The sequence below is a fragment of the Bradyrhizobium sp. 159 genome (genome assembly GCF_023073795.1).
GTDB lineage: Bacteria > Pseudomonadota > Alphaproteobacteria > Rhizobiales > Xanthobacteraceae > Bradyrhizobium.
Genome location: NZ_JADPKE010000059.1, coordinates 1 through 57,671 on the forward strand (window position 1 = coordinate 1; position 57,671 = coordinate 57,671).

The window sequence follows — 57,671 nt, forward strand, 5'->3', positions numbered from 1 at the left end:
TGCAGATAGTTGCGCTCAATCGTCCGGTCATAGCTGTTGTCGCGCATCGGATCGTCCTCCGCTGGAGCGATCCAATCAGCGAATTAGTGAACATGCACAATTGCGAGCCTACGGGTCCGCGCGCAGCGCGGCCCGATGACAGGCTCCGCGAAGCAATCCAGGCTGTCTCTGCGGAAACAGTCTGGATTGCTTCGTCGCAAGTGCTCCTCGCAATGACGGAATTTTTTGGAAACGCCGTCGCGTCTCTATGACTTGTTCGCGCGCCTTCCGCGCACCATGATCAGCGCGGCGGCGATCACTTCCAGCGCGATGCAGAGATAGAACGGCAGCGAGTAGCCGCCGGAGAGATCGCGGAGGAAGCCGACGACGCCGGGGCCGAACGCGTAGGTGACCTGGTTGATCGCAGTGTTGAGGCTGATCAGCACGCCGAACGAGGCGGACTCGAACTCCTGCTGCACGATCAGCGACGGCAGCGTGATGAGGTTGCCGACCGAGAAGCCGAACACCGCGCAGGCCGCGATCAGCACGTAATCATTGTGAAAATTGATGATGACGAGGAGCGCCGCCGCCTGGCTCAGGAACGAGAGCGCCGATGCCGGTCGCTGGTCGAGGCGGTCGATCACCAGAGAGAACAGCACACGGCCGATCACCGCCATCGCCGTCAGCACCGCGACCGCGACGGCGGCGCGCTCGCGGCCGATCACGGGATCGAGGAACGAGATCAGATGCACGATGAAGCCGACCTGGGCGAACAGCACCAATGCAAACGCAATCGTCAGGGTGAGGAAGCCGACGTCACGCAAGGCCTGCGCGCGGATCTGCGCCGACGATTGCGGCTTCGGCTTCGCAGTCGCATGCCAGCCGTGATCGGGCGGCCGGCCGACGAGAATGAGGATCACCGGCAGGAGCAGCACCAGCATGGCGCCGGCCGCGGCGTACATCGCGCTGGCAAAGCCGACATGACCGATCAGCGCCACCAGTAGCGGCACGCCGACGATGCCGCCGAAACTGGCGCCGTTCAGCGCGAGACTGATCGCCATACCGCGCTTGTGGTCGAACCACAGGCTGATCGTGTTGGTGATCATGGCGAGACTGGTTCCGGCCCAGCCGAAGGCGAGCACGGCGTTGGCGAGATAGAGCTGCCACGGCTCGCGCACCGCGCCGATCGCCACTGCCGCCGCCGCCATCGCCAGCGTGCCGGCGATCAGGCAGAGGCGCGCGCCATGCTTTTGGATGGCCTCGCCAACGAAGACGACCAGCAGCGCACCGAACAGATAGAAGAAGGTCGTGCCCGACGAGATCAGCGACGCCGACCAGCCATGCGCGCGCTGGAGCTCGGCGACATAGACGCTCTGGCCGTAGAAGCCGAGCCCCCAGCCGAAGGTCGCGAGCAGGAAACAGACCGCGACGATGCGCCAGCCTTCGTAGCGGAGAGAGGATTCGTTGATTGGAGCAGCGGGCCGGGGATTGTCGAGCATTTGCGCTTGTCCTTTGTTTCCCCCGCGAGCGCCTTGCTTCACGCCCGTCTCTTCATGACGAGCATCATGTAACGACACCAGCTCCGAAAATCACTTCGACCGCGATCGAAGCATCAACGCTGCTGACAGCCTCCTGCCAACCTATTGACCATGGTCCGGAAAGCCGCTGCGCAGGTTCCGGATCATGCGTCAAATCGCATCCGGGAGCTCGCCCATCGCAGCGTCCAGCCGCGCCTTGCGGCGGCGGGCCCAGGATACCAGGGAGAGCACGGCGAGACCCAGAACCACCGGCGGGAACACCACCATGTTCACCGCGGACCAGCCGTAGTTGGCAAGCAGCTGGCCGGAGGAGAACGAGCCGATCGCCATCATGCCGAACACCAGGAAATCGTTGAAGGCCTGCACTTTGTTGCGCTCCTGCGGACGGTGCGTCTCCAGCACCAGCGCGGAGGCGCCGATGAAGGAGAAATTCCAGCCGACCCCGAGCACGATCAGCGTCGCCCAGAAATGCATTGCGCTGATTCCGGAAAGGCCGATGCCGGCGGAGCCGGCCTCCAGCAGCAGGCCGGCCGCAACGATCTTCGGGGCACCGAAGCGCGCGATCAGCGCACCCGTGAAGAAGCTTGGCCCGTACATGGCGACGATGTGCCATTGAATGCCGAAATTGGAATCGGAAACGCTGAGGCCGCACATCTTCATGGCGAGCGGCGCCGAGGTCATCACCAGGTTCATCATGGGATAGGAGATGACGCCGCACAAAGCGGCCGCGATGAAGCGCGGCTGGACCACGATGCTGAGGAGCGGCCGGCCGCCATGCAGATCGGCCGGCGCGGGCCTTGGCATGTCGACGCCGGCGAGGATGCCCATCGCGGCCAGCGCCACCGCCGCCTGCACCAGGAAGCTGAAGGCGAACAGGTAAGGCGGCCAGAGGTCCATGGTCCATTGCACGAGCTGCGGACCGAGCACGCCGGCGAAGACGCCGCCCGCCATCACCCAGGACACCGCCTTGGGACGATAGGCCGCGCTGGCGCCATCGGCGGCGGCGAAGCGGTAGGATTGCGCGACCGCGCCGTAGAGGCCGCCGAGGAAAGTCGCGACGCAGAACAGCGCGAAGGAGGCGTGCAGGATCGCAAACGAGCCGGTGAGGCCAGTGAGCGTGCCGAGGCCGGTGCCGATGACGAAGGCGGCGCGGCGGCCGAAGCGGCGCGAGATCGCGCCGGTCGGCAAGGTGCCGGCGGCGAGCCCCAGCACGTACATCGACAGCGGCACGGTCGCGAGCGACATGTCCGGCGCGAGCGTCGCGCCGACGATCGAGCCGGTGGCGAAGATCACCGCCGAGTTGGCGCCGGTCAGCGCCTGCGCGGCGGCAAGGCGCACCACATTGGCACGCACGCGCGCGTCGTCGGCGATTTCGGCGGTAGAGATCACGTCTAACATCGGCATTTCCGCCCCAAGGGCGCTCAAGAAGCTCTCATTGATCCCGGCACTATGGAGGGGCGCGAGAGGGCGGGCAACCGGCGCAAACGGGCGCGGGCCATGCCTCTGGCGCAATCGGACGGATGATAGCGAGCGGCGCCCTTGACGCCTTGCGCTCGATTGAATCCTATTCGCCGCGATCTTCCTGGAGTTTCGCTCATGACCGTCGACGACAGGCCTACGCTCAGCGCTCCCGACGATGATCCGTGGCTCTGGCTGGAAGAGATCGAAGGCAAGCAGGCACTCGATTTCGTCGAACGGCAGAATCAACTGACGCTCGCCGCGTTCGGTGGCCCAGCATTCGTGCGCGACCGCGACACGCTCGCCGCGATCTACGACCGGCCCGACAACATTCCCTATGTCAGCCGGCGCGGCAGCGATCTGCACAATCTCTGGAAAGACGCCACCAATCCGCGGGGCCTGTGGCGGCGGACGACGCTGGCGGAGTTTCGCAAAGCCAACCCAGCGTGGGAGACCATGCTCGACATCGACCAGCTCGCCGCAAGCGAAGGCGAGGACTGGCTGCTGAGCCAGATCGCCACGATGCCCGGAAGCTCGCGGGCGATTCTGAGCCTGTCGCGTGGCGGCAGCGATGCCGTCACGTTGCGGGAGTTCGACCTCGACACCAAGAGCTTCGTGGCCGGCGGGTTCACGCTGCCGGAAGCGAAGGGCGGCGTGGATTGGCTCGATGCCGACACACTGCTGCTGTCGAGCGCGCATGGCGAGGGCATGGCCACGAGCTCGGGATATGCGCGCACCGTTCGGCTGTGGCGGCGCAGCCAGCCTGTCGATCAGGCAGAGATCATTATCGAGACCACCGCCGATCACATGGTGATCTACGGCATGGCCGACGACACCGGCGCGGCGCCGCGCGCCTGGATCGTCGACCAGATCGACTTCTTCAATCACGCCATCTGGCTGCGCGATGCGGCCGGCGCGATGACGAAGTTCGACCTGCCGACCGGCATCTGGTTGCAGGCGCATGGCGACTGGTTCGCGATCAAGCTGCGCAAGGACTGGTCCATCGAAGGCCGAACCTATACCGCTGACACGGTGCTCGGCATGTCGCTGTCGGCGTTCCTCGCCGGTAGCCGCAATTTCTCGGTGCTGTTCGAGCCAGCGCCGCGGCGCGCGTTGCAAGGTCTGTTCTGGGCCGCGGGCAAGCTCATGCTGTCGATTCTCGACGAGCTGCGCCCGTGCTTCGAGATCTGCACGCCATCCGCTGCGGGCTGGAGCCGCGAGATGCTTGGCGGTCTGCCGCAGATCGGCGTCGTCGACATCTGGCCGCTCGATCGCCATCCGTCCGAAAGCAACGGCGATCTGCTCGCCAATGTGCAGGATCCACTCACGCCGCCGTCGCTGCTGTTGATCGAACGCGGCGTCGCCAGCCCGACCGTGCTCAAGCAGGCGCCGAAAACGTTCACCGCCGATGGTCTCGTGGTGACGCAGCACGAGGCCATTTCGATCGACGGCGAGCGAATTCCCTATGTCCAGACCGGCCCTGCCGGCGAGACCGGCGATGCACCGGTCTATATGAGCGCCTATGGCGGCTTCGCCCATTCGGTGAAGCCGTATTACAATGCCGCGCTCGGCAAGCTGTGGCTGGAGCGCGGCGGCACGATTGTGCAGGCGAATTTGCGCGGCGGCGGCGAGTTCGGCACGCGCTGGCACGATGCCGGGCGGCTCGCCGGCAAGAGGCTGTCGCATGACGATTTCGCGGCCGTCGCCGCCGATCTCGTCCGCCGCGGCGTGACGACGTCAAAGCGCATCGCCGCACAGGGTGGATCGAACGGCGGCATCCTCATCACCAACATGCTGGTGCGATACCCTGAGCGCTTCGGCGCGCTGTTCTGCACCATCCCCCTGATCGACATGCGCCGCTACACCAAGCTGCTTGCGGGCGCGAGCTGGATCGCGGAATATGGCGACCCGGACAAGCCGGAGGAATGGGACTGGCTGAAGACCTACTCGGCCTATCACAACGTCAAGGCCGCTCAGCCCTATCCGCCGATCCTGATCGCCACCACACGGCGCGACGACCGGGTGCATCCCGGCCACGCGCGCAAGATGGCTGCCAAGCTCCAGGCGATGGGCTACGAGGCCTGGTTCTACGAACCGGCAGCCGGCGGCCACGGCTACGGCAAGGACAACAAGGAGCGCGCCGGCTTCGAGGTGCTGGGCTATCGGTTCTTGAAGGAGAAGATCGGGTGGCGGGACGGCGAGGCCTGACGGCCTCGCGCTCAGTCCCGCGAAAACACCAGCGTGAGATTGTTCGCTGGCATTTCGATCGTATCGATCAGCCGGAGGCGAACGCCCTGCGCCAGCGCCTCGACATCGCCGATGTCGCGCACGCCCCATTCGGGATTGCCCTCGCGCAAGGACGTGTCGAAGACGGCGTTGCTGAGCGCGGTGTGCTTGCCGCCGCGCTTGAACGGGCCGTAGAGGAACAGCTTGCCGTCGGCGCGCAAATAGCGCCCGGCGCCGGCGAACAGGCCTTCGGCCACGCTCCATGGCGCGATGTGAATGACATTGGCGCAGAACAATGCGGCAAGGTTGGTCGGCCCCTGCCCGCTTTTCATCTCCGGACACCAGTCGGGGTCGGTGAGATCGATCCGTAAGGGCGGGCGGACGTTTTGCAGGCCTGAATGAACGCGCCAGGCCTCGATGCTCTTGAGATGGCGCTGGTTGAGGTCGCTCGGCCACCAGATCAGGCCGGGCGTATGACGGGCGAAATGGACCACGTGCTGCCCGGTTCCGCTGCCGAGCTCGACCACGTCACCGGTTGTGCCGGCGAGATGCTTTTCCAGCGCCGCCCAGATCGGCTCGTGGTTGCGATGGAAGGCCGGCGCATCGAGCCGCCCATCGGGCGCGACCCGTCCGCCATCCCCGCCAAATTCGACGACATATTCAGCCAAGTGAGGTCCCCTTGAAAACACGAGAACGCGATGAAAACAGGATGGGCGCGAAAACGCCCTCGAAACAGCCGGCCCGCGCCCATTGTCCTTATTGTTGGCCAGATCGGCCGAACCAATAATGTCTTTAATTGCAATGCGGAAGATATTAACTCCATTTTGCTCCGTGCATAGTCTCGATTGTCAGGCGATGTCCTTTATGCTCTGGAACGCCTTTATTTCAGCGATCGCGACCATCGCCATAACGCCTCGGAATGACGCCTTGCCTGCTTTGTCCCGGACGCCTGTCCTGTTCCTCCTGCTGGCCGTCGCTGCCGGCCTCGCCAGCCCGGCGCAGGCCCAATCCGCGGCAAACGAGGGCCGGAAGCTCGCCTTCGACCGCAGCAAGGGCAATTGCCTGACCTGCCACGTTATCCAGGGGGGCGACCTGCCGGGGACGATTGGGCCGGAACTGAAGGACATCAAGGCCAGATACCCTGACCGCAACGAGCTGGCCGCGATCATCTTCGACGAGACCAAACGCAATCCGCAGACCATGATGCCGCCGTTCGGCCGGAACCGGATTTTGACCGAACAGGAGATCAACGCGATCGTTGACTTCCTGCAAACGCTGTAAACGGCCGGTAGGCCAGGAGACCTCCGATGACCACGACCACAGGCCCTCATCCGACGCGGCGCCTGATCCTTCTGGGCGCTGCCTCGGTCGCGCTGATCGGGCTCGGCAACCTGCCGTTCGCGGCCCGCCCAGCGAGCGCCGCGGCGAACGATAAATATCCGGAAGAGGCCTTCAAGCAGAAGAGCGAGGCCGACGCGATCAAGGCGCTCTATGGCAGGACCGCCGAGCCCTCCGACAAGGTCAAGCTGGACGCGCCGGAGATCGCCGAGAATGGCGGCGTGGTGCCGGTCTCAGTGACGACGACGCTCGACAAGGTGACCTCGATCTCGTTCTTCGTGGCGGAGAACCCGTACGCTCTCGCCGCGTCCTACAGGATCGCCGACGGCACGATTCCGGGCGTTGCCAACCGGCTGAAGATGGCCAAGACCACCAAATTGGTCGCCATCGTCGAGGCTGACGGCAAGCTCTACAGCGCGACCAAGGAAGTGAAGGTCACCGTCGGCGGCTGCGGCGGCTAGGAGGATCGGTCCGATGGCATCAAGCATTCGCGTGCGCGCAACATCCAATGGCGACATCACCGAGGTGCAGACGCTGATTCAGCACCCCATGGACACCGGCCTGGTCAAGGATTCCAAGGGCGAGCTGATCCCGGCCCACTTCATCCAGGAGCTGAAGTTCGAATGTAACGGCAAGGACGTCTTTGTCGCCAATTGGGGCACGGCGGTCTCCAAGGACCCCTACGTCAAATTCAGCTTCAAGGGCGCCAAGAAGGGCGACGAGCTCAAGATCTCCTGGACCGACAACAAGGGTGCGTCGGATACGACCACCGCGAAGATCGCGTGATGAAGACCCGCTTCTCCCTCCTGCTTGGCTCGGTAGGCGCCGCACTCGTTGCGTGCGCCCTCACCTCGCCGCGCGTCGTCGCGGCCGACAAGGTCGATCCCGTTGCTGATGCGAAGGCGTTCCAGAATTTCTTCTTCCAGAAATTTCCGAACGTGAAGCGCGAGGATTTCGTCAACGGTCCTTATTCCATGAACGAGGACATGAAGCGGCAGTGGCAGGAGAAGGAAGAATTCCCGCCTTACGAGTTCGCGCTCGACGCCGGCAAGGAAATGTTTGCGACCCCGTTCAAGAACGGCAAGACTTACGCCGACTGCTTCCCGAACGGCGGCATCGGCATCCGCCAGAACTATCCTTACTTCGACACCAAGGAAGGCAAGGTCATCACGCTGGAGCTCGCGCTGAACCGCTGCCGCGAGGCCAATGGCGAGGCGCCCTATTCCTACGTCAAAGACGAGATGGCCTCGCTCACCGCCTACATGGCCTACACCTCGCGCGGCAAGCCGATGGACATCAAGATTCCCGATGATCCCCGTGCGCTCGAAGCGTTCGAGAACGGGAAGCGGTATTTCTACACCCGCCGCGGCCAGATGAACTTCTCCTGCGCGAGCTGCCACGTGCAGAGCCCGGGCGAGCGCATCCGCGCCGAGACTCTGGCGCCGGCGCTCGGCATTTTGAATGCGATGCCGATCTACCGCTCCGAATGGAGCGGCATGGGCACGACCAGCCGCCGCTTCGTCACCTGCAACAGCCAGACCCGCGCGGTTCCGCTGGAGCCGCAATCGGACGAATATCGCGACGTCGAATATTTCCTCTCCTACGTCGCCAACGGCCTGCCGATCTCGGGACCGGGAGCGCGGCCATGAAGCGGGCATGTCTCCTGGCCACATTGGTTGCGTTGACCATCGCGCTACCGTCGGCGCGCGCGGCAACGGAAGCGGACTACAAGGCGGCCTATGCCGCCGCCGAAGCCGCAGCCAAGGAGGCGGCCAGCCTGCGTCACCAATGGACCACGACCGTCTCGACGCTGACGGCGGCGAAGAAGGCGGCCGATGGCGGCGATTTCGACCGCGCATTTGCCGCAGCGAAAGAGGCCGAGGCGCTGGCGAAGGCGTCGATCTTCCAGGCTAATTCCGAAAAAGAGGCCTGGAAGGCGATGGAAATCCGCTAGACTGGGCTTGGCGCGCGAGAACATCGTGCTCCAGATCATTCTTTGAGCATGATCTTGTCGGAAAGCCGCACCAAACCTTGCGCTGACGCGGCCCTTCGGATCCGGATATGCTTGTAGAACAGTCGACAGCGTTGAGGGCGCGGAGAAGTTAAGATGGGCGTCCGCCGCCGCGATTTCCTGAAGAGCGCGGGCCTAGCCGCCGCATCGCTCGGACTGCCGCGGCTCGCGCGCGGTGCCGACACCGCGAGCATCTATGACATCGAGCGTTTCGGCAATGCGCGCATCCTGCACATCACCGACACGCATGCGCAGCTCAATCCGGTCTATTTCCGCGAGCCCAGCGTCAATATCGGCATCGGCGAGATGGCGGGACGACCGCCGCACCTGGTTGGCCGCGCCTTCCTGGAGCGGTTCGGCATCCGGTCCGACAGCGCGGATGCCTATGCCTTCACCTGCTTCGAATTCGAGAAATCTGCGGGCCGCTTCGGCAAGCTCGGCGGCTTTGCCCATCTGAAGACGCTGATCGACCGCTTGCGCGGCGACGTCGGCGCAAAACATTCGCTGCTCGTCGATGGCGGCGACCTCTGGCAGGGCACCGGGCTTGCCAACGTCATGCAGGGCCGCGACATGGTCGAGGTCGCGAATCTGCTCGACATCGAGGCGATGACCGGACATTGGGAATTCACCTATGGCGAGCAGGTGCTGCGCGACAATCTCGAGCGCTTCAAGGGCGAGTTTCTGGCACAGAACGTCTTCCTGACCGAAGAGGCCGCCTTCAACGACGCCCCCGCCTTCGACAAGGCCAGCGGGCGCGTGTTCAAACCGTCTGTCATCAAGGAGCTCGGCGGCCATCGTGTCGCAATTGTGGGCCAGGCGTTCCCTTACGTGCCGATCGCGCATCCCAAGCGGTTCACGCCGGACTGGACCTTTGGCATCCGCGAAGAGGAGTTGCAGAAGCATGTCGATGCTCTGCGCGCCACCGAGAAGGTCGATGCCGTCATCCTGCTGTCGCACAACGGTATGGACGTCGATCTCAAGCTCGCGAGCCGCGTCACCGGCATCGACGTCATCCTCGGCGGCCATACCCACGACGCCGTGCCGCAGCCGATTGCCGTGAAGAACGCTGGAGGAACCACGCTCGTCACCAATGCCGGCTCCAACGGAAAATTCCTGGCCGTGCTCGATCTCGCAATCGGCAAGGGCAAGGTCAGCGACATTCGTTATCATCTGCTGCCGGTTTTTTCCGAGCTGCTGAAGCCGGATCCGGGGATGGCCGAGCTGATCGGCCGGCTGCGCGCGCCGCATGTGAGCGACTGGTCGGAGAAGATCACAACGCCCGATCGCCTGCTCTACCGCCGGGGCAATTTTTCCGGTCCCGTCGACGAGTTGATCTGCACGGCGCTGCGCAGCGAGCTCGATGCCGAGATCGCGCTGTCGCCGGGCTTCCGCTGGGGCGTCACGGCGCTGTCGGGCCAGGCGCTGACCATGGAGGATCTGCTCGCGGAAACCGCGATCACCTATCCCGAGACCTATGTGCAGGAGATGACCGGCGCACAGATCAAGGACGTGCTGGAGGACATCTGCGACAACCTCTTCAACGCAGATCCCTATTACCAGCAGGGTGGCGACATGGTGCGCGCCGGCGGGTTCAGCTACACCTGCACGCCGGAGGCTGCGATCGGCGGCCGCATCTCCGAGCTGAAGCTCAACGGCGGCAAGGCGCTCGGCGCCAGCCACCGCTACAAGGTCGCAGGCTGGGCCTCGGTCAACCGCCAGCAAGGCGCGCCGGTGTGGGACGTCGTTGGCAAATATCTGCGCTCGGGCCGGATGTTTCAGGAGCGGCTCGGCTCCGGCGTCACGCTGAAAGGGGTCGAGGGCAATCCAGGCATTGCAGGACAAGGATGATGCGGTCGCAAATCTCATCCGCGATGCTGCTGGCATTGCTCGTCTGGGCAGCGATCCCGCCGGCTTTGGCGCAGCAGGTGCCGCTGCAGGACAAGCCGTTCGCCGAGCACAAGGTCGTGCTTCAGCTCTCCGACGGCGATGCGAAGAAACAGGCACTGGTGCTCAGCGTCACCAACAACCTGCTGAAGGCTTACGACCCTGACAAGATCGCGGTCGAAGTGGTGGCGTTCGGTCCCGGTATCGATCTGCTGCTGTCCGGCAGCGAGCGTCGCAAGCAGGTCGAGAGCCTGATCGCACAGGGCGTGCGCTTCGACATCTGCCTCAATACGGTGGACACGATCGAGCGCGAGACGGGCAAGCGGCCGGAGTTCATTCCCGCGGCGACGCCGGTGCAGGTGGGCGTCGGGCAGATCCTGTTCCTGGCGGAGAACGGCTACACGGTGGTGCGGCCGTAGGAGCTGTCCGAGCTTGTCGCACGTCCGCGCAACACAATCGGTGTCATTCCCCGCGAAGGCGGCCCCCTCATCCCGTTCAGCGCCTCTGGAATACTGGATCGCCGCCTGCGCGGGCGATGACAGGGGTGGGTGGGGACGGCCACCCGCGCAATAAAGATCTTCTAAAATTCATTCTCTACACAGTGATTTGCTTCTCTCTGGGGCCCGTCCCGTAGTAGAATCCTAGAAATCACCACACGTCAGGTCCCGCCATGATCTTCCGCCAGCTCTTCGACAGTGTTTCGGGCACCTACAGCTATCTGCTTGCGAGCCGCCCAGGCGGCGAGGCGCTGATCCTCGATCCCGTGTTGGAGAAGGTCGACCGCTACTGCCAATTGCTGCGCGAGCTCGACCTCAAGCTGGTCAAGGCGATCGACACCCATCTGCATGCCGATCACGTCACCGGTCTCGGCGAGTTGCGGGACCGCACCCATTGCATGACTGTGATGGGCGATCAGACCAAGGCCGACGTGGTGGCGATGCGGGTCGCCGACGGCGACAAAGTGACGATCGAGGGCCTGTCGCTCGACGTGATGTACACGCCGGGCCACACCGACGATTCCTATTCGTATCTGATGGGCGACCGTGTCTTCACCGGCGATACGCTTCTGATCCGCGGCACCGGCCGCACCGATTTCCAGAACGGCTCATCGCGCGCGCAATACGATTCGATTTTCAACCGCCTGCTCAAGCTGCCGGACGAGACGATGGTGTTTCCGGCGCATGACTACAAGGGCGATACCGTCTCCACCATCGGCGAGGAGAAGCGCTACAATCCGCGGCTCCAGGTCCGCTCGGTCGACGAATATATCGAGCTGATGGCCAATCTGAAGCTGCCCAATCCGAAGATGATGGATGTGGCGGTCCCTGCCAACATGCATGTCGGCCTGCATCAGGAGGAGCTCGAGAAAGAGGGCCGCGCGCTCAGCGCCGCCGAGGCGATCCGCATCCTCGGCCGGCCCGACATCCTGCTGGTCGATCTGCGCGAGAGCAACGAGCGGATGAAGCACGGCATGCTCGAAGGCGCGCTGCACACGCCCTATCAATCTGTGGAGGAGAGCCTGAAGCCCGGCGGCATGCTGCGGGAGGTCGCAGCCGCTACCGGCCGCCGCGTCGTGTTCTTCTGCGCCTTCGGCGAACGCTCGGCGATGGCGGTGGCCGCCGCCAAGGAGGCGGGCCTCTCCAACAGCGCGCACATCGCCGGCGGTCTGGATGCCTGGAAGAAGGCAGGCGGGCCGGTGGTGCACTGAACGGCCGAGTGCCGTGCTTGAGATAGATCAGGAAGTTCCCATATGTCGGGCTAGGACGGATGCAGCATCACCATCCGGGAGCCGCCATGGCCAAGATCGGCAAGCCGAGCGAGCCGCCCAAGATCGCGGACAACAAGATCGCGGACGATAAGCAAGCGCAAGACAAGGCGAAAAAGCCCAAGCCTCCGCGCGAGATCGACCATGACGATTACGAAGACGGCGACATCGCCACCCCGAAGCGCGACCGCTACGGGCCGGACGACGAGCCGTTGTGAGGACGGTGCTCGCGGGTTGAGCGCACGCTGGCGCAACATCCTCCAAAGTCGTTCCGGCGAAGTGGAGGCAACCTCATGCCGCCGCCCGCGCTACCTGCCATGCGCCCGCGTTCATGGACAAATAACCGCTCTGCCCGATAGTTTGCGCCTCCTTTGGGACGCAAGACGGAACTGCAATGGTCGACGTTCTCGCCGCACCGCAGCAAGGCAAGGCGGACAGCGCGCTGCGCACGCTGACGGGGATCTCGATCGCGCATTGGGTCAGCCATTTCCATCTGCTCGTGCTTCCGATGCTGTTCCCGTTCCTCAAGAGCCAGCTCGGCGTGGGTTATATCGAGCTCGGCTTCGCACTCACCGTGTTTGCGGTGGTGTCGGGATTGACGCAGGCGCCGACCGGCTATCTCGTCGACCATTTTGGCGCGCGACGAATTCTGCTGGCCGGGCTCGCGCTCGGCGGCTTCGCGCTGATCCTGCTCGGCTTGCACCTCAGCTACGCCTCGCTAATCGCGTGCGCCGTGCTGCTGGGCCTCGCCAACAGCGTCTACCATCCCGCCGATTACGCGATCCTGGCCGCGCACATGGACGAGGCGCGGATGGGCCGCGCCTTCTCGATCCACACTTTTGCCGGCTTTCTCGGCGGCGCCGTCGCTCCTGCCATCGTCGCTGCGCTCGTCACGTTGTCCGGTGGCACTGGAGCGCTGATCGCCTCCGGCGCGATCGGTGTCGCGGTGGCGCTGCTGCTGATCACCATGAACATTCCCGACGCCGGCGCGCACAAGACAAAACCCGGCAGCGCGAACGCGCCAAAACAGGCCGTCATCACGCCGGCGCTGATCACGCTGACCGCGCTGTTCATGCTGCTGAGCCTCTCGGTTGCCGGCATCAACAATTTCGGCGTGGTGGCGCTGATGAGCGGCTACGGCGCCTCCTACTCCGCCGCCAACATCGCGCTGACGGCATTCCTTGGCGCCAGCGCCATCGGCGTGCTCGCAGGCGGCTTGCTCGCCGACCGAACCGAGCGCCACGGCCAGGTCGCCGCGGCCTGCTTTGCCGCGAATGCGGCGATCGTGCTGCTGATCGCACTCGCCACACTGCCGGGCTGGGCTCTCACCGCGGCGATGACGGCCGCAGGCTTCCTCAGCGGCGTGATCGCACCCTCGCGCGACATGCTGGTGCGCAACGCGGCTGCTCCCGGCGCTGCGGGGCGTGCCTTCGGCATCGTCTCCACCGGATTCAATCTCGGCGGCATCGTCAGCCCGCTGCTGTTCGGCTGGATCATGGACCAGAGCGCGCCGCACTGGGTGTTCGGCGCCTCCGTGATCTTCATGGCGGCGACGGTGGTGCTGTCAGGGTTCACGGAGCAGAAGCGGCGACCACAAAGCTAGTCGTCCGTTCCGGCGCCAAACATCGCCCCGCAGTCATGACCCCGGATCGGCGCGCCCTTGGGGCGCGCTTGTCCGGGGACGAGGGTGTTGCTTGGGCGTGCGCCGCCACCCTTACGTCGGCGATACCGCGCTCTTCAGCGCGCCCGCCTGCGGGGCGGCACCGCCCGTCAACCTGGCGCGTTCGGTGTTCGGCCAGAGCAGCAGCAGGCCGAGCAGGCCGGAGCCGACCATGATCGCCGCATTGATGGTGAAGCCGGTCATGTAGCCGTCGAGCATGCTGCCGGCGTGCTGGATCACGGTGCCCATCACGGCGGGTGCGATGATGCCCGAAAGCGTATAGAGCGCGCCGTAGATCGCGAGGATGGCGCCGCGCTGCGATGTCGGCGTGAACTCGCCGAGCATGGGCGGGCAGACGACATAGATCGCGCCGCACAGGCCCGTTCCGACCACGAGCAAAGCCAGCTGAAGGCCGGCGCCCTGGACATGCGGCATCGTCGCCAGGATCAGGCCGCCGACGACCAGCGGCACCGAGCCGAGCACGCCGCGAGCGATGCGCGTGGTCGAGCCGCGGGCCATCATCATTTGCGAGATCCAGCCCGTCAGGATCACGATGGTGGCGCCGAAGATCCAGGGCAGAGTGGAAATCCAGCCGGCTTGGCTCTGAGAGAAGCCGAGACCCTTGATGATGAAGGGCGTGAACCAGGTCAGCCCGAGCGACAGCGCCCAATAGGCCCCGAAGGTCGCGGCGACGCAGCCGAGAAAGGTGCGCGAGGTGAGAAGCTGAATGTAGGGAATCTTCGTCTCGGTGGCGGCGAGGGCCTGCGCATCCTCCAGCGGCCCCTCCTTGCCGAGCGCGAGCCAGGCACAGACCCAGACCAGGCCGACGACGCCGAGCGCGCCGAAGGCATAGTGCCAGGAATGGTTGACGATGATCCAGTTCAAGGCCGGCACTGCGATGATCACGCCAAAGGCCGAGCCTTGCGACAGGATCGCGGTCGGCAACGTGCGCTTCTCGTCAGGGAACCATTTATAGATGGCGTGCGCCGCGACCGAGAAGGCCGGGCCTTCGCCGGCGCCCAGCACGATGCGGCAGATCAGGAGCGTGGTGAAGGAGACGGTGCCGACCATGGGAAACTGCGCCAGCGCCCAAACCACCGCGAGCGACAGCAGCACCCAGCGCGTCGGCACCTTGTTGACGATGAAGCCGACCACGATGGCCGAGATCGAGAACAGGAAGAAGAACGAAGAGCCGAGCAGGCCGAATTGCTCCGGCGTGAGCTTGAGGTCCGCCATGATCGGCACGCCGGCAAGACCGACGACGATCTTGTCGGCAAAGTTCACCAGCATGAACAGAAACAGGAGAAAGGTGATGGTCCAGGCGCCCTTCGGCGTCGCTGTCGGCTTGCTCGCCGCGGACGGCGTTCCCTGAGCGCTCATGCTTCTATTTTCCCCATGTATCTTTTTGGCACTTTTTTGATTTGACCTTCTTGGAGCTAACAACGGCTTGGATGCCAACGCAACCCCGGCATTTCCGCAGCAAGTGTGCTAGGCAGCAATTCCGCTAATTCCGTCCGGCGCCATTAATCGTGCTGAACATCAAAAATCTCTCGAAGACCTTCTTCTCAGCCGGCGAGCCGGTCCACGTGCTGCGCGGCGTCGATCTCGACCTCGCGGCTGGCGAGCGGGTCGCGCTGACGGGAGAATCCGGCAGCGGCAAGAGCACGCTGCTGCACCTGATCGCCGGGCTCGATGCGGCTGATAGCGGCTCGATCCGGCTGGCGGACATCGAGGTCACCAAGCTGTCGGATGCGGGACGTGCCAGCTTGCGACGCGACCGGGTCGGCTTGGTTTTTCAGCAGTTCAACCTGATCCCGAGCCTGTCGGTCGCGGACAATCTCGCCTTCCAGGCACGGATCGCCGGCCGGCATGATGCGGCCTGGACCAAAGAGCTGATCGAACGGCTCGGACTTCGCACTCTCCTCAAGCGTTATCCAGAGCAATTGTCGGGCGGACAGCAGCAGCGGGTCGCCATCGGCCGGGCGCTGGCGACGAAGCCTTCGCTGCTGCTGGCGGACGAGCCGACGGGCAATCTGGACGAAGCCACCGCCGAGGACGTGCTGGCGCTGACGCGCGATCTCGTGGCGCGCACGGGCTGCGGCTTCCTGATGGTGACGCACAGCCTGCATCTGGCAGCGACGCTCGACCGCCACCTTACTTTGCACGGCGGGCGCATCGCATGAGGCGCGCGCTGTGGATCCTCGCCGTGCTGCTCAGCCATTGGCGGCGTCACCAGATGCAGTTCGCAACGCTGCTGATCGGGCTGATTGCGGCGACCGCGCTGTGGAGTGGCGTGCAGGCGATCAACCAGCAGGCCCGCAGCGCCTATGACCGCGCCGCGGCGACATTCGGCGGCGCACGTACGGCGATGCTGGTCGCGCTGGATACGGCGACCTTTTCCCAGGAGCTGTTCATAAAATTGCGCCGCGCCGGCTGGCCGGTCTCCCCGATACTGGAGGGACGCGTCCAGATCAATGGACTCTCGGTGCGGCTGCTCGGCATCGAGCCGGTGACGCTGCCGACCGACGTCGGCAATGCGCCGCGCCTTGGCGCCTCGGATCTCAGCAGTTTCGTCGCGCCGCCGGGCCAGACGCTGGTGGCGCGGGAGACGCTGAGTGACTTGCAGCAGCAGGAGGGTGCGGTGCCGGCGATCAGCAGCGGCGCAATACTGCCGCCGCTGCGCGTGCTGCCGCAGCTCGTGCCCGGCGTGCTGGTGGTCGATATCGGCGTGGCGCAGCGGCTCCTCAACAAGCCGGACCAGCTGTCGCGGTTGCTGATCGGCAAGGCGAAGGGTAAGCCCACGTCGCTTCAAAGCGTCGTCGGCGATCAGCTGCAGCGGGTTGAGCCGGATGCCGAGACGGAGCTGGAACGCCTCACCGACAGTTTTCATCTCAATCTCACCGCCTTCGGCCTGTTGTCATTCTTCGTCGGGCTCTTCATCGTCAATTCGGCCGTCGGCCTCGCCTTCGAGCAGCGTCTGCCGATGCTGCGGACGTTGCGCGCCTGCGGCGCGTCGGCGCGGCTGGTCAACACGATGCTGGTGCTGGAGCTGGTGGTGCTGGCGCTGATCGCCGGGCTGATCGGGCTCGTCTGCGGTTATTTCATCGCGGCAGCGCTGTTGCCCGACGTCGCGGCGTCGCTGCGCGGGCTCTATGGCGCGCAGATCCCGGGGCAGCTGACGCTGCGTTCCGAATGGTGGCTGGCCGGTATCGGCATCAGCGTTGTCGGCGCGCTAGTTGCGGCCGCAACCAGCCTGATCAAGGCGATCAGGATGCCGGTGCTGGCAACCGCGCAACCACGCGCCTGGCAGCAGGTGCAGCGCCGTTGGTTGATCCTGCAAAGTGCAGGCGCCTGCGCCGTATTCGCGGTCGCGCTGCTGCTGCTTTACTATGGGCAATCGCTGATCGCAGGCTTCGGCGTGCTGGCCGCGCTGATGCTCGGTGCGGCCCTGATCCTTCCGGCATTTCTCGAACTCATCCTGCTCGTTGGCCAGCGTTGGGCGAAAGGGCCGCTGGCGCTGTGGTTCTGGGCCGACAGCCGGCAGCAACTCTCCGGATTGTCGCTGGCGCTGATGGCGCTGCTGCTTGCACTCGCCGTCAATGTCGGGGTGTCCACGATGGTGGAGACGTTCAGCCGGACCTTTATCGGCTGGCTCAATGGACGGCTGGCGGCCGACGTCTACATCAGCGCGTCCGACAACACGCAAGGCGTTGCGATCCGGAACTGGCTGCGCGAGCGCAGCGATGTCCAGGCGATCCTCTCGGGCGGACGCGCGGAGGCGCAAGTTCAGGGCCAGCCGGTGGAATTGCTCGGCCTTCCCGACCACGCGCTCTATCGCGAACGCTGGCCGCTGCTGGAAGCCGCGCCGCGCGCCTGGACCCGGCTCGTGCCCGGCAATGCTGCCTTCATCAGCGAGCAGTTGAGCCGCCGGCTGAACGTCCGCGTCGGCGACGTCGTCGAGGTGCCGGCGCCGGGCGGGACCTGGGAGCTCGACATTGTCGGCATCTATGCTGACTACGGCAATCCCAAGGGGCAGCTCGCCATCAATGTCGCGGCGCTGATCCGGCAATTTCCACAGACGCCGCAGACGCGGATCGGCCTCATCGTCGACAAGAACGATATCCCCGGCCTGATCTCAGCGTTGCAGAAGCAATTTGCGCTCGACGATCGCAGCGTCGCCGACCAGGCGACGGTGAAGGCGGAATCGATCCGCATCTTCAACCGCACCTTTGCGGTCACGTCCGCGCTGAATGCCTTTACGCTTGGCGTCGCCGGCATCGCGCTGCTCACAAGCCTGCTGACGTTGGCCAACTCCCGCCTGCCGCAGCTTGCGCCGCTGTGGGCGATGGGCCTCACCCGGCCGCGCCTTGCCGCGATCGAGCTGACCAAGACGCTATCGGTGGCGCTGTTCACATCGCTCTTGGCCGTGCCGCTCGGCCTCTTGGTGGCGTGGTGCCTGATCGCGATCGTCAATGTGAAGGCATTCGGCTGGCGGCTGCCGTTCCATGTGTTTCCGCTGCAATTGGTCGAGCTGGTCGCGGTCGCGCTGCTCGCCTCGCTGCTTGCCGCATTGCTGCCGATGCTACGGCTGGCGCGGATGCAGCCGGCAAATCTCGTCAAGGTGTTCGCCAATGAGCGCTGAGAAAATCTCACGACGCGCGGTCATCGGCGGCTTTGCTGCGCTGGCACTCACACCTCGCGCAGGGGCGCAGGGCTATGCCGGGCTCGGCGAAACCGCGGACGGCTTTGCCAAGGTAACGGCGGGCAAGGTCTTCACCTTTCCGGGCGATCACGGGCCGCATCCGGAGTTTCGCATCGAGTGGTGGTATCTCACGGCCAACCTCGTCGATGCCAGTGGCGCTGCCTGCGGCCTGCAATGGACCCTGTTCCGCCAGGCGGCGCAGCCGGGCCCGCAACGCGAGGGCTGGGCCAATCAGCAGGTATGGATGGGACATGCGGCGGTGACGCGCGCCGACACCCACCGCTTTAGCGAGACGTTTTCACGCGGCGGTGTGGGGCAGGCCGGCGTCACGGCCAAGCCGTTCGATGCCTGGATCGACGATTGGGAAATGAAGGGGCTTGAGCGCACCGATTATCGCACGCTGGCGCCGCTGATGCTCAAAGCCTCCGCCACCGACTTCAGCTATGCGCTGACGCTGGAGGCCGATCGTCCGATGGTATTGCAGGGCGACCGCGGCTACAGCCGCAAGTCGGAGCGCGGGCAAGCATCTTACTATTACAGCCAGCCGTTCTACCGCGCGCGCGGCAGCATCACGATCGACGATAAGCCGGCCGAAGTGATGGGCCAGGCCTGGATGGACCGCGAATGGAGCAGCCAGCCGCTGGATGCCGATCAGACCGGTTGGGACTGGCTGTCGCTGCATCTCGGATCCGGCGACAAGCTGATGCTGTACCGGCTGCGGCAGAAGGACGGCCAAAACTATCCGTTCGGCAATTGGATCAGCGCCGCCGGCGAGACGCGGATGATTGCAGGTAGCGACATCCAGATGATGCCGAAGGCGACCGCGGATGTTGCGGGACGCAAGCTGCCGGTGGAGTGGCAGATCGCAATCCCCTCGCAATCGTTCTCGATCCTGTGCAAGCCGCTCAATCCAGGGGCCTGGATGGGGACCGGCTTCTCCTACTGGGAAGGGCCGATCAGCTTTGCCGGCACGCATGATGGCGTTGGCTATCTCGAGCTGACGGGCTATTGAAGCGCGATCTCGTCGAAGGGACTAACGATGCATCATCTCACCGCCCTCGTCACGCTGCTGGCGATCGCATTTTACTTTTTCACCGCCGTCAACGTCTCTCGCTCGCGCACCAAGACCGGCGTCAAGGTGCCGGCGATGTCCGGCCATCCGGATTTCGAGCGCGCCTTTCGCATCCAGATGAACACGCTGGAATGGATGCCGATCTTCCTGCCGGCGCTGTGGCTGTTCGCAATCTATATCAGCGACGCCATCGCAGCCAGCATCGGCGTGGTCTGGATCATCGGCCGCATCGCCTATTTCGTCGGCTATTCCAAGGCGGCGGCAAAGCGCAGCCTGGGTTTCGCGATCCAGAGCCTCGCCGCCATGGCGCTGTGGGCGGGAGCGTTAGGGGCGGTGGCGTTGCGGCTGGTGTGAGGGCCCATCTGCGGCTCCAAATTCCGCCGTCATTCCGGGGCGGCGCATTGGCGCCGAACCCGGAATCTCGAGATTCTCAGGTGCGCAATTGCGCACCATAGTTCGATGCTTCGCATCGCCCCGAAACAACGCTGCGCGTCACTTCGTCAACGGACAGCCGCTTTCCTTGGCGGCGAAGAATGCCTTGTCGCCGGGGACGGTAGCGAGCAGCTTGTAATAGTCCCAGGGCTTCTTCGATTCCGAGGGCTTCTTGACCTCGAACAGATACATGTCGTGGACCATGCGGCCGTTTTCGAGCACCTTGCCACCTTGCGCGAAGTCGTCGTCGACCGGCAGCTCCTTCAGCTTCTTGGCAACCGCGTCCGAATCCTTGGTGCCGGCGGCCTTGACCGCCTTGAGATAGCTCAGCGTCGCCGAATAGGTGCCAGCGTGGATCATGCTCGGCATCCGCCCGGTGCGCTTGAGGAAGCGTTCGCCGAGATTGCGGGTGCGATCGTTGAGATCCCAGTAATAGCCCTCGGTCAGCACCAGGCCTTGCGCAGCTTGCAAGCCAAGGCCGTTCACTTCAGCGAGCGTCATCAGCAGGCCGGCGAGCTTCTGGCCACTTGCGACGATGCCGAACTCGGACGCCTGCTTGATCGAGTTGGTGGTGTCGAGGCCGGCATTGGCGAGGCCGACGATCTTCGCCTTCGAGCTCTGCGCCTGGAGCAGGAAGGAGGAGAAGTCCGATGAATTGAGCGGCACGCGTACCGAGCCGACCACCTTGCCGCCATTGGCGGTGACGATCTCGCTGGTGTCCTTTTCCAGCGCGTAGCCGAAGGCGTAGTCCGCGGTGAGGAAGAACCAGGTGTCGCCGCCGGCCTTGGTCAGCGCACCGCCGGTGCCGACGCCGAGCGCACGGGTGTCGTAGGCCCAGTGAAAGCCGTAGGGCTGGCAGGCATCGCCGGTGAGGCGCGAGGTCGCGGCGCCGACGACGATGTCGATCTTCTTCTTTTCCTTGGAGAGCTCGTGGATCGCGAGCGCGACCGAGGAGGTGGTCAGCTCCGTGATCATGTCGACATTCTCGACGTCATACCAGCGCCGCGCGATCGAGCTAGCGAGATCCGGCTTGTTCTGGTGGTCGGCCGTGATGAGCTCGATCTTCTGGCCGAGCACCTCGCCGCCAAAGTCCTCGATCGCCATCTTCGCGGCTTCGACCGACCATTTGCCACCGTAGTCGGCATAGACGCCAGACTGATCGTTGAGGATGCCGATCTTGACGCCCTGCGCGGCGGCCGGCGACGCCAGCAATACGGCCGAGGCCGCTGCGGCCAAAAATGTTGATTTCATATGTTAACTCCCAGCAGTCTTCTGTTGTGAAATCGCGCGGATAGTAGTGAAGAACCCCGCGCGTGCCCATCCATTTCGGCGTAGGCCGTTAGTATGGAGGTGGGCGCTATATTCCCCGCTTCGTCACCGGACCAAGCGCGCCTTGAGCGAGCGCGCGTCTCTGGGGGTGGGTCCCGAATCTGTGCTTAGGCTTGTCCGGGATGATGGCGCGGATGTGGATACGCCGGTGGCGACACTGACTACGCAGCGACCCCTGGCTTCTTGTCCCGCCGCCCCTCCGCCAAGTTCCTCACCACCACATAGAAGATCGGCGTGAACAGAAGCCCAAACAGGGTGACGCCGATCATGCCGAAGAACACGGCGACGCCGACGGCCTGCCGCATCTCCGAGCCGGAGCCGCTCGAGATCACCAGGGGCAGCACGCCGAGGATGAAGGCGAAGGACGTCATCAGGATCGGCCGCAAGCGCAGCCGGCAGGCCTCGATGACGGCCTCGAGCCGCGGCTTGCCCTCGTTCTCGATGTCGCGCGCGAACTCGACGATCAGGATCGCGTTCTTTGCTGCTAGTCCCACCAGAACGACGAAGCCGATCTGGGTGAGGATGTTGACGTCCTGGCCCATGATGCGCACACCGATGGTGGCAGCGAGCAGGCACATCGGCACGATCAAGATCACTGCAAACGGCAAGGTCCAGCTGCCATATTGCGCGGCGAGCACGAGATAGACGAACAGCACGCAGATCGGGAACACGTAGAGGCCGGCATTGCCACCGGTGACCTGCTGGTAGGACAAATCCGTCCATTCGAAGGTGAAGCCGCTCGGCAAGGTATCGTTGGCGAGCTGCTTGATGGTGTTGAGCGCGGTGGTCGAGCTGGTGCCCGGCGCCGGCTCGCCCTGCAATTCGGAGGCGGCGTAAAGATTATAGCGCGCGACGCGATCGGGACCCGAGACATCCTTGAACTCGACGACGCTGCCGAGCATCACCATGTCGCCGGAGGCGTTGCGCGTGCGCAGCCGCGCGAGGTCGCTCGACTCCTTGCGGTACGGGAAATCGGCCTGCGCGGTGACGTGGTAGGTGCGGCCGAACAGGTTGAAGTCGTTGACATAGGTCGAGCCGAAATAGGACTGGATCGTGTCGTTGATGTTGGAAATGGGAACGCCGAGCTTCTGCGCCTTGGTGCGGTCGATGTCCACGAAGAGCTGCGGCGTGTTGGCCGTGAACGGCGAGAATACCGAGGTGAGAGTGGGTGCCTTGCGCGCGGCGGCGACCAGCTCGTCGGTCGCAGCGGCAAGCATTTCGGGCCCGCGGCCCTGGCGATCCTGGACGCGGATGGTGAAGCCGCCGCCGGTGCCGATGCCTGGCACGGCCGGGGGCGGAATCACGATGATGAAGGCACCCTGAATTGCGGTGAGGCGCTTGCGCAGCTCGGCCGTGATGGCGTTGGCGGACAGCCTCTTTTTCAGTCGCACCTCGGGCTCATCGAAAACCGGAAAGAGCGCCGCCGCGTTGCCAGCCTGCGTGCGCGTGGCGCCGGAGAAGCCGGCGAATGCCGCAACACGGACGATGCCCGGCGTATCCAGCGAGATCCGCTCGATCTCACGTACGACCTCGGTGGTGCGCGCCAGCGACGCTGCGCCCGGCAATTGCACGGATATGATGACGTAGCCGCGATCCTGCGCGGGAATGAAGCCCTGCGGCGTCGTCACGATCAGCCAGCCCGCGCTGCCGATCAGCACCACGTACACCAGAAGCATCACGACCGAATGCCGGATCACGAAATTGGCAAGACCCGCATAGCCGTGCGCCAGCCGGTCGAACACCCGGTTGAACACGCCAGTGAAAGCATTCCAGCCGCGCGCGATGACGTTCCAGGCGGCCGGCGGCCGCTTCTCCTCGTGCGGCACCAGAATCTGCGAAGCCAGCGCCGGCGATAGCGTCAGCGAGCAGAAGCAGGAGATCGCGGTCGCGACCGCGATGGTGACGGCGAATTGCTGGAAAAATTGCCCAGAAATGCCGCCCAGGAACGCGGTCGGGACGAACACTGCGCAAAGCACCAACGCGATCGATACCAGCGCGCCGCCGACCTCTTCCATCGTCTTCAGCGCGGCGTCGCGCCGACTCATGCCGTGCTCGAGATGCCGCTCGACATTCTCGACCACGACGATGGCGTCGTCGACCACGATGCCGACAGCGAGCACGAGACCGAACAGCGTGAGATTATTGATGGAGAAGCCCAGCGCCGCCATCACCGCGAAAGTGCCGACCAGCGACACCGGAATAGCGATGATCGGAATGATCGCGGGCCGCCATCCTTGCAGGAACACCAGCACCACGACGACCACGAGCAGCATCGCCTCGTAGATGGTCTTGATCAGCTCGTGGACGGACTGCGCGATGAACTCGGTCGGGTTGTAGCCGATATTGTAGTCGAGACCTCTCGGAAAGCTCTCCTTGAGCTTCGTCATCGTGTCGGAAATGTTTTTCGCCGTCGCGAGCGCGTTGGATCCGGGTCGCTGCGTCACCAGCATGGCGACCGCGGATTTGCGCAGCAGGAAGCTGTTGGTGGTGTAGGACAAGGCACCCAGCTCGATGCGGGCGACGTCGCGCAGGCGGACAATCCGGCCATCGGGGCCGGCCTTGATCAGGATGTCCTCGAACTGCTTCTGATCCTTCAGGCGCCCCGTGAAGGTGAGGTTCGGCTGGAAAGCGCGGTCGGCGATCGGCGGCTCGGCGATCTGGCCGCCGGCGATCTGAACGTTCTGGGCGCGGATCGCCGCCAGCACCTCGGCCGAGGTCAGGCCGAGATTGGCGATCCGGTCGGGATCGAGCCACAATCGCATCGAATAGTCGCGTGCGCCAAAGATCTGGATGTCGCCGACGCCGTCGAGACGCAGCAACTGGTCGCGGACCTGGAGCAAGGCATAGTTGGAGATGTAGAGCTGGTCGAACGTGTCGTCCGGCGACAGCATGAACACGACCATCAGGATGTCGGGCGAGTTCTTGCGCGTGGTGACGCCGTTGCGCTGGACCTCCTCCGGCAGACGCGGCTGCGCGATGGCGACGCGGTTCTGCACCAGCACCTGGGCCTTGTCGAGATCGGTGCCGAGCTTGAAGGTGACGGTGATGGTGAGCTGGCCGTTCGAGGTCGCCTGGCTGTAGAGATACAGCATGTCCTCGACGCCGTTGATCTCCTGCTCGATGGGAGCTGCGACCGTGTCGGATACGGTTTGCGCGGACGCGCCGGGATATTGCGTGGTGACCACCACGGTGGGCGGCACCACCTGCGGATATTCGGAGACCGGCAACGTGGTGTAGGCGATCGCGCCGACGATCAGCAGCACGATCGACAGCACCATTGCCAGGATGGGCTGGTTGATGGAGAGGCGGCCAAGATTCATGACTTGCCACCGGCCGGCGCTTGCGCCGTCTGCGGGGCGACCTTGGCGCCGACCCGGGCGCGTTGGATGCCGTTGACGATGACGCGATCCTCCGCCTTCAGCCCCTCGCGGATCACGCGCAGGCCGTCATCGAGCGGCCCGAGCACCACCGGACGCGCCTCGACCGTGTCATCGGGCTTCACCACGAACACGATCTTGCGGGACTGGTCGGTTGCGACAGCGACGTCCGGAATCAGCAGCGCATCATAGGGCGCACTGCCAATCAGGCGGACGCGCCCGAACTGGCCGGGCAGGATCGACAGGTCGGTATTCTTGACCACGGCGCGGCTGCGCAGCGTACCGGTCGAGACGTCGAGCCGGTTGTCGAGGAAGTTGACGGTGCCCTCATGCGACGGCTTGGTCTCACCGGCCAGCGTCACCTGCACCGGGTTCGCAGTGTCGCGCGAGCTTGGGCGCCGCCCCTCGAACCATAATTTGCTGTATTTGATGAAGGTCGCCTCATCCATGTCGAAATAGATGTAGATCGGATCCAGCGTGACGATCGAGGTCAGCAGCGTCGAAGCGCCGTTGTCGCTGCCCTGCACGAGATTGCCGGGACTGACGAGATGGCGGCCGACGCGACCGGTCAGCGGCGCCGTCACATGCGTGAACTCGATGTTGAGCTTGGCGGCCTTCAGCGCGCCTTCGGCCTGCATCTCGGCCGCATGCGCGGCCTGCAGGGCTTGGCGACGCTGATCGACGACCTGCTCCGAGACCGCATTGGTCTGCACCAGATTGAGGCCACGGTCGAGCTCGCGCTTGGCAAGCTCCACCCTGGCGCGCGCATCCGACAGCTGCCCCTCCGCCTGCGTGGCCACCGCCTCGAACGGACGGGGATCGATCACGTAGAGCAGATCGCCCTGACGCACGATGGCGCCGTCCTGGAACTCGACCGAGTTGACGAAGCCGCCGACGCGGGGGCGCACCTGTACCTCCTCGACCGCCTCGAAGCGGCCGGTGAACTCATCCCAATCGGTGACCGTGCGCTTGACCGGCGGGGCGACTGTCACCGGCGCCGCCGGCGGGGCAGCGGCCTGTGACGCCGGCTTGTCGCAGCCGGAAAGGGCGAACGCCGCAGCGAGAAGCCCGGCGATTGCGCTGCGCTGAACGAAATCGTGCTTTTTAACAAACTGCTCGCTTCCGTCCGGTCCGCTCATCCCAGGTCCTCGCATCAAAGCCGCAGGACAGGGTACTCGTCTACCCGCGGGCGACACAAGATGTGTCGCGATGATGAACTCTTCAAGACGACGGCGGACGCAAGGCTGGGGAAGCGGCCCTGACCGGATGGTGGGTTGACAGAGACGGAGACGGTCGCACACGGGCAGTGCGAGATGGGTGACGAAAAGCCATGCTCGGCACTTCCCTGGACGGTGAGAAGCGGCCAGCGTCTTCGCGCATGACGGACACCAGCGGCTCGGCTAGATTATGCTCTTAAAACAAAGACGAATTGTCCAGGGAGGACAGGCGTGCACCAGGGACGTGTCGTTTACGGCGCGATCGAGGAGGTTGTGTTCGGCCATCCTGCGGCCGAAGCCATCGTCGCGCAGATGGACCGGCTGGGCACGCGCCGCGCCTTCCTGATGGTCTCGGGCACGCTCAACCGGAAGACCGACGAAATCAAAAAGATTAGGCAGGCGCTCGGCGAGCGCTGCGCCGGCCTGTTCGACGCCATGCCGGCGCATACGCCGCGCGAGGCTGTGGCTACCCATGCGGCGCGCGAGGTGAACGCGGATCTGATCGTCACCGTCGGCGGCGGCTCCATCACCGACGGCGCCAAGGCGGTGCAGCTTTGCCTCGCCAATGGCATCGATGATATCGGCGGCATCGAGCGCATCCGCGTCCACAAGGGCATCGCGCCCGAGCTGACCGCCCCGAGCGTGCGGCAGATCAGCGTGCCGACCACGATTGCCGGCGGCGAGTTCAGCGCCATCGCGGGCGTGACCGACCGCAGCTCGCATGTGAAACAGATGTTGCGGCATCCGCTCACGGTGCCGCGCGCAACCATCCTCGATCCCGCTATCACCGTGCACACGCCGGAATGGCTGTTTCTGTCCACCGGCATTCGCGCCGTCGACCATTGCGTCGAGGCGATCTGCTCGCGCGAAACGCACCCTTACGCCGACGCGCAATCGGTGAAGGGCCTCGCCATGCTCGCCAATGCGCTGCCGCGGGTGAAGGCCGATCCCGCCGATCTCGACGCGCGGATGGATGCGCAGATCGGCACATGGCTGTCGATGGGCGCGCTTTCGGCCGGCGTTCCCATGGGCGCGAGCCACGGCATCGGCTACGTCCTGGGCGCAGCCTTCGACGTGCCGCACGGCTACACCTCCTGCGTCATGCTGCCGGCGGTGATGCGCTGGAATGCGCGCGACAATGCCGAGCGCCAGATGATCGTCGCGGCTGCCATGGGCTTCCCCGGCCAAAATGCCGCCGACGTGCTCGATGCCTTCATCCGCTCGCTCGGCATGCCCCGCAGCCTCGCCGAGGTGCGCGTATCGCCGGAACATTTCGACGCCATCGCCGAACAGGCGATGCGCACGAACTGGATCCCGCGAAATCCCCGCAAGATCGATGGCCCCGCGCAAGTGCGCGAAATCCTGCTTCTTGCCGCATGATCCAAAGCCGGAGGACTGATGTACCCAGGTCAGCATGCCCGCCTACGCCCGCTTCAGCCTGCCTTCATCATGGCGGCGACGGACGAGACCGTCACCTATCGCGAGCTGGAGGCGCGCAGTAACCGCCTCGCGCATCTGTTTCGTAGGCACGGCCTGAAGCGGCTCGATCATTATTCGATCTTCATGGAGAACAATTCGCGCTATCTCGAAGCCTGCGCCGCGGGCGAGCGCTCTGGCCTCTACTACACCTGCATCAACTCCTTCCTGACGCCGGGCGAGCTCGCCTATCTCCTCGTCAACAGCCAGTCCAAGATCCTGATCACGTCAATGGCGAAGCTCGACATCGCGCGCGAAGCCATACAGGCTTGCCCCGACGTCAGGCTCTGCGTCGTCGCCGACGGTCCTGGCGAGAGCGAGCGCATCGTCGGCCTGGCCGACGTGACCGCCGGTCTGCCGACAACGCCGATCGCGGATGAGTGGCTCGGCACCGCCATGCTGTATTCGTCGGGCACGACCGGACGGCCCAAGGGCATCCTGCGACCGCTGCCGGAGGAGCCGCCAAAGCACAATCTGCCGCTATTCGATTTCCTGACGAAACTTTGGCACTACCGCGAGGGCATGGTCTATCTATCGCCGGCACCGCTGTATCACTCCGCGCCGCAAGCTGCCGTGAACCTCACGATCCGCATGGGCGGGACCGTCGTCATCATGGAGAGTTTCGATCCGGAACGTTACCTCCAGCTCGTCGAACGATGGGGCATCACCCACACCCAGCTGGTGCCAACGATGTTCTCGCGCATGCTGAAACTGCCGGAGGAAGTACGCATCCGCTATGACCTATCCTCGCTGGAGATCGCGATCCATGCCGCGGCGCCCTGCCCGGCCCTGGTCAAGGACGACATGATCAAATGGTGGGGACCGATTATCCACGAATATTACGGCGCCACCGAAGGACTCGGCTTCACCGCCTGCAACAGCGAGGAGTGGCTCGCCCATCGCGGCACGGTTGGCAAGGTGCTGCTCGGCGACCTCCACATTCTCGACGAGAACATGAGGGAGTGCCCGACCGGCACGCCTGGGCAGATCTGGTTCAAGACGGCCTCGCCGTTCGAATATTTCAACGATCCCGAAAAGACCCGGGAGGCGCGCTCTGCCGACGGCAGCATGAGCACGGTCGGCGACGTTGGCTATGTCGACAAGGACCGCTTCCTCTACCTCACCGATCGCGCGACTTTCATGATCATCTCCGGTGGCGTGAACATCTACCCCCAGGAATGCGAGAATCTGCTGATCACCCATCCGAAAGTCGCCGACGCCGCGGTGTTCGGCGTGCCCAATGCCGATCTCGGCGAAGAGGTGAAGGCGGTGGTGCAGCCGATGCCAGGCGTGGTGCCGGGCCCGGCGCTCGCGGAAGAGCTGATCGCGTTCTGCGCAAAATCGCTGTCGCGGCAGAAGGTGCCGCGCTCGGTCGATTTCGAAAAGGAATTGCCGCGACTGCCGACGGGGAAACTGTACAAGCGGCTGCTGCGGGACAGGTACTGGGGGAACAAGGCGTCGCGTATCGTGTGAGGCGCAGCCACAAACTCGGTTGTTGTCCCAGCGCGCACCGATTTGGGACAACGCTGGCGTTTGTTGGCTGCGCCCCGAAAGGAACCGTCCTTCGCACCGCACTGTGACATCGTGAGAGAACAGCGCCGCGGCCTTCCGTCATCCGAATTGTCGAGAGCGTGGACGGCCTTGCCGGTTGCCTCCCTTCACGCCCATCGCTATCGTCCCCTCAAACAGGCCAAAAGGCCGATGTCCAGGGAGGACGAGGATGCGGAGCGTGCGGGCGCTCGCCGCGACGGCGGCGCTATCTTTGCTGGCGTTTTCGACCATTGCGCTTGCCGGCGAGCCCAAGCAGGGCGGTATCCTGCGGATGTATCATCGCGACAGCCCGGCCAATGCGTCCATCCTCGAGGGCGCGACCTATTCGATCAACGTGCCCTTCATGGGGGTGTTCAACAATCTGGTCATCTATGATCAGCACATAGCGCAGAACAGCCCTGAGACCGTCAGGCCAGAGCTGGCCGAGAGCTGGTCCTGGAGCGGCGACAACAAGAAGCTGACGTTCAAGCTGCGTCAGGGCGTGAAGTGGCACGATGGCAAGCCGTTCACGTCGGCCGACGTCAAATGCACCTTCGATCTCCTGATGGGCAAATCGCAGCAGAAGCTGCGGCAGAATCCGCGCAAGGCCTGGTACAACGAGGTCAACGACGTCGCGCCGAACGGCGATTTCGAGGTCTCATTCGACCTCAAACGGCCACAGCCGTCGCTGCTGGCGATGCTCGCATCCGGTTATACGCCGATCTATCCCTGTCACGTCTCGCCGGCCGACATGCGCACCCACCCGGTCGGAACCGGCCCGTTCAAATTCGTCGAGTTCAAGGCCAATGAATCGATCAAGCTGACGCGAAACCCTGACTACTGGAAGAAGGGCCTGCCCTATCTCGACGGCATCGAGTACACGATCATCACCAACCGCTCGACTGCCATCCTCGCCTTCGTCGCCGGCAAGTTCGACATGACCTTCCCGACGCACATTACCATCCCGCTCCTCAAAGACATCAAGTCGCAGGCGCCGAACGCGATCTGCGCCGTCGAGCCGACCAACGTTTCGACCAACATCATCGTCAATTCGGCGTCCCCGCCATTCGACAACATCGATATTCGCCGGGCGATGGCGATGGCGCTCGACCGCAAAGCCTTCGTCGACATCCTGTTCGAAGGCCAGGCCGATATCGGCGGCACCATGCTCCCGCCGCCGCAGGGCATCTGGGGCATGCCCAAGGACAAGCTCGAGACCATTCCAGGCTATGGCCCGAACGTGAACGCGAGCCGGGAGGAGGCCAAGAAGCTGATGCAGAAGGCGGGCTACGGCCCCGACAAGCACCTCGCGGTGAAGGTCTCGACGCGCAATCTCGCGGAATATCGCGATCCCGCGGTGATCCTGATCGACCAGCTCAAGAGCATCTATATCGACGGCGAGCTCGACGTCGTGGAGACGGCGAACTGGTTCCCGAAGGTCGCACGCAAGGATTACATGCTCGGCCTGAACTTGACCGGCAATTCCGTCGACGATCCCGATCAGTCATTCTACGAAAACTACTCCTGTGGTTCGGAGCGGAACTACACCAATTACTGCAACAAGGAGATCGAGAAGCTGTTCGACGTGCAGTCCCAAGAGATCGAAATAGGCAAGCGCAAGCAACTGGTCTGGGACATCGACAAGAAGCTGCAGGAGGACGTCGCCCGGCCGATCATCTTCCATGCGCGGGCCGGCACCTGCTGGCAGCCCTATGTCAAGGGGATCACGATCATGTCGAACAGCTCCTATAACGGCTTTCGCTACGAGGACGTCTGGATCGACAAGTAGCGCGGGCAGCTGACGGGTTCGATAGGAGGCGGTGCATGTTTTCCTATCTGGTGCGGCGCCTGTTCCTGATGCTCGTGACCCTGTTCGGGATCTCGATCGTCATCTTCTTCCTGCTGCGCATCGTCCCCGGCAACATCGTCGACATTCTGTTCGCAGCGGCCGGCTACGTCGATCCCGCCGACAAGGCCAATCTGGAGAAGGAGCTCGGCATCGACCAACCGCTGATCGTGCAATATTGGCACTGGATCGGCGGTCTTCTGCGCGGCGACTTTGGTTATTCCTACGTCTCGGAGAAGCCGGCGCTGCAGGAGATCCTGCCGCGGATTCCGATCACGGCGCGGCTTGCCGGCCTTGCGCTGTTGTTCTCGGCGTCCATCGGCATCCCGCTCGGCGTCATCAGCGCCGTGAAGCAGGGCACAAAACTCGACTATGCCCTGCGTGTCGTCAGCCTCAGCGGATTGTCGCTGCCCTCGTTTTGGCTTGGCCTTTTGATCCTGACCGCGTCGGTGGCGATGTTCGGGCAGATGCCGATCTTCAATCCCAATCCGCAGACCTGGCTCGAAGCGTTTGCCACCTATGCCGTGCCGGCGGCCGCGGTCGGCTTCCGCAGCGCCGCGCTGACCATGCGCATCACCCGCTCCTCGATGCTGGAGGTGCTGCGGCAGGATTATATCCGCACCGCCCGCGCCAAGGGCGCATCCGATGCTGCCGTGAACTATCACCACGCGCTGAAGAACGCGATCCTGCCCGTCATCACCGTGATCGGCATCGAGGCGGCGTTCCTGATCGGCGGGCTGATCGTCACCGAGACCGTGTTCAACATCCCCGGCGTCGCCCGCTTCCTGGTCGAGGCGATCCGCTGGCGCGATTACCCGATCGTGCAGAACCTCGTGATGTTCATTGCGGTCGTCGTCGTCTTCGCGAATTTCACCGTCGACATGCTTTACGCGGTGTTCGACCCGCGGATCAGGTATACGGACTAGGAGATCAGCTTGACTGCGATCGACTATGATCTCGAATTAAGGCGCGCCGGCGCACATGCGACCGGCGGCTGGAGGCGCGTGCTGTTCATGACGCAGCGGCACGTGCTGGGCGCGGCGGGGCTCGTCATCATGACGATCTTCGTGTTGACTGCGATCTTCGCCGATTTCATCGCGCGCTACGATCCGCTAACGGTCGATTCCGCCCGAGCGCTGGCGCGCCCGAGCCTTGCGCACTGGATGGGCACCGATTCCTTCGGCCGCGACGTGTTCAGCCGTATCATCCACGGCGCGCGGATCTCGCTCGCGGTCGGGCTTGGCTCCACGGCGCTCGGCGGCTCGATCGGCGTGATCGTTGGCCTCACCTCCGGCTATCTCTCCGGCTGGGTCGATCTCGTGTTCCAGCGCGTCTCCGATGTTCTCCAGGCGCTGCCGCTTCTCGTGCTGGCGCTGGTGATGACGGCGGCGCTGGGTCCGTCGCTGCCGAACGTCATCCTCGCCATCGCCATTCCGCTGATCCCAACGGTCGCGCGCGTCATCCGCGCCAACACGCTGGCGCTGCGCGAACAGCCCTTCGTGGAAGCGGCAAAATCGATCGGTATGAGCGAGATGCGGATCGCGCTGCGCCACGTGCTGCCGAACACGCTGGCGCCGCTGATCGTGCTGGCGACGGCCCAGCTCGGCTCGACCATCCTGACCGAGGCTTCGCTGTCCTTCCTCGGCCTCGGCATTCCCGAACCTTATCCGTCGTGGGGGCGTATGCTCTCGGAATCCGCTGCCGAATATGTCCGCACTGCGCCGTGGCTGGTGATCTTCCCGGGCATCGCCATCAGCCTCGCGGTATTCGGCGCCAATCTGTTCGGCGACGCCCTCCGCGACATCCTCGATCCCCGGCAGCGCGGCTGATGGCTGACAAATTCGATCTCGTGCTCGACGTGAAGAACCTGAAGACGGTGTTCTTCACCAATTCGGGCCTCTTCAAGGCGGTTGACGACGTCTCGTTCACAGTGCGGCGCGGCGAGACGCTGGCGATCGTCGGCGAATCCGGTTGCGGCAAGAGCGTTACGGCGCTGTCACTGATGCGGCTGGTGCCCGATCCGCCCGGCCGCATTGTCGGCGGCTCAGTCACGCTCGAAGGCACCGATCTGCTAGCGCTGGATGAAGCGGAAATGCGTGCTATCAGGGGCAACCGCATCTCCATGATCTTCCAGGAGCCGATGACATCGCTCAATCCGGTGATGCGGATCGGCGACCAGATCGCCGAGGCGGTGCGGCTGCACCGGAACTTGTCGGCCAAGGAGGCCGGGAATATCGCAGTCGAGATGCTGCGGCTGGTGCGCATCCCTGAGCCGGCGCGGCGCGCACGGGAATATCCGCACCAGCTCTCCGGCGGCATGCGCCAGCGCGCGATGATCGCGATGGCGCTGGCGTGCCGGCCCGCGCTGCTGATCGCGGACGAGCCGACCACCGCGCTCGACGTCACCATCCAGGCGCAGATTTTGGCGCTGATTCTCGACCTTCAGAAGGAGCTCGGCACCGGGCTGGTGCTGATCACGCACGATCTCGGCGTCGTCGCGCAAACCGCGCAGCGCGTGATCGTGATGTATGCGGGCCGGAAGGTCGAGGAAGCCGGCGTCGAAGCGCTGTTTGCATCGCCAAAGCACCCCTATACGCGTGGGCTGATGGCTTCGATTCCAGCCGTGCCGGCGTCCGGCGTCGCCGCACCGCCGCGGCTGAACGAAATTCCCGGCACCGTGCCGTCGCTGGTGCGGTTGCCGAAAGGCTGCGCCTTCGCGCCACGGTGCCCGCTCGCGATCAAGCGTTGCGAGGCCGAGTATCCGCCGCTGGCGGACTGGGGCGGCGGCCATCTCGCGGCGTGCTGGCGCGCGGCGGAAGTGGCGGAGGTGGCATGACCGAAGCGCTGCTCGAAGTCACCGACCTCAAAAAGCACTACCCGGTCCGCGCCGGCGTGCTGCGCCGGCAGGTCGGCACGGTTCATGCGGTCGACGGCGTGTCGTTTTCACTCGGCACCGGCGAGACGCTCGGCCTCGTCGGCGAATCCGGCTGCGGTAAGTCCACGGTGGCGCGGAGCGTGCTGCGGCTGGTCGAGCCGACCTCAGGGCAAATTCGTCTCGAGGGCGAGGACATCACCCATCTCTCGAAGACGGCGCTGCGGCCGCACCGCCGCTCGATGCAGATCGTGTTTCAGGACCCCTTTGCCTCGCTCAATCCGCGCATGACCGCGGGCGACATCGTCGGCGAGCCGCTGGCCGTGCATGGACTCGCCACTGGCAAGGCGCTGGAGGGGCGCGTCGCCAAGCTCTTTGAACAAGTCGGCTTGCGGCCAGACCAGATGCGCAACTTCCCGCATCAATTCTCCGGCGGCCAGCGTCAGCGCATCTGCATCGCGCGGGCACTGGCACTGGAGCCGCGGCTGATCGTCTGCGACGAGCCGGTCTCCGCGCTCGACGTCTCGATCCAGGCGCAAGTGATCAATCTATTGATCGATCTACAGCGGCAGCACGGCTTCTCCTATCTCTTCATCGCGCATGATCTCGCCGTGGTCGCGCATATCAGCCACCGCGTCGCAGTGATGTATCTCGGGCGAATCGTCGAGATTGCCGACAAGGACGAGCTGTTCCGCAATCCGCGCCATCCGTACACGCAGGCGCTGCTCGCCTCGGTGCCGGTCCCTAATCCGCTTGCGAAGAAACTTGCGCCGCTGGTCGATGGCGACGTGCCGAGCCCGGTCAATCCGCCCTCGGGGTGCGCGTTTCACACGCGCTGCCGGTTTGCGATGGAGCGGTGCAGAGTGGAACGGCCGGCACTGGTGGATGCCGCCGGCGGGCACCAGGTCGCGTGTTTGCTCAATAACGGGACGGGGCGGCCTCTCTAATGTCGTCCCGGTGAAGGCCCATGGGCGTTAAGTTAGTTTGCCGCCGCTACCCCGGCCCGATCTCAGCCATGATCTTCCCAGTGGTCACCTGCTCGCCCTCGGCGACATCGATCGCTGCGACGATGCCGTCGATGCCGGCCTTGTGAACGTGCTCCATCTTCATCGCTTCCAGCGTGAGCACCGGCTGATCCGCGGTGACGCGATCGCCCGGCTTGGCCAGGACGGCGACGACGCGACCATTCAGGGCCGCGCGGACCTTGCCGTCACCGCCATTGCTCGCGGCAGCCTTCGGCGCGGCCAGGGTAAGATCGACGACCGCGAGATGGATGCCGCGGCGCTGGACGTAGAGCCGGTCGCCATCGCGCAGGAATTTGGCGCTGTCAATCACGCCGTCATGGCGGAAGCGGATGGCATCGGCATCGATCTGGTCGATCTCGAATCGATCTTGCCGACCATCCGTTGCGACGGCGTAGCACCCGTCGCGCTCCCGCGTGATTTCGAGCTCATGCGTGTGGCCTGCGATCTCGACTTTTGCCGGCAGCGGAAACGTTGTCGCAAGGCTCCGTCCAGTTCGCCATGACGGCGCGCACGGGTTCGTGGCGTAGAGCAGCAGGCCGGCCAGCGCCGTATCAAAGGCGGCGGCCGTCCGCGGCGCAAACAGTTCATCGCGGTGCGAGCCGATGAAGGCGGTGGTGGCCTCGCCCCGGGCAAAGCCAGGATGACGCAGGCAGGACATCAGGAATGCCTGATTGGTGGTCACGCCAAACGCCGTGAGCTGTTCGAGGCCGACGATCAACCGGCCCCTCGCCTCCTCGCGGGTCGTGCCATGGCTGATCACCTTGGCGATCATGGAATCGTAGAACGGCGGGATCTCCGCGCCTGATTGCAGCGCATGCTCGACGCGGATACCTTCCGGCACCTGCCAGCGCGCCATGCGGCCGGACTGCGGCATGAAATCGTGTGCGGCATCTTCCGAGCACAGCCGCACCTCGATGGCGTGGCCTTCGAAGCGGATATCCTGCTGCTTCACCGGCAACGGCTCGCCGCGCGCAACGCGCAGCTGCAGCTCGACGAGATCGAACCCGGTGATCGCCTCGGTCACGGGATGCTCGACCTGGAGCCGCGTGTTCATTTCCATGAAGTAGAACTCGCCGCTCTGGTCGAGCAAAAATTCCAACGTGCCGGCGCCCTCGTAGCGCAGCGCCTTCATGGCAGCGACGGCGACCTCGCCCATTTTCGCGCGCAGTTCCGGCGTCACGGCGGGCGACGGCGCCTCCTCTATCAGCTTCTGGTGCCGCCGCTGCACCGAACAATCGCGCTCGCCGACATGGATGGCGTTGCCGTGGCTGTCGCCGAACACCTGGATTTCGATATGGCGGGGGTTCTGGATGGCCCGTTCGAGGATGACCGTGGGATCGCCGAACGCCGCCTTGGCCTCCGATCGCGCGCTGCGCAGCGCATCGGGAAAAGATGCTGCATCGGTCACGAGCCGCATGCCACGTCCGCCGCCGCCGGCGACCGCCTTGATCATCACGGGAAAGCCGATCCTTGTGGCTTCCGACAGCATCACCTCGTCACCCTGGTCGACGCCCTGATAGCCGGGCACGACGGGCACGCCGGCCTTCTTCATGATCTCCTTGGCGCCCGCCTTGTTGCCCATCGCCTCGATCGCCTGCGGCGAAGGGCCGATGAAGACGAGGCCCGCCTCCTTGCAGGCGCGCGCAAACGCCTCGTTCTCGGCGAGGAAGCCGTAACCGGGATGGACAGCGTCCGCGCCGCTCGCCTTGGCGGCGGCGATGATCGCGGGGATGTTGAGATAGGATTGCGCCGGCAGCGCCTCGCCGATCCGCACGGCTTGATCGGCTTGGCGCACATGGAGGGCGTCGCGATCGGGATCTGAATAGACCGCGACGACACCAAGGCCGAGTCGTCGCGCGCTGCGCATCACGCGCAGAGCGATCTCGCCGCGGTTGGCAATCAGGACCTTGAAAAACGGCCGGTGCTGCACTGATCCGTTCCTCATGGGCGGGCCACGGAGAATTGCATGCGCTGGGGTGTGCGTGCATCACCCTCGCGGCAGATCGCGAGCACTTCGGACAGCACTGCGCCGGTGTCGCGCGGATCGATCACGCCGTCGTCGAGCACGCGCGCGCTGGTCGAGAACACGTCCATCTGACCGTCGAACACGCCGATGATCTCAGCCTTCATGGCCTCGAGCTTGTCCTTCTCGACCGGTCTGCCGCGGCGCGCGGCAGCGGCCTCGGTCACGATCGCCATGGTTTCTGCAGCCTGCTCGCCGCCCATCACGGCGGTCTTGGCATTCGGCCAGGAGAAGCAGAAGCGCGGATGGAAACCGCGGCCGCACATGCCGTAATTGCCGGCGCCGAACGAGGCGCCGCAATAGAGGGTGATCTGCGGCACCGTCGCCGAGGTCACGGCCTGGATCATCTTCGAGCCGTGCTTGATCATGCCGGCCTCTTCGTAAGCCTTGCCGACCATGTAGCCGGTGGTGTTGTTCAGATAGAGCAGCGGCGTGCGAGTCTGGCAGCAGGCTTGGATGAAATGCGTCGCTTTGTTGGCGCCGGCGGGATCGAGCGGACCGTTGTTGGTGATGATGCCGATAGCCTGACCCTCGATGCGGGCATGGCCGCAGACCGTGGCCGGACCATAATTCGGCGCCATCTCGGTGAAATCGGAATCGTCGACGATGCGCGCGATCACCTGTTTCATGTCGACCGGGCGCTTGTGGTCCATCGGCATGATGCCGAGGAGCTCGTCCTGGTTGTAGCGCGGTGGCTTGAAGTGCAGAGCCGCTTTGCCCGGCCGGTCCCATTGCAGCGCCGCCATGATTTCGCGTGCGATGCGAAGTGCGTCGCGATCGTCCTCGGCCAGATAGTCGCCGAGGCCGGATACCTGCGTGTGCATCTCGGCGCCGCCAAGCTCCTCTTCGGTCGCGATCTCGCCCGTCGCGGCTTTCAATAGCGGCGGCCCGGCAAGGAAGGCGCGGGTGCGGCCGCGGACCATGACAATGTAGTCGGAGAGGCCGGTCTGATAGGCACCGCCGGCGGTGGATGAGCCGTGCGTCACGGTGACGACCGGCAATCCCGCTGCCGAGAGCCGCGCGAGATTGCGAAAAATGTTGCCGCCGCGGACGAAATCCTCGACGCGGTAGCGCAACAGATTGGCGCCGGCGCTTTCGACGAGCTGGACGTAAGGCAGCTTGTTCTCCAGCGCGAGTTCCTGCACCCGCAGCGTCTTGTCGAGTCCGTAAGGTTGCAGCGCACCGGCATCGATGCCGGCGTCGTTGGCACTGACCATGCAGCGGACGCCCGAGACAAAGCCGATGCCGGCAATGACGCCGCCGCCGGGCACGCTCTTGTCCGGATCCGGCACGTCGAACCTGTAGCCGGCGAGCGTCGACAGCTCGACGAACGGCGCGCCGGGATCGAGTACCAGCGCGACGCGCTCGCGCGGCAGAAGCTGGCCGCGCTTGTGGAAGCGATCTTTCGCTGCCGCCGACGCCGCCCGCGTGCGCTCTTCCAGCGCGCGCATACGGTCGATCAGCGCAAGCATGCCGTCGCGGTTGGCGTGGTAGGCTGCGCTACCGGGGGAAATGGTGTTTTCGAGAATGGACACAATTTACTCCGTCATTCCGGGGCGATGCGAAGCATCGAACCCGGAATCTCGAGGTTCTCAGGTGCGCAATTGGGCACCATGGTTCGCGCTTCGCGCGCCCCGGACCGACGTTCAGCGCTTCGTCCCAAAGATCTTCCGCGCCTCGGTGGGGCTTGCGATCTCGCGGCCGGCACGCCGGGCGCAGGCAGCGACGGCTTCGATCAGCTGACCGTTCGACGTCACCTTCTTGCCGTCGGCGAGATAGAAGGTGTCTTCGAGACCGGTGCGTAGATGGCCGCCGAGCTCGGCGCAACGCTGGTGCAGCGGCCAGATCTCCTCGCGGCCGATGGCCGTGACCTGCCAATGCGCTTCGGGCCGCTTCAGCTTGAGCAGGATCGGCAACAGCTCGGGATCAGACGGCATGCCTGAGGCGACGCCCATCACGAAGTTATATTCGAGCGGCCCCTTGTACATGCCGACCTGGTGGTACATGCCGACGCAGCGGACGATGCCGACGTCGAAGCATTCGAACTCGGGAATGGTGCCGACCGCGTTCATGACATCGAGATAGTCCTTCACCTTTTCGACCGCGTTGTCGAACATCATCGGCGGCCAGGCCCAGCTGTTGTCAGCCTTGACCTTCAGATAGTTCAGCGAGCCGGCGTTGCAGGCCGCGATCTCCGGCTTCGTCTCACGAATGCAATCGAGCGCGCCTGAGTAGTTCGGCCCTGACACGCCCGAGGTGTGGTTGATGATCACGCCGGGGCAGGCCTCGCGAATCGCTTGCTGGATCTCCTTGCTGACGCTCACCTCCCAGGACGGCAAGTGGCCCTTGTTCGGCGCCTGCTGGCGCAGATGAATGTGCATGATGGACGCGCCGGCGTCGAACGCAGCCTTGGCCTCGCGCGCCATCTCTTCGGGCGTCACAGGCACGTTGTGCTGCTTCGAATCGGTCAGCACGCCGTTCAGCGCGCAGGTGATGACGGCCTTGTCGCTCATGCCTTGACGCTCATGACTTGGTGTCTCGCACGTTGAGAATTCAACGCTTCCGATCATGTGACGCGCGGCATGCGGCTTCTTGCGCGGAGAAGCTGGAAAACGACGAGCTTCGTAGGGTGGGCAAAGCGAAGCGTGCCCACCTCTTCTATCGCGATCCGGGACAGGTGGTGGGCATGGCGCATTGCACCTTTGCCCACCCTACGAGAGGGACGCTAACTCGCCTCGGCCATCCGCACCGTCTCGGTGCTGCGATAGATCGCGAGATCGCGTGAGCCGACGAAGATCGCGCGCGGCTTCAGGCCGTAGAAGCGGCGTATCGAGTGGCTGAAGTGGGTGGAATCGGGATAGCCGATGTCCTGCGCGAGATGGGCGAGGTTGAGGTCCTGGTTGGCGTAGTGCAAGAGATGCCGCGCACGCTTCCAGGCGCGGAAGGACCGGAACGAGATGCCGGTCTCTTCCTTGAACAGGTGCAGGAAGCGCGAGGCGGACAATCCCGCTTCGGCTGCGCAAGTATCGGCCGTGACCGGCTCGCCGGAGAAGCGCTCGATGCGCGCGACCGCGCGGATCACGCGCGGATCGAGCACGCGGCGCGGCAGTGCCTCGCCAAAACACATCTCGTCGAACTCGGCGGTGGTGATGTCACCGTAGCGGCGCTGGCGAAGTAGCGCGTAGGCGGCGAGGATCTTGCGGGCATAGGCAGTCTTGTCCGGTCCCCGCAGCCGCCCGGCCAAAGCCTCGATCACACCATCCGGCATGCTCTCAGGCTCCAACGTCACGCTGATCACGCTGCGATAATCGCTGGCGATGGTGTGCCGCTGGTTGGGCAGGGTCACGATCAATTCGTCGGAGGTATGGACGTCGTCGATCGTCAGATGCAGGCTGCCCTTCACCGCGACATAGATATGGCAGCAGCCCGGGGTCCGCTTGCGGGGGCGGCCGAGCAGGCCGGCATAGAATACCCGTTCCGGCGTGATCAGCATCAAATGGTCGGATTCGCGACCTGTATCTTCCATTGGGGTCCTCCTCGCGCGGCTCTCTGGCCGCTGCGGACGGAGGTCACCTTAGCGGAAATTTGGGCGCTGTCACGATAGGATAGCGCTGTCAAAAGACACGGCCAGTCATTCCGCGGCCGTCCGCAGGACCGAACCCGGAACCCCGAGATTCTCAGGTGCGCAACGATGCGCCGTAGCTCGATGCTGCGCACCGCCACGGAATGACGGGCTGAAGCTTACGCCCGCACCCGCGGTGCGACGTTCTGCTCGACGCCTGCCCTCTGTTCCGCAGCAACCGCGCGCTTAAAGCCGTCGCGTTGCTGCAGGCGCGCCCAATAGGCTGCGACATTTGGCCCGAAATCCCTGGCCAGCCCAATATTGTCGGCAAGGCGGAGGGCATAACCAATGACAATGTCAGCGGCTGTGAAGCGGCCGGCGCACAAGGTTTCGGCATTTGCGGTGGCTGCCTCAACGGCGCGCAAGCGTCCCAGGAACCATTTCGCATAGTCTCCGGCGACCTGCGGATTGCGGCGCTCCTCCGGCTCGAGCTGGGTGTACCGGAGCACCAGCGTTTGCGGGAAGGTCAGCGTGGCATCGCTGAAATACATCCAGTTCAGGAACGCGCCGTAGGCGGGATCTTCGGGGCCGACCATCAGCGGCGTCGGACCATATTTCATGCCGAGATAGTGGCAGATGCCGGAGGATTCGGTCATCCGCGTCTCGCCGTCGATCAGGAAGGGGATCGTGCCGAGCGGATTGATGCCGAGATAATCCTTCGCGAACACCCGCGGCGGGAACGGCAGCATCTTCAATTCATAGGGCAGCCTCATCTCCTCCAGCATCCAGAGCGGGCGGAACGAGCGCGCGGCCTCGCAGTGGTAGAGCGTGATCATGACGCATTTCCTTTACTGCCGGGCAACGTGCCCATCATCTTGCAGAGGACCATCAGCATGACCTCGTCGGCACCGCCGCCGATCGAGGTCAGACGGCTGTCGCGATAGGCGCGGCTGACCGGCGTCTCGTTGGTAAAGCCCATTCCGCCCCAATATTGCAAGCAGGCGTCGGTGAGCTCACGGCCGAGTCGCCCGGCCTTCAGCTTGGCCATCGTGGCGAGCCTGGTGACGTCCTCGCCGGCGACCAGCTGCTCGGCGGCCCGATAGATCAGCGCGCGCAGCAGCTCGACCTCGGTCTGCATCTCCGCGAGCTTGAAGTGCACGACCTGATTGTCGAGGATCGACTTTCCGAACGCCTTGCGGTTGCGGGTGTATTCGATGGTCTGATCGATGATGTATTCATGCGCCTTCAGGCAGGCCGCCGCGCCCCAGAGCCGCTCCTCCTGGAACTGGATCATCTGGTAGGTGAAGCCTTTACCCTCCTCACCGATCCGGTTGCGCTTGGGCACGCGGACATCGTCGAAGAAAATCTGCGCGGTGTCTGACGAGCGCATGCCCATTTTGTCGAGTTTTCGCGCGATTGTGACGCCCTTGCTCTTCATGGGCACGCAGATCAGCGACTTGTTGCGATGGACGGGCCCCTCGCCCGTATTGGCCAGCAGGCAGATCCAATCGGCTTGCGTGCCGTTGGTAATCCACATCTTGCCGCCATTGATGACGTAATCATCGCCATCCGAGCGTGCATTGGTCTTGATCGAGGCGACGTCCGATCCTGCGCCGGGCTCGGAGACGCCGATGCAGGCGACATAGTCCCCCGAGATCGACGGCGCCAGAAACTCGTGCCGCACCTCGTCCGAGCCGAACCGCGCCAGCGCCGGCGTCGCCATGTCGGTCTGCACGCCGATGGCCATCGGGACACCGCCGCAAGTGATGGCCCCGAGCTCCTCTGCCATCATCAGCGCGTAGGAGTAGTCGAGACCTGAGCCGCCGAACTCCACGGGCTTGTTCAATCCGAGAAAGCCGAGGCTGCCCATCTTCTTGAACAGCTCATGCGCCGGAAAGATGTCGGCCTTCTCCCATTCATCGACATGAGGGTTGATCTCATTGGCGATGAATTTCTGCAAGGACCGGCGGATGTCGTCATGGTCGGTGAATAGCATGTCTTTCCCTTCGTCATTCCGGGACATCGCGGAGCGATGAGCCCGGAATCCATTCCCCTCCGGTAGTCGCTGCCCGATGGAATCCCGGCTCGCTCCGTTGCGCTCTGCGCCCCGGAATGACAGCCTCAATCACAAACCCATCTGCCTCGATGCCAGATCCTTCATGATCTCCTCGGTGCCGCCGCCAATGGCATTGACCTTGACCTCGCGGTAGATGCGCTCGGCTTTGATGCCGCGCATGAAGCCGGCGCCGCCGAAAATCTGCACCGCTTCCGAAGCGCAGAAGGCCATGGTTTGCGTCGCCTGATTCTTCATCATGCAGATTTCGGCGACCGGGCTTTCGCCCTGCTCGAGTCGCCAGGCCAGCATCTCCAGCATCGCCTGGGAGGCGGCGACCTTCTGCGCCATGTCGACGATCTTGTGGCGAATCACCTGATGCTGGGCGAGCGGCTTGCCGAAGGTCTTGCGCTCCTTGGCATAGGCAATCGCCTCATCCAGGCAGACCCGGGCGAAGGCGGTGCAGCTCGCGGCCATGCCCATGCGCTCGCTGTTGAAGTTCTGCATGATGATCTTGAAGCCCTGACCTTCCTCGCCGATCAGATTTTCGGCGGGCACGCGGCATTCGTCGAAATGCAACGTCGCGGTGTCGGAAGCCCACCAGCCCATCTTCTTCAGCTTCGTGCGCGACAGGCCGGGCCTGTTGCCCTCGATCAGTAGCAGGCTGACGCCGCCGGCGCCCTCGCTACCGGTACGCACCGCAACGGTCAGATAATCCGCACGCATCCCTGAGGTGATGAAGGTCTTCTCCCCGCTCACAACGTAGTGATCGCCGTCGCGCAGCGCCCGGGTGCGCAGGTTCGCGACATCGGAGCCGCCGCCCGGCTCGGTGATGGCGAGCGCTGAAATCTTCTCGCCAGCGAGGATTTGCGGCAGCACACGCGCCCTGATCTCGGGGCGCGCCGCGCGGGCGATCGGCGGCGAGCCGATGGTGTGGCTCATCAGGCTGGCACTGACACCGCCGGCACCAGCCTGCGCGAGCTCCTGGCTCGCCACGATCTTCATGAACTGGTCGGCGGCGATCCCGCCATATTCCTCCGGGAATCCGAGCCCCAACAGCCCGATCTCGGCCGCCTTGCGATAGAGCGCGCGCGGGAATTCGCCGGCTTCGTCCCATTCATGGGCGAAGGGCGCGATCTCCTTCTCGACGAAGCGGCGCATGACATCGCGAAAGGCGTCATGCTCCGCAGTGTAGAACGGGCTCTTCATGGCACTCTCGCCTCGTACGGATTCGCCTCGGCCAGCATGGCCGGAACTTTGTTGGTTTCACTTGCGCCAAGTGGCTGGCCGGAGAGGGCCGGTCCTCTTCAAGCGCCAGCAACTTGACGCAAGACGATTTTCGCTCCTCGCAGGCCAACTCCGGATCAAAAATATGGTGCACACAACTCCGGCTGGCCCAGCAAGGCCACGCCGGGCCTGGTGCATGGCAATAAATAACATGGCGGCGCAAGAGCGCCGAGGGAGGGATATGTGGCCGTTCGTTACTACGACTGGATCGCTCATCATGGCCGGCGCACGCCCGGCAAGGTGGCAGTCATCGACCTCGCCAGTGAGCGCCGCTTCACCTATTCGGAGCTCGATGCCCGTGTCTCGCGCCTCGCCTCATTCCTGCGCCACACGCTCAACGTCTCGCGCGGTGACCGCGTCGCGGTGCTGGCGCTGAACACCACCGATACGCTGGAGGTGCAGTTCGCCTGCGGACGGCTCGGCGCCATCTTCGTGCCGCTGAATACCCGCCTCACCGTTCCCGAACTCCAGTTCATCACGGGCGACTGCGCGCCGAAGGTGATGATCCACGACGCCGACCTGGCCGAGACGGCGCTGAGCGTGGCGAAGCTCTGCGGTGTCGCAACCAGCCTGCTGCTCGGCCCCGGCGGGGCCTATGAGGCTGGCATCGACGCCGCCAAACCGCTCGACCGCGCCGAAGAAGTCACGCTCGATGACGTCTCGACCATCATGTACACGTCGGGCACGACCGGACATCCGAAGGGCGCGACCATCACCCATGGCATGACCTTCTGGAATTGCGTCAATCTCGGCGGCCCGGCCTGCATCGGACTGTCCTCGGTGCTGCTCACCGTGCTGCCGCTGTTCCACACCGGTGGTCTCAATTGCTACACCAATCCGGTGCTGCATGCCGGCGGCACGGTGATGATCATGCGCGCCTTCGATCCCGGCACTGCGCTCGGCCTCATCAACGATCCCGCGCAGGGCATCAACGTCTTCTTCGGCGTGCCCGCGATCTACCAGTTCATGGCGCAACACCCCGCCTTCGCGACCACCGATCTCAGCCGGCTGATCGTCGGCGGTGTCGGCGGCGCGCCGATGCCGGTGGCGCTGCTGAAAGTGTGGGAAGCGCGCGGCGTCGCGCTTCAGCAGGGCTATGGCATGACCGAGACATCGCCGGCCGTGCTGGTGCTCGATCGCGAGGATGCTGCGCGCAAGGCCGGCTCCGCTGGCAAGCCGGTGCTGCACACCGAGGTCCGCATCGTGCGACCCGACGGCAGCGATGCCGATGTCGGCGAGGTCGGCGAACTCTGGGTCAAGGGGCCCAACATCACGCCCGGTTACTGGAACAGGCCGGAAGCAAACAAGACGTCGTTTACGGACGGCTGGCTGCATACGGGCGATGCCACACGCGTCGACGAAGAAGGTTTCTACTACATCGTCGACCGCTGGAAGGACATGTACATTTCCGGCGGCGAGAACGTCTATCCGGCCGAGGTCGAGAACGTCCTGCATCAGCTCAACGCCATCGCGGAAGCCGCAGTGATCGGGATTCCCGATCCGCAATGGGGCGAAGTGGGCCTTGCCATCGTTGCGGTCAAGCCGGGCCAGAAGCTGACCGAGGCCGAAGTTTTCGCACATTGCGGGGCCAACCTCGCGCGCTTCAAATGCCCGCGCCAGATCCGCTTCGTCGAGGCGCTGCCGCGCAACGCCACCGGCAAGATCCACAAGCCGACCTTGCGCAAGGAGTTCTCGGTGGCTTCCGAAGTCGACGAGAAAGTCGCCACCGCCTGACCAAAGCGCCCCCTCGTGGGCGCTTTTTCTTTTCGAAGTGCCTGCTCCAACCCACAAGAAAGCCCCAAGGAATTGCCATGAAAAACAAGAAACTCGCCCTGCTCGCCGCGGCAGCGGCACTGTCATTGCTCTCGGTACAAGGTGCCTACGCGCAAAAGAAATACGACACCGGTGCCAGCGACACCGAGATCAAGATCGGCAATGTCGAAGCCTATTCCGGTCCGGCTTCCGCCTACGGCATCATCGGCAAAACCGAGGAAGCCTATTTCAAGATGATCAACGACCAGGGTGGCATCAACGGCCGCAAGATCAACTGGATCTCCTATGATGACGGCTACTCGCCGCCCAAGACCGTCGAACAGGTTCGCAAGCTGATCGAGAGCGATGAGGTGTTCCTGGTCTTCAACGCGCTGGGCACCCCGACCCAGACGGCCGTGCAGAAATATCACAACGTCAAGAAGGTGCCGCAGCTCTTCCTTGCAACAGGCGCCAGCAAATGGAACGACCCGAAGGGTTTTCCCTGGACCATGGGCTTTCAGCCGAGCTACCGGGTCGAGGCACGGATCTTCGCTAAGTACATCTTGCAGGCGAAGCCCGATGCCAAGGTCGCGATCTTCTATGCCAATGACGATTTCGGCAAAGACTACGTCGCCGGCATCAAGGAGATCTTCGGCGAAAAAGCCTCTTCGCTGATCGTGGCGGAGGAGAGCTACGAGACCACCGAGCCGTCGATCGATTCCCACATCGTCAAGCTGAAGGGCACCGGCGCCAATGTCCTCGTCAATATCTCGACGCCGAAATTCGCGGCGCAGGCGATCAAGAAGATCGCCGAGCTTGAATGGAAACCGATGCATGTGATGACCGACGTGTCGATCTCGATCGGCGCGGTGATGAAGCCCGCCGGCCTCGATGCTTCGGAAGGCGTGCTGTCTGCGACCTATTTGAAGGACGCGTCCGACCCGCAATGGAAGGACGACGAGGGCATAAAGAAGTTCATTGCCTTCATCGACAAGTACATGCCGGGCGCCAACGTCTCCGATACCAATCTCGTCTACGGCTACGCCGCCGCGCAGACCCTGGTCCAGACGCTGAAGCAGTGCGGGGACGAGCTGACCCGGGAGAACGTGATGAAGCAGGCTGCCAGCCTGAACGGCTTTGCGCCGGACACGCTGATCCCCGGTATCAAGGTTAACACCGGCGCCAACGATTTCGCGCCGATCGAGCAGCTCAAGATGATCCGCTTCAAGGCTGGTCAGTGGGAACTGTTCGGGGATATCATCAGCGCGGAAACGGGCGGCTAATCCGCATCAGCTCGACATGCCCAAGCAAGATAGCGGCCGAAAGGGCCGCTATCTTTGGCGCGAATGCATTCAAAGCGTGGCTACCCCGGCAGGAAGAGCGCGAAGCGCTCCTCCACCGTGCGTCGCAGATGCTTTCGATACAAAGCTTGATTGGCGTCATCGGGCGCGATCCTTCCCAAAGACGGCTCGGGGGTTTTTGAGCGCGATTCTTGCGGAATGTTGCCGTTGACGACGTGATCGACATCACCCGCCGCGACGGCAGGCACTTTCGCTATCGCGCCGACTCATCTGCGGTGGTGCATTTCGATGCATCGGCCATCGATCCCGCGACAGAGCGGTTTGAACTGGTGTTGATCACATGTTGGCCGTTCGATGCCGTCATGGCCGGTCCGGAGCGCTACATCCTGCACGCCGTCTTGATTGATCCCGACTGCTAGCTTTTCAATCCGCTCGAAGATGCTGCTAAGGTGCCGGCCCGCGATGCGTGGAGCAACCGACGGATCGCCATTCCGTCATACGGCATACCTTTCTGATGGTTGCCACTGCGGCGAACTCGCCATAGAAAAGCGTGACGCGCCACCAAAAACAAGAACAGGTGAGGTCACGCCATGGAAGCTCAGGTGTCCGCTGCGTCGGTTTCTCTCCATCGATGGTCTCCCCCACCCGACGCCGGCGACGTGGTCAAGGGCATCCATGCCATGCTGCACCCGCGCAACATCGTGCTGGTGGGCGCGACCGACAAGCCCGGCAACTATGCCGAGCGCATCTGGAACAATCTGATCAAGTATGGCTACGAGGGCGGGCTCTATCCGGTCAACGCCAGGCGCGACACCATCTGGGATGTCCCTTGCTACAAGGACTTTGCCAGTCTTCCCGAGCAGCCCGATCACGTCCTGGTGCTGGTGCCGGCGCGCTCTGCGGTGCAGGTGATCCGCGATGCCGCCGCGGCCGGCGCGCGTTCGGCCACCATCGTCACCTCGGGCTTCAGCGAGTTGCAGGACGACGACAGTCAGAAGCTCGCCGCCGAATTGCAAGCAGCCGTGCGCGAGACGGGACTTGCGGTCACGGGACCGAACTGTCTCGGCAATTTGAGTGCCGGCGAAAAGCTCTTCACCAATATCGACGATCGTATCGTCACCATGGAGCAGGGGCCGGTGGCGATCGCCGGACAATCCGGCGCCATCGTCATGGCGATCCGCCAGGCGCTGGAGGACCGGGGTGTCGGCGTCGGCTACATGGTGACGACCGGCAATGAGGCCGGGCTCGAGACGCCGGACCTGATGCGCTATTTCGCCGAGGACCCGAGCATCAAGGTGATCGTCGTCTATCTCGAAGGCGTGCGCAATACCAAGGCGTTCCGCGACGCGTGCAAGGCGGCGCGCGCCGCGAGCAAGCCCGTGATCGCGCTCAAGCTCGGCGCGTCGGAGGGCGGCCGCGCTGCGGCGATGGCGCATACCGGTGCACTCGCCGGGTCGATCGAGACATTCGATGCCATTGCAACCCGCGAAGGCGTGATTCGGGTCGGTGGGCTCGACGAGCTGATCGAGACCACCGAGTGCTTCGTCCACGCCGTGGCACCCAGAGGCGACCGGCTCGCCGCGGTCACCTTGTCCGGCGGCAAGCGCGGCATGCTGATCGACGCTTTCTATGCCGTGGGCTTGAATTTCGCGCCGCTGAGCCCCCATGTCAGCTCGGAGCTGGCAAAGATGCTCGGCCCGGGCTCGATCGTCGGCAATCCACTCGATGCAGGGTTTGCCGCCGTGGTCGATCCCTCCGTCTACATGAGGTCGATCAAGCTGATGATCGACGATCCCGATATCGACGTCGTCATCATCGACGCTGAGCTGCCGAAGGCGCCGCACGAGCTGCGCGAGCGCAATCTTCGCATCGTCAATGAGATGGCGAGCAGGGCCGCAAAGCCCGTGATCTATATCAGCGCGATGTCGATCGGCTTCACCGAGTTCACCAAGGCGCTGCGCAAATCGCTGCCGCATCTGGCGGTGATGCAGGGCATGGACCGCGCGGTGACCGCGATCAAGTCGCTGCTCGATTACGCAAAGCTGCGCAAGGAAGTTCCGGACATCGTCTCACGCTCGAAGCCGGGCGCACGTGCCGTGCTCGAGAAGACGCTGAAGTCGGCGAGCGGCGCCGCGCTCGACGAGGTTGCCTCCAAGAAGCTCCTGAAAGCATACGGCATCCCGATCTCGAAGGAGGCAATTGCGCAGACGGCGGCGGAAGCTGTGAAGATCGCCAAGCAGATCGGTTTCCCGGTTGTCGCTAAAGTCGTTAGCGCCGAGATCCTGCACAAGTCCGACATCGGTGGCGTGGTGCTGAACCTCAACAGTGCCGCCGAGGTGAAGAAGGCGTTCGCCGACATCACGGCTCGGGTGAAGAAGCTGAAGGGCAAGCCCAAGCTCGACGGCATCCTGATCGCGCAGCAGGTCAGGGCCGAGCTCGAGCTCGTTGTCGGCGCCTCGCTCGATGCCGAGATGGGGCCGGTCGTGCTGTTCGGCACCGGCGGCATCGACATTGAGCTGATGAAGGACGTCGCACTCGCCGGCGCGCCGCTGGACGAGGCCGAGGCGCGGCTTCTGATCGGTCGCACCAAGGCCGGAGTCAAGATGCGCGGCTATCGTGGCAGGCCGACGCTGCACGAGACCTCCGCAGTGAAGGCGCTCGTCGGCCTGTCCAGCCTGATCGCAGACGCCGGCGACCGGATCGCCTCGATCGACATCAACCCGTTCCTGATCAACACCAAGACGGGCGTGGCCGTCGACGCCCTCATCGTCCTGAACAACGCTGCGGCAAAGCGCGCGGCCGGGCATTGAGATGAGGTAGAGCCGGGTTAGCGGAGCGTAATCCCCGAATTTGCGCTCCTGCATGGGAGAGACGTGGCGGGTTACGCTTCGCTAACCTGCCCTACGTAACATGCGGCCAAAGTCTATCCGGGCTGCTTCCAACTTCTCCGCTTTGGCCGTAAAATCCTCCCTGCATGGCACGCGCGAGCAATCTCGTGATCGGAACGGCGACGCTGGCGGCGATCGCCGTGGCGTTCGGCGTCCTGCTCGGCGTGCAGAAATGGCGCACCATCCAAAGCCGCAGCCAGTTGCGCGTGGTGTTCGAAGGCGGCTCCGCCAGCGGACTGCGTCGCGGCGGGCCGGTCAATTTCGACGGTGTGCCTGCGGGCCAGATCTTGTCGATCAAGCTGGACAGTCCCGGCAGGATCGTGGCGCTCGTGATGCTCGACAACACCGCACCGATCCGCAAGGACACCGTCGCAGGCATCGAGTTCCAGGGTCTCACGGGCGTCGCCGCGATCTCGCTGATCGGGGGTGCCCCCTCCGCGCCGCCGGTGCCGCTGGACTTGGACGGCGTTCCCATACTGACCGCCGATCTCAGCGATGCCGAGTCCATCGTCGATGCCCTGCACAGCGTCGACCGTACGATCGTGAGCAACGCCCCTGCGATCAAGGAGGGCCTGCGCACATTCGAGAACTACACCGCCGATCTCAGGAGCAAGGGCGGCGAAGTCGACTCCGTCATGGCGAAGGTCGACAGCGCCTTCGCGGACTTCGACAAGGCCGTCACGAAGATCGAGGGCGTGGTGCCCGGCTTCGTCGACGGCAAGGCCGACGAGCTGTTCGAGAAGATACAGGGATTGCACGAGCTCGCCGACACCATGAAGAAGAAATCGGCAAGCTACCTCGAGGACATCCGCCGTTCGCTGCTCGACGTCAGCGAGACCGCCAACAAGATGGCGGGAACGCCCATGGCGCCGCGGCCGCCGCGAAGGCCTGAGCAGCAGAAGCGGTGACCTCTTCGTTATCCTTGCTGAAGGAAGGTCACCGCGACTGCTGCGACCAAGACTAATCTTGGCCAGAATGCCCGGCGAGTTGCCGTGACACTCCGACGCGAGCAACTGGCTCGCTCGTTGGCCGCCAGGCCAAGGCCCTTCCACTTAGCCGCGGCACCGCCCGATGGAAGGCCGCTTACATTCACGGCCGATCGTGTGACGTGCGCCTGTGACGGCCGATGCTCGGCGCGCCCTATACGGCTTTACAATCGTGGCGTGCCGCTGCTCCCGCAATCCCCTCACCCATACACAAACGCCGCATCGTCCAGGTCCGTCTTCGGAATCTCGTCCTTCTCGGTCCAGTAGTCCTGACTGTGCTGCCATTCTGGCTTGTCGCCGCGCTTCGGCAACAGGTCCATATTGCGTATCATGTATCCGGGGTTGAAGTTTTCCGGATCGATCCAGGGCAGGATCGGCATGTTGTGGTCTTCGGGGCGCAATCTCACCTCGACCTTCTTTGCGCCTTTGCCCTTCATATGGCTGAGCAGCCGACAGACGAAATCGGCGACAAGGTCGACGCGCAGCGTCCAGCTCGCGCGGAAATAGCCGAACACCCAGACCATGTTCGGCACACCCGTGAACATCATGCCGCGATAGGTGACGGTGTCGCCGAAGGCGAGCGGCTTGCCGTCGATCTCGAAGGCGATGTCGCCCAGGGCGGCCAGGTTGAAGCCGGTCGCGGTGACGATGACGTCGGCTTCGAGCAGCTTGCCGGATTTGAGCTGGATGCCGTTCTCGGCGAAGCACTCGATCTCGTCGGTAACGACCGAGGCCTTGCCGCTGGCAATCCCCTTGAACAGATCGGCATCCGGCACGAAGGCGATGCGCTGCCGCCACGGCCGGTACTTTGGCGTGAAATGGGTCTCGACGTCGTAGTCGGGGCCGAGGACCGCGCTGATTTGACCGATCAGCTCCTTCTTCACCTGCTCCGGCTTGGAGACGCAAAGCTTGGTGAATGCATCCTGCTCGAACAGAATCTTGCGCCGGACGATCTCATGAATCCATTCCTCGTCGACTTGAAGCCTGCGCAGCTCCTCCGCGATTTCGATGGCGTTGCGACCGAGCCGGAAATAGGTCGGCGAGCGCTGCAGCATCGTGACATGCGCGCACTTGTCCGCGATGTTCGGAACAAGTGTTGCCGCGGTCGCGCCGGAGCCGATCACGATCACCTTCTTGCCCGTGAGATCGACGTCGTCGGGCCATGTCTGCGGATGGACGATGCGGCCCTTGAACCGGTCCATCCCCTTCCATTCTGGCGTGTAACCCTCCGAATGCCGGTAATAGCCCTGGCACATCCAGAGGAAGTTTGCGGTGAAGGTCTTCGGCTCGCCGGTGTCGGTCGCTACCGCCTCGATGGTCCAGAGACTTTGCTCACTCGACCAGCTCGCGGAATTGATCTTGTGCTTGTAGCGAATGTGCTTCGCGAGATCGTTCTCTTCGATCACCTCGTTCATGTAGGCGAGGATCTCTTCGGCGGTCGCGATCGGCGGTCCGACCCAGGGCTTGAAGCGATAGCCGAAGGTGTGGAGATCGCTGTCCGAACGGATACCGGGATAACGATGTGTGATCCATGTGCCGCCGAAGCTCGCCTGCGTCTCCAGAATGACGAAGCTCGTGCCCGGAAGCTGCTTGGTGAGATGATAGGCGCTGCCGATGCCGGAGATGCCGGCGCCGACGATCAGCACGTCGAAATGTTCGGAAGCTTGCTTGGTAGCGGTGTGACCGCGAACAGCGACATTCATTGTTGCTTGTTGCCTTGCTCGTTTTTCGTGGCCGGCCTTGACTGGACGGCGCGTTTCCTCCGCGACAGGCAGTGTCGCCCATCGCGCTTCCGTTTCAACATGACATAGATCCGGTCGCGGTCAAATCACAGTGCCGCACCCCAGCTCCGTGCGGTCTGCAAGATCCAATCCCGGTAGAGCGTGAGCGGAGTGACCCCGGTCAACCCGCCGCAACCTGCGGCGCCGTTCGGCCCGGTCGACCAACTGACGACGCCAACGAGCACGGCACCGTTCGGCTTGTCCTCGAACACCGGTCCGCCGGAATCGCCGGTACAAGCGCCGATTCCGTCACGAACACCGTTGGTTAGGGGATCAACTAGCCGGATCTGCAGCGTGCCGGGCTGGCCGGTGGCGACCAGCGCAGCCACACGCGTAATGCCACCGCTCTTGCCATCACCGCGAACTGTGACGCCGACGCCGGCGATGGTAAAGCGGCTGCCGACGCGGATTGGAATATCCGGTGCACCGACCGGCACCGTCGATTTTCCCTTCAGTGGAATTTCCAGTTGCAGCAGTGCCACGTCGGCGGTCGCCCGATGCGCCTGCATCGCCTGCATGTTGAAATTCGGATGGATCGCGACAGAACGGACGTTCAGCAATTGCGGCTGGCCGTCGCCGCCGCGATCGACAATCTTGTAGTCCGCGCCGGGCTGCACGCAGTGAGCGACCGTCAGCACCAGCTTCGGTGCAATCAGGCTGCCGGTGCAAAAATTGCCGCGCGAGCCAACGATGGTGACGATGGCGCGCGCGACACCCTCCGCTTGCGGCGTGCCGCCGCCGACGATGGCGCGAGCAGGCGTGGCGAGCAGCAGAATGGCGGTGATGAATGTCGCAATTGTCTTCATGGGAACACGTCTGGCAGGCCCTTCGGTCAAGGGGCGGAGTTTGCTTCAGGCTGGCCCTTGCCGATAGCGCGTGCTAGCCGTCTTGTCAGCCATCCTGGCACTGAATTGACGAGGACGGGACCTTGACGATCGAGGCTGTGATCTTTGATTTTGGCGGCGTGTTGACGAGCTCACCGTTCGAGGCGTTCGCCCGGTTCGAGACCGAGCGTGGCCTGCCCATCGACATCATACGGCGCACCAACGCCGCCAACCATCTGGAAAATGCCTGGGCCAAGTTTGAACGCGCCGAGGTGGATATCGACACGTTCGATCTTTTGTTCGCCGAGGAATCACGAGCGCTTGGCGCAGAAGTGCGCGGGCGCGACGTGCTGCCGCTGCTCCAGGGCGATCTGCGTCCCGAGATGGTCGAGGCGCTGAAGCGCATCAAGGCGCAATTCAAGACCGGCTGCATCACCAACAACCTGCCGGCCAACGCCATCGGCAGCCTGACGGGACGCACGCTCTACATTGCCGAGGTGATGGCACTGTTCGATCACGTCATCGAGTCCGCCAAAATCGGCCTGCGCAAACCCGATCCACGCATCTACCGGCTGATGGTCGAGACGCTGAAGGTTGATCCCAACAATTGCGTTTATCTCGACGATCTCGGCGTCAATCTCAAGCCGGCTCGCGAGATGGGCATGACCACGATCAAGGTCACCAGCGGGGCCCAGGCCATCGCCGAGCTCGAGGTCGCGACGGGGTTGAAGCTCTGCTAGTCCAACCTATTCTGCAGCGGAGGCGATCCGCTCCGGAAACGCGGCCGCGAGCGAGGCGCGGTCGGGCTTCAGCACGCCGCGCTCGGTGATGAGGCCGGTCACGAGCCGCGCCGGTGTCACATCGAATGCATAATTCGCGACCGGGGAGCCCTCCGGCACGATGCGCACCGTCTCCAGTCTCCCATCCGCGGTGCGGCCGGTCATGTCGGTGACCTCAGAGCCACTGCGCTGCTCGATCGGGATGTCACGGATGCCGTCATGGACGGCGAAATCGATCGTCGGCGACGGCAGCGCCACGTAGAACGGCACACCGTTGTCGTGCGCGGCGAGCGCCTTCAGATAGGTGCCGATCTTGTTGCAGACGTCGCCATTGGCAGCGACGCGGTCGGTGCCGACGATGGCGAGGTCGACCATGCTGTGCTGCATCAGATGGCCACCGGTATTGTCCGGGATCACCGTGTGCGGCACGCCGTGATGGCCGAGCTCCCAAGCCGTGAGCGAGGCGCCCTGATTGCGCGGGCGGGTCTCGTCGACCCAGACATGGATCTTGATGCCGCGCTCATGCGCAAGATAGATCGGCGCCGTCGCGGTGCCCCAGTCGACCGTCGCAAGCCAGCCGGCGTTGCAATGAGTGAGAACGTTGACCGTATCGCCCGGCTTCTTCGCCGCGATCGCCTCGATCAGCTTCAGGCCGTTGCCGGCAATGCCGCGGTTGATTTCGACGTCCTGCTCGACGATCTCGTCGGCGCGCGCGTAGGCCGCCTCCGCCCGTTCAACCGGATCGATCGGTGCGAGCCTCGCGCGCATCTCGTCCAGCGCCCATTTCAGATTGATCGCGGTCGGCCGCGCCACGACGAGCGTGTCATAGGCACGCTTCAGGCCGGCGTCGGAGGCGTCCTCGCGCATCGCGAGCGCGATGCCGTAAGCGGCGGTGGCGCCGATCAGCGGCGCGCCGCGCACCAGCATGTCGCGGATGGCGACCGCCGCCTCCTCGCATGACGTCAGCTCCGCAACAACAAACTCGTGGGGCAACCTGCGCTGGTCGATCGCGCCGACCGACCAGCCGTCGCGCTGGCGCCAGATGCTGCGAAAATGCTTGCCGTCGACCTTCATGGCATTCTGCCTTTCGTCTCAACCGCGCAGGATGCGCCCCGCCACCGCATCGAGTTTCTTCAAAAGCTCGGGATCCCGGGCCTCGTGCGCCGTGATCAGGGCGGTGTCGAGCGCGCGATCCGAGCCGATCGGGCACGGCTCATGTTCGCGCGGAAAATCCCTTGCCAGCCGCGCGACCAGCGCCTTCGCCTTGTCGGCGTTCGAATTCAGCACACGGATGATGTCCTGCACGGTCACGGCATCGTGGTCGGGATGCCAGCAGTCGAAATCCGTCACCATCGCAACGGTGGCATAGCAAATTTCGGCTTCCCGCGCGAGCTTGGCCTCGGGCATGTTGGTCATGCCGATCACGGAATAGCCCAGCGTCTTGTAAGTCATGCTCTCCGCATAAGTGGAGAATTGCGGCCCCTCCATGCAGACATAGGTGCCGCTACGCGCGATTGCGATCCCCTCGGCTTCGGCCGCTGCGGCAAGATGGATTCGCAGCCGTGGCGAGACCGGATGGGCCATCGAGACATGGGCGACGCAGCCGCGGCCGAAGAACGAGCTCTCGCGCTTGTGGGTGCGGTCGACGAACTGATCGACCAGCACGAAGGTGCCGGGCGGAAGTTCCTCCCTGAAGGAGCCGCAGGCCGACAGCGAGATCAGGTCGGTGACACCTGCGCGCTTCAGGACGTCGATATTGGCGCGGTAGTTGATGTCGGAGGGCGACAGTCGGTGTCCCTTGTCGTGCCGCGGAAGGAACACGATCGGCAAGCCGGCGATGGAGCCGCGGCGCAGGGGCGCTGACGGCTCGCCCCAGGGGCTCTTGATCTCCTCTTCGTGCGCACCCTCTAGGCCCGGCAGATCATAGATGCCGGAACCGCCGATGATGCCCAATACCGCCTGCGTCATGCCTGCTCCATCCCATCCGCCACGTGCGACATGGTCAAGCTATGCCAGTTTTGCGCCAGATTTGGAACGGGGTGGTGGTGTGGTCAGGAAACGGGCGCTATCGCCACGCCATCGGTGTCGCCTTGGCGAAAGCAGGACCCATACTGCGACGTCTATCGGTTGCGAACGGTCTTTGTCCCGAACGACCGGTCTCCGCAAAACTGCTCCCTGGGAAATGGGTCTTGGCTTTCGCCAGAACGACCGCAGTGGTTCAACTAAGCTGCGTTCGCCGGCTGCAGCTGAGCTGCGATCATCCGCTCCAGCGTCTCGACGGTCTGGAAATTCTCCGGCGTGATTTCGGCTTGCGGGATGGTGAAGTCGAACTCGGCCTCGACGCCGAGCATCAGATTGACCATGTCCATCGAGGTCAGGCCGACATCGACGAGCTTCGCCGATGGCGTGATGTCCGCCGTGAGCGAGTTCTGTTCGATGATGCCCTTCACCAGCTTGATGATGCGATTGCGCATGTCGGTATTGAAAGCCTGCATCGGCAAATTCCCATCTGTCTATCGGAGGCGGACCGGACTGCCGGCTACGATGGGCACGGCCAGTCGATCCCGCAATGGGCGCGAGGATTACTTCGTCCTTCTTAGTAAACGATGACTCAGATTGACTAAAATTTGGAGGGCTCTTCCAGAATCCTAACGGGTCCGCTGAATTTCGGCCCCCTCCAACAACCTGACCTTAACTGTTCGTTCGGAATTGGGCTTTGTTTACCCTCTATTTCATCGACGAATTTGAATTAAATCCGTAGCCTCGTCTCACAAGCAAAGATGGTCGGAGGATCGCCGGCGGCATCGCGAATGATGGCGGCGATCTCGAACGGCGAACCGGAGGCGGACGAGCATGAACGTGCGTGAAGCAGTCCTCACTGTCGACGAAACGCAGACGAGCTTTCTCGAGCAGGGCCCCTCCCTGATCGAGCGTGCCGCCCGGACAGCCGCTGCCGCAGCGGCCGACGCAGACGGGGTCGATCGCGACGCCCGCTTCCCCCACAAGGCTTTCGAGGTTGCGCGCGAGCAGAAACTGCTTGGCGTCATGATCCCGGTCGAATTCGGCGGCTTTGGCGCCTCAATCTACGATGTCACCGACATCTGCTATACGCTCGGAGGCGCCTGCGCTTCCACCGCGATGATCTACGCGATGCACCAGACCAAGGTTGCCTGCGTCGTCAGGCACGGCCACGGCATCCCCTGGATGGAAACCATGATGCGCCGGGTCGCGCGCGACCAGTGGCTGCTCGCCTCTTCCACCACCGAGGGACAGAACGGCGGCAACATCCGCGCCAGCGCCGCCGCCGTCGATCACGCCGGCGACATCGTGTCGCTAGTACGCGACGCCACCGTGATCTCCTACGGCGCCGAAGCCGACGGTCTCGTCACCATCGCCCGCCGCGCCACTGACGCTGCCGCTTCCGACCAAGTGCTGCTGGCACTCGCCAAGGACGATTATTCGCTGAAGCGCACGCTGGGTTGGGAAACGCTCGGCATGCGCGGCACCTGCTCGACCGGTTTCGAGCTGAAGGTGGATTGCCCCGCCGACCGCGTTTTCCCGGAATCCTATGACAAGATCCACGCCCAGACCATGACGCCATTCGCGCATCTATGCTGGTCGTCCGCTTGGGCCGGCATTGCCGCCGCCGCGGTGACCCGTGCGCAGGCCTTCATTCGCAAAGCGGCCCGCAGCTCCGG

General features: G+C 64.0%; 48 protein-coding genes and 2 pseudogenes (1 of these 50 running past the window's edge). 30 read left to right on the forward strand and 20 right to left on the reverse strand.

The features are described 5' to 3' along the window. The coding region (locus tag IVA96_RS16060) for a hypothetical protein (protein ID WP_247418198.1) at positions 1-251 on the forward strand (251 nt) is incomplete at its 5' end. Here the strand turns inward: IVA96_RS16060 and IVA96_RS16065 are convergent. Continuing rightward, complete coding sequence (locus IVA96_RS16065) at positions 246-1,478, reverse strand: MFS transporter (RefSeq protein WP_247418200.1); 1,233 nt, start codon at positions 1,476-1,478, stop codon at positions 246-248. The two genes, IVA96_RS16060 and IVA96_RS16065, sit on opposite strands and share 6 nt — an antisense overlap. 189 nt (positions 1,479-1,667) lie before the next feature. Continuing rightward, positions 1,668-2,915: an MFS transporter gene (locus tag IVA96_RS16070; protein WP_247281903.1), complete on the reverse strand. Its 1,248-nt coding sequence runs from the start codon at positions 2,913-2,915 to the stop codon at positions 1,668-1,670. 198 nt (positions 2,916-3,113) lie between these two features. Between IVA96_RS16070 and IVA96_RS16075 the strand changes: the two genes are divergently transcribed. Beyond that, positions 3,114-5,183, forward strand: a complete 2,070-nt coding sequence (locus tag IVA96_RS16075) for a prolyl oligopeptidase family serine peptidase (protein WP_247281904.1) — start codon at positions 3,114-3,116, stop codon at positions 5,181-5,183. An 11-nt stretch (positions 5,184-5,194) separates the two neighbouring features. Here the strand turns inward: IVA96_RS16075 and IVA96_RS16080 are convergent, their stop codons facing one another. Continuing rightward, positions 5,195-5,869, reverse strand: coding sequence for a DUF938 domain-containing protein (locus tag IVA96_RS16080; protein ID WP_247281905.1), 675 nt, complete (start codon positions 5,867-5,869; stop codon positions 5,195-5,197). 259 nt (positions 5,870-6,128) lie between these two features. On the opposite strand from IVA96_RS16080, the gene soxX reads away from it, so the two are divergent. From soxX to IVA96_RS16130, 10 genes are all read left to right on the forward strand, one after another. Next, complete coding sequence (gene soxX, locus IVA96_RS16085; protein ID WP_247282051.1) at positions 6,129-6,482, forward strand: sulfur oxidation c-type cytochrome SoxX; 354 nt, start codon at positions 6,129-6,131, stop codon at positions 6,480-6,482. Positions 6,483-6,508: 26 nt separating this feature from the next. Then, positions 6,509-7,000 carry a thiosulfate oxidation carrier protein SoxY gene (gene soxY / locus IVA96_RS16090; protein ID WP_247281906.1) on the forward strand — a complete coding sequence of 164 codons (492 nt, stop codon included), beginning with the start codon at positions 6,509-6,511 and terminating at the stop codon, positions 6,998-7,000. Between the two features lie 13 nt (positions 7,001-7,013). After that, positions 7,014-7,325: a thiosulfate oxidation carrier complex protein SoxZ gene (gene soxZ / locus IVA96_RS16095; RefSeq protein WP_247281907.1), complete on the forward strand. Its 312-nt coding sequence runs from the start codon at positions 7,014-7,016 to the stop codon at positions 7,323-7,325. Continuing rightward, a complete protein-coding gene (gene soxA / locus IVA96_RS16100) occupies positions 7,325-8,188 on the forward strand; it encodes a sulfur oxidation c-type cytochrome SoxA (protein ID WP_247282052.1) in 864 nt (287 codons plus the stop codon). The genes soxZ and soxA overlap by 1 nt, the downstream gene beginning before the upstream one ends. Next, complete coding sequence (locus IVA96_RS16105; RefSeq protein ID WP_247281908.1) at positions 8,185-8,493, forward strand: hypothetical protein; 309 nt, start codon at positions 8,185-8,187, stop codon at positions 8,491-8,493. Before soxA ends, IVA96_RS16105 begins: the two co-directional genes overlap by 4 nt. 153 nt (positions 8,494-8,646) lie before the next feature. After that, a complete protein-coding gene (gene soxB / locus IVA96_RS16110; protein WP_247418213.1) occupies positions 8,647-10,398 on the forward strand; it encodes a thiosulfohydrolase SoxB in 1,752 nt (583 codons plus the stop codon). After that, positions 10,395-10,853 carry a hypothetical protein gene (locus tag IVA96_RS16115; protein ID WP_247281910.1) on the forward strand — a complete coding sequence of 153 codons (459 nt, stop codon included), beginning with the start codon at positions 10,395-10,397 and terminating at the stop codon, positions 10,851-10,853. The genes soxB and IVA96_RS16115 overlap by 4 nt, the downstream gene beginning before the upstream one ends. A gap of 251 nt (positions 10,854-11,104) precedes the next feature. Continuing rightward, positions 11,105-12,142: an MBL fold metallo-hydrolase gene (locus IVA96_RS16120; RefSeq protein ID WP_247281911.1), complete on the forward strand. Its 1,038-nt coding sequence runs from the start codon at positions 11,105-11,107 to the stop codon at positions 12,140-12,142. Positions 12,143-12,228: 86 nt separating this feature from the next. Further along, entirely contained in the window at positions 12,229-12,417 is a 189-nt protein-coding gene (locus tag IVA96_RS16125; RefSeq protein WP_247281912.1) for a hypothetical protein, read from the forward strand. Positions 12,418-12,593: 176 nt separating this feature from the next. Further along, positions 12,594-13,802 carry an MFS transporter gene (locus tag IVA96_RS16130; RefSeq protein ID WP_247281913.1) on the forward strand — a complete coding sequence of 403 codons (1,209 nt, stop codon included), beginning with the start codon at positions 12,594-12,596 and terminating at the stop codon, positions 13,800-13,802. A gap of 111 nt (positions 13,803-13,913) precedes the next feature. Here the strand turns inward: IVA96_RS16130 and IVA96_RS16135 are convergent, their stop codons facing one another. After that, the gene (locus IVA96_RS16135; RefSeq protein ID WP_247418216.1) at positions 13,914-15,239 is read right to left on the reverse strand and encodes an MFS transporter; all 1,326 of its coding nucleotides are present in this window, start codon (positions 15,237-15,239) and stop codon (positions 13,914-13,916) included. Between the two features lie 149 nt (positions 15,240-15,388). Here IVA96_RS16135 and IVA96_RS16140 point away from each other — a divergent pair, with 149 nt between their 5' ends. The 4 genes from IVA96_RS16140 to IVA96_RS16155 are packed head-to-tail and all read left to right on the forward strand — an operon-like array spanning position 15,389 to position 19,987. After that, entirely contained in the window at positions 15,389-16,042 is a 654-nt protein-coding gene (locus tag IVA96_RS16140; RefSeq protein ID WP_247281915.1) for an ABC transporter ATP-binding protein, read from the forward strand. Next, the gene (locus IVA96_RS16145) at positions 16,039-18,501 is read left to right on the forward strand and encodes an FtsX-like permease family protein (protein WP_247418217.1); all 2,463 of its coding nucleotides are present in this window, start codon (positions 16,039-16,041) and stop codon (positions 18,499-18,501) included. The genes IVA96_RS16140 and IVA96_RS16145 overlap by 4 nt, the downstream gene beginning before the upstream one ends. Further along, positions 18,491-19,573: a lipocalin-like domain-containing protein gene (locus IVA96_RS16150; protein ID WP_247281917.1), complete on the forward strand. Its 1,083-nt coding sequence runs from the start codon at positions 18,491-18,493 to the stop codon at positions 19,571-19,573. Before IVA96_RS16145 ends, IVA96_RS16150 begins: the two co-directional genes overlap by 11 nt. Before the next feature lie 27 nt (positions 19,574-19,600). Beyond that, the gene (locus tag IVA96_RS16155; protein ID WP_247418218.1) at positions 19,601-19,987 is read left to right on the forward strand and encodes an MAPEG family protein; all 387 of its coding nucleotides are present in this window, start codon (positions 19,601-19,603) and stop codon (positions 19,985-19,987) included. A 138-nt stretch (positions 19,988-20,125) separates the two neighbouring features. Here the strand turns inward: IVA96_RS16155 and IVA96_RS16160 are convergent, their stop codons facing one another. The 3 genes from IVA96_RS16160 to IVA96_RS16170 all read right to left on the reverse strand — a co-directional run bounded on the left by IVA96_RS16160 (position 20,126) and on the right by IVA96_RS16170 (position 25,910). Continuing rightward, positions 20,126-21,316 (reverse strand): ABC transporter substrate-binding protein, encoded by a 1,191-nt coding sequence (locus IVA96_RS16160; protein WP_247281918.1) that lies wholly within the window; start codon positions 21,314-21,316, stop codon positions 20,126-20,128. A 239-nt stretch (positions 21,317-21,555) separates the two neighbouring features. Next, positions 21,556-24,714, reverse strand: coding sequence for a multidrug efflux RND transporter permease subunit (locus IVA96_RS16165; protein ID WP_247418220.1), 3,159 nt, complete (start codon positions 24,712-24,714; stop codon positions 21,556-21,558). Next, positions 24,711-25,910, reverse strand: coding sequence for an efflux RND transporter periplasmic adaptor subunit (locus IVA96_RS16170; protein WP_247281920.1), 1,200 nt, complete (start codon positions 25,908-25,910; stop codon positions 24,711-24,713). The genes IVA96_RS16165 and IVA96_RS16170 overlap by 4 nt, the downstream gene beginning before the upstream one ends. A gap of 309 nt (positions 25,911-26,219) precedes the next feature. Here IVA96_RS16170 and IVA96_RS16175 point away from each other — a divergent pair, with 309 nt between their 5' ends. The 7 genes from IVA96_RS16175 to IVA96_RS16205 all read left to right on the forward strand — a co-directional run bounded on the left by IVA96_RS16175 (position 26,220) and on the right by IVA96_RS16205 (position 34,659). Next, positions 26,220-27,368: an iron-containing alcohol dehydrogenase gene (locus IVA96_RS16175; protein WP_247418230.1), complete on the forward strand. Its 1,149-nt coding sequence runs from the start codon at positions 26,220-26,222 to the stop codon at positions 27,366-27,368. Between the two features lie 18 nt (positions 27,369-27,386). Beyond that, positions 27,387-28,937, forward strand: a complete 1,551-nt coding sequence (locus tag IVA96_RS16180; protein ID WP_247281922.1) for an AMP-binding protein — start codon at positions 27,387-27,389, stop codon at positions 28,935-28,937. Positions 28,938-29,184: 247 nt separating this feature from the next. Then, positions 29,185-30,783, forward strand: coding sequence for an ABC transporter substrate-binding protein (locus IVA96_RS16185; protein WP_247281923.1), 1,599 nt, complete (start codon positions 29,185-29,187; stop codon positions 30,781-30,783). 35 nt (positions 30,784-30,818) lie between these two features. Further along, positions 30,819-31,766 (forward strand): ABC transporter permease, encoded by a 948-nt coding sequence (locus IVA96_RS16190; RefSeq protein WP_247281924.1) that lies wholly within the window; start codon positions 30,819-30,821, stop codon positions 31,764-31,766. 9 nt (positions 31,767-31,775) lie between these two features. Next, positions 31,776-32,669 (forward strand): ABC transporter permease, encoded by an 894-nt coding sequence (locus IVA96_RS16195; protein WP_247281925.1) that lies wholly within the window; start codon positions 31,776-31,778, stop codon positions 32,667-32,669. Further along, a complete protein-coding gene (locus IVA96_RS16200; RefSeq protein WP_247281926.1) occupies positions 32,669-33,676 on the forward strand; it encodes an ABC transporter ATP-binding protein in 1,008 nt (335 codons plus the stop codon). Before IVA96_RS16195 ends, IVA96_RS16200 begins: the two co-directional genes overlap by 1 nt. Beyond that, positions 33,673-34,659 carry a dipeptide ABC transporter ATP-binding protein gene (locus tag IVA96_RS16205; RefSeq protein ID WP_247281927.1) on the forward strand — a complete coding sequence of 329 codons (987 nt, stop codon included), beginning with the start codon at positions 33,673-33,675 and terminating at the stop codon, positions 34,657-34,659. The genes IVA96_RS16200 and IVA96_RS16205 overlap by 4 nt, the downstream gene beginning before the upstream one ends. A gap of 46 nt (positions 34,660-34,705) precedes the next feature. Here the strand turns inward: IVA96_RS16205 and IVA96_RS16210 are convergent, their stop codons facing one another. The 7 genes from IVA96_RS16210 to IVA96_RS16240 form a co-directional block, all read right to left on the reverse strand. Further along, the gene (locus IVA96_RS16210) at positions 34,706-36,682 is read right to left on the reverse strand and encodes an acetyl-CoA carboxylase biotin carboxylase subunit (RefSeq protein WP_247418233.1); all 1,977 of its coding nucleotides are present in this window, start codon (positions 36,680-36,682) and stop codon (positions 34,706-34,708) included. Continuing rightward, on the reverse strand, positions 36,679-38,295 hold the full coding sequence (locus IVA96_RS16215; protein WP_247281929.1) for an acyl-CoA carboxylase subunit beta: 1,617 nt from the start codon (positions 38,293-38,295) through the stop codon (positions 36,679-36,681). Before IVA96_RS16215 ends, IVA96_RS16210 begins: the two co-directional genes overlap by 4 nt. 111 nt (positions 38,296-38,406) lie before the next feature. Further along, positions 38,407-39,273, reverse strand: a complete 867-nt coding sequence (locus IVA96_RS16220) for a 3-keto-5-aminohexanoate cleavage protein (protein ID WP_247418234.1) — start codon at positions 39,271-39,273, stop codon at positions 38,407-38,409. A 212-nt stretch (positions 39,274-39,485) separates the two neighbouring features. Continuing rightward, complete coding sequence (locus IVA96_RS16225) at positions 39,486-40,286, reverse strand: AraC family transcriptional regulator (RefSeq protein ID WP_247281931.1); 801 nt, start codon at positions 40,284-40,286, stop codon at positions 39,486-39,488. Between the two features lie 215 nt (positions 40,287-40,501). After that, positions 40,502-41,158 carry a glutathione S-transferase family protein gene (locus IVA96_RS16230; protein WP_247281932.1) on the reverse strand — a complete coding sequence of 219 codons (657 nt, stop codon included), beginning with the start codon at positions 41,156-41,158 and terminating at the stop codon, positions 40,502-40,504. Continuing rightward, the gene (locus tag IVA96_RS16235) at positions 41,155-42,318 is read right to left on the reverse strand and encodes an acyl-CoA dehydrogenase family protein (protein WP_247281933.1); all 1,164 of its coding nucleotides are present in this window, start codon (positions 42,316-42,318) and stop codon (positions 41,155-41,157) included. Before IVA96_RS16235 ends, IVA96_RS16230 begins: the two co-directional genes overlap by 4 nt. Before the next feature lie 129 nt (positions 42,319-42,447). Then, positions 42,448-43,584 carry an acyl-CoA dehydrogenase family protein gene (locus IVA96_RS16240; protein WP_247281934.1) on the reverse strand — a complete coding sequence of 379 codons (1,137 nt, stop codon included), beginning with the start codon at positions 43,582-43,584 and terminating at the stop codon, positions 42,448-42,450. Between the two features lie 261 nt (positions 43,585-43,845). Between IVA96_RS16240 and IVA96_RS16245 the strand changes: the two genes are divergently transcribed. Together IVA96_RS16245 and IVA96_RS16250 are read left to right on the forward strand one after the other, a co-directional pair. Then, entirely contained in the window at positions 43,846-45,396 is a 1,551-nt protein-coding gene (locus tag IVA96_RS16245; protein WP_247418235.1) for a long-chain fatty acid--CoA ligase, read from the forward strand. A 77-nt stretch (positions 45,397-45,473) separates the two neighbouring features. Further along, positions 45,474-46,697, forward strand: coding sequence for an ABC transporter substrate-binding protein (locus IVA96_RS16250; protein ID WP_247418236.1), 1,224 nt, complete (start codon positions 45,474-45,476; stop codon positions 46,695-46,697). Positions 46,698-46,777: 80 nt separating this feature from the next. On the opposite strand, the pseudogene IVA96_RS16255 reads toward IVA96_RS16250, so the two are convergent. Further along, positions 46,778-46,885 (reverse strand): annotated as a pseudogene (locus IVA96_RS16255) (transcriptional regulator); the annotation flags it as partial. A 15-nt stretch (positions 46,886-46,900) separates the two neighbouring features. On the opposite strand from IVA96_RS16255, the pseudogene IVA96_RS16260 reads away from it, so the two are divergent. From IVA96_RS16260 to IVA96_RS16270, 3 genes and pseudogenes are all read left to right on the forward strand, one after another. Beyond that, positions 46,901-47,134, forward strand: a pseudogene (locus IVA96_RS16260) (sortase); the annotation flags it as partial. A 171-nt stretch (positions 47,135-47,305) separates the two neighbouring features. Beyond that, on the forward strand, positions 47,306-49,525 hold the full coding sequence (locus IVA96_RS16265) for an acetate--CoA ligase family protein (RefSeq protein WP_247281937.1): 2,220 nt from the start codon (positions 47,306-47,308) through the stop codon (positions 49,523-49,525). A 164-nt stretch (positions 49,526-49,689) separates the two neighbouring features. Next, on the forward strand, positions 49,690-50,511 hold the full coding sequence (locus tag IVA96_RS16270; protein ID WP_247281938.1) for an MlaD family protein: 822 nt from the start codon (positions 49,690-49,692) through the stop codon (positions 50,509-50,511). A 278-nt stretch (positions 50,512-50,789) separates the two neighbouring features. Here the strand turns inward: IVA96_RS16270 and IVA96_RS16275 are convergent, their stop codons facing one another. Both IVA96_RS16275 and IVA96_RS16280 read right to left on the reverse strand, forming a co-directional pair. Beyond that, on the reverse strand, positions 50,790-52,292 hold the full coding sequence (locus tag IVA96_RS16275; protein WP_247281939.1) for an NAD(P)/FAD-dependent oxidoreductase: 1,503 nt from the start codon (positions 52,290-52,292) through the stop codon (positions 50,790-50,792). Between the two features lie 125 nt (positions 52,293-52,417). Then, positions 52,418-53,176 carry a trypsin-like serine protease gene (locus IVA96_RS16280; protein WP_247281940.1) on the reverse strand — a complete coding sequence of 253 codons (759 nt, stop codon included), beginning with the start codon at positions 53,174-53,176 and terminating at the stop codon, positions 52,418-52,420. 122 nt (positions 53,177-53,298) lie between these two features. Here IVA96_RS16280 and IVA96_RS16285 point away from each other — a divergent pair, with 122 nt between their 5' ends. Continuing rightward, the gene (locus IVA96_RS16285; RefSeq protein WP_247281941.1) at positions 53,299-53,934 is read left to right on the forward strand and encodes an HAD-IA family hydrolase; all 636 of its coding nucleotides are present in this window, start codon (positions 53,299-53,301) and stop codon (positions 53,932-53,934) included. A 6-nt stretch (positions 53,935-53,940) separates the two neighbouring features. On the opposite strand, the gene mtnA is transcribed toward IVA96_RS16285, so the two are convergent. From mtnA to IVA96_RS16300, 3 genes are all read right to left on the reverse strand, one after another. Further along, on the reverse strand, positions 53,941-55,047 hold the full coding sequence (gene mtnA / locus IVA96_RS16290) for an S-methyl-5-thioribose-1-phosphate isomerase (RefSeq protein ID WP_247281942.1): 1,107 nt from the start codon (positions 55,045-55,047) through the stop codon (positions 53,941-53,943). Between the two features lie 18 nt (positions 55,048-55,065). Next, on the reverse strand, positions 55,066-55,941 hold the full coding sequence (locus IVA96_RS16295) for an S-methyl-5'-thioadenosine phosphorylase (RefSeq protein WP_247281943.1): 876 nt from the start codon (positions 55,939-55,941) through the stop codon (positions 55,066-55,068). 254 nt (positions 55,942-56,195) lie between these two features. Next, on the reverse strand, positions 56,196-56,468 hold the full coding sequence (locus IVA96_RS16300; RefSeq protein ID WP_247281944.1) for a phosphopantetheine-binding protein: 273 nt from the start codon (positions 56,466-56,468) through the stop codon (positions 56,196-56,198). Positions 56,469-56,826: 358 nt separating this feature from the next. Here IVA96_RS16300 and IVA96_RS16305 point away from each other — a divergent pair, with 358 nt between their 5' ends. After that, positions 56,827-57,671, forward strand: the 5' portion of a protein-coding gene (locus IVA96_RS16305; RefSeq protein WP_247418237.1) for an acyl-CoA dehydrogenase family protein. Its footprint extends 373 nt past the window's final position; only the first 845 of its 1,218 coding nucleotides appear in the window; its start codon is at positions 56,827-56,829; its stop codon lies off the right edge, out of view.

Bases quoted from the DNA above. Each gene is read 5' to 3' on its own strand.
- IVA96_RS16120 (WP_247281911.1), top strand. From the start codon at position 11,105: ATGATCTTCCGCCAGCTCTTCGACAGTGTTTCGGGCACCTACAGCTAT.
- IVA96_RS16160 (WP_247281918.1), bottom strand. From the start codon at position 21,316: ATGAAATCAACATTTTTGGCCGCAGCGGCCTCGGCCGTATTGCTGGCG.
- soxZ (WP_247281907.1), top strand. From the start codon at position 7,014: ATGGCATCAAGCATTCGCGTGCGCGCAACATCCAATGGCGACATCACC.
- IVA96_RS16205 (WP_247281927.1), top strand. From the start codon at position 33,673: ATGACCGAAGCGCTGCTCGAAGTCACCGACCTCAAAAAGCACTACCCG.
- IVA96_RS16280 (WP_247281940.1), bottom strand. From the start codon at position 53,176: ATGAAGACAATTGCGACATTCATCACCGCCATTCTGCTGCTCGCCACG.
- IVA96_RS16190 (WP_247281924.1), top strand. From the start codon at position 30,819: ATGTTTTCCTATCTGGTGCGGCGCCTGTTCCTGATGCTCGTGACCCTG.
- IVA96_RS16235 (WP_247281933.1), bottom strand. From the start codon at position 42,318: ATGCTATTCACCGACCATGACGACATCCGCCGGTCCTTGCAGAAATTC.
- IVA96_RS16155 (WP_247418218.1), top strand. From the start codon at position 19,601: ATGCATCATCTCACCGCCCTCGTCACGCTGCTGGCGATCGCATTTTAC.
- IVA96_RS16225 (WP_247281931.1), bottom strand. From the start codon at position 40,286: ATGGAAGATACAGGTCGCGAATCCGACCATTTGATGCTGATCACGCCG.
- IVA96_RS16230 (WP_247281932.1), bottom strand. From the start codon at position 41,158: ATGATCACGCTCTACCACTGCGAGGCCGCGCGCTCGTTCCGCCCGCTC.
- IVA96_RS16295 (WP_247281943.1), bottom strand. From the start codon at position 55,941: ATGACGCAGGCGGTATTGGGCATCATCGGCGGTTCCGGCATCTATGAT.
- IVA96_RS16170 (WP_247281920.1), bottom strand. From the start codon at position 25,910: ATGAGCGGACCGGACGGAAGCGAGCAGTTTGTTAAAAAGCACGATTTC.
- IVA96_RS16065 (WP_247418200.1), bottom strand. From the start codon at position 1,478: ATGCTCGACAATCCCCGGCCCGCTGCTCCAATCAACGAATCCTCTCTC.
- IVA96_RS16070 (WP_247281903.1), bottom strand. From the start codon at position 2,915: ATGTTAGACGTGATCTCTACCGCCGAAATCGCCGACGACGCGCGCGTG.
- IVA96_RS16075 (WP_247281904.1), top strand. From the start codon at position 3,114: ATGACCGTCGACGACAGGCCTACGCTCAGCGCTCCCGACGATGATCCG.
- IVA96_RS16115 (WP_247281910.1), top strand. From the start codon at position 10,395: ATGATGCGGTCGCAAATCTCATCCGCGATGCTGCTGGCATTGCTCGTC.
- IVA96_RS16145 (WP_247418217.1), top strand. From the start codon at position 16,039: ATGAGGCGCGCGCTGTGGATCCTCGCCGTGCTGCTCAGCCATTGGCGG.
- IVA96_RS16240 (WP_247281934.1), bottom strand. From the start codon at position 43,584: ATGAAGAGCCCGTTCTACACTGCGGAGCATGACGCCTTTCGCGATGTC.
- soxY (WP_247281906.1), top strand. From the start codon at position 6,509: ATGACCACGACCACAGGCCCTCATCCGACGCGGCGCCTGATCCTTCTG.
- IVA96_RS16275 (WP_247281939.1), bottom strand. From the start codon at position 52,292: ATGAATGTCGCTGTTCGCGGTCACACCGCTACCAAGCAAGCTTCCGAA.
- IVA96_RS16200 (WP_247281926.1), top strand. From the start codon at position 32,669: ATGGCTGACAAATTCGATCTCGTGCTCGACGTGAAGAACCTGAAGACG.
- soxB (WP_247418213.1), top strand. From the start codon at position 8,647: ATGGGCGTCCGCCGCCGCGATTTCCTGAAGAGCGCGGGCCTAGCCGCC.
- IVA96_RS16220 (WP_247418234.1), bottom strand. From the start codon at position 39,273: ATGAGCGACAAGGCCGTCATCACCTGCGCGCTGAACGGCGTGCTGACC.
- IVA96_RS16125 (WP_247281912.1), top strand. From the start codon at position 12,229: ATGGCCAAGATCGGCAAGCCGAGCGAGCCGCCCAAGATCGCGGACAAC.
- IVA96_RS16165 (WP_247418220.1), bottom strand. From the start codon at position 24,714: ATGAATCTTGGCCGCCTCTCCATCAACCAGCCCATCCTGGCAATGGTG.
- IVA96_RS16250 (WP_247418236.1), top strand. From the start codon at position 45,474: ATGAAAAACAAGAAACTCGCCCTGCTCGCCGCGGCAGCGGCACTGTCA.
- IVA96_RS16180 (WP_247281922.1), top strand. From the start codon at position 27,387: ATGTACCCAGGTCAGCATGCCCGCCTACGCCCGCTTCAGCCTGCCTTC.
- IVA96_RS16265 (WP_247281937.1), top strand. From the start codon at position 47,306: ATGGAAGCTCAGGTGTCCGCTGCGTCGGTTTCTCTCCATCGATGGTCT.
- IVA96_RS16270 (WP_247281938.1), top strand. From the start codon at position 49,690: ATGGCACGCGCGAGCAATCTCGTGATCGGAACGGCGACGCTGGCGGCG.
- mtnA (WP_247281942.1), bottom strand. From the start codon at position 55,047: ATGAAGGTCGACGGCAAGCATTTTCGCAGCATCTGGCGCCAGCGCGAC.
- IVA96_RS16130 (WP_247281913.1), top strand. From the start codon at position 12,594: ATGGTCGACGTTCTCGCCGCACCGCAGCAAGGCAAGGCGGACAGCGCG.
- IVA96_RS16210 (WP_247418233.1), bottom strand. From the start codon at position 36,682: ATGAGGAACGGATCAGTGCAGCACCGGCCGTTTTTCAAGGTCCTGATT.
- IVA96_RS16300 (WP_247281944.1), bottom strand. From the start codon at position 56,468: ATGCAGGCTTTCAATACCGACATGCGCAATCGCATCATCAAGCTGGTG.
- soxA (WP_247282052.1), top strand. From the start codon at position 7,325: ATGAAGACCCGCTTCTCCCTCCTGCTTGGCTCGGTAGGCGCCGCACTC.
- IVA96_RS16105 (WP_247281908.1), top strand. From the start codon at position 8,185: ATGAAGCGGGCATGTCTCCTGGCCACATTGGTTGCGTTGACCATCGCG.
- IVA96_RS16185 (WP_247281923.1), top strand. From the start codon at position 29,185: ATGCGGAGCGTGCGGGCGCTCGCCGCGACGGCGGCGCTATCTTTGCTG.
- IVA96_RS16150 (WP_247281917.1), top strand. From the start codon at position 18,491: ATGAGCGCTGAGAAAATCTCACGACGCGCGGTCATCGGCGGCTTTGCT.
- IVA96_RS16135 (WP_247418216.1), bottom strand. From the start codon at position 15,239: ATGAGCGCTCAGGGAACGCCGTCCGCGGCGAGCAAGCCGACAGCGACG.